Consider the following 54,013-nt stretch of genomic DNA (forward strand, 5'->3'; position numbering starts at 1 on the left):
CTACTGCGTGGCCGGCGGCGCGGAGATCCTGCAAGGCACGGACATCCGGGTGGCGGGGGAGTCGGCGACCTTCGGGCTCTTCGAGGTGCGGCGCGGGCTCTTCCCCATCGGGGGGTCGACCGTCCGGCTCCCGCGCCAGATCCCTCGTACGCACGCCCTGGAGATGCTCCTCACCGGGCGGCCCTACTCGGCGGCCGAGGCCGCCGCCATCGGCCTCGTCGGACATGTCGTACCGGACGGCGCCGCACTGGACAAGGCTCTCGTCATCGCCGAGCAGATCAACGCGTGCGGGCCGCTCGCCGTGGAGGCGGTCAAAGCCTCTGTGTACGAGGCCGCTTCGCTCTCCGAGGCGGACGGTCTCGCGGCCGAGCTGAAGCGGGGGTGGCCCGTGTTCGACACCGCCGATGCGAAGGAGGGCTCCAGAGCCTTTGCGGAGAAGCGGCCCCCGGAGTTTCGGCGAGCCTAGGCCGAATGCCACCTGCGGACCGGTGGGGGCTGGTCGCGCAGTTCCCCGCGTCCCCTCGGGGGCGCCCCCGCACGGGGCGGCCCTCCGCCCCATCGTCGAGAATCGGAGTTGGTCATGACATCCGCCCCCGTGCCCGAAGTGCTGCGTGCGCCTCTCGTCGTCGAATTTCCCTTCACCCGGTCCCTCGGACCCGTGCAGAGCGCGTTTCTCACCGGGTTGCGGGAGCGCACCGTGCTCGGCGTGAAGACCGGGGACGGGCGCACGCTCGTGCCGCCCGTCGAGTACGACCCCGCGACCGCCGAAGAGATACGTGACCTCGTCGAGGTCGGCGACACCGGGACCGTCACCACCTGGGCCTGGAACCACGAGCCCCGCCGCGCCCAGCCCCTGGGCACCCCCTTCGCCTGGGTCCTGGTGAAGCTGGACGGCGCCGACACGGCCCTGCTCCACGCCCTCGACGCGCCGGGCCCCGACGCCGTACGCACCGGCATGCGCGTCCGCATCCGCTGGGCCGCCGAACGCGTCGGCGCCATCACGGACATCGCCTGCTTCGAGCCGTACGACGGGGATGGCGCCCCACAGGAAAGCGCGCCCCACAGCGGGGAGTTCACCGACCCCGTCACCGGGATCGGCGCGCCCGCGCGGCTCGACTACACCTACGCGCCGGGCCGCGCCCAGACCGCCTACATCAACGCCCTCTCCGAACAACGGACCGTCGGCGAACGCTGTCCCGCCTGCCGCAAGGTGTACGTCCCGCCCCGGGGCGCCTGCCCCACCTGCGGCGTCGCCACGGCCGAACGGGTCGAGGTCGGGCCGCGCGGCACCGTCACGACGTACTGCATCGTCAACATCAAGGCGAAGAACCTCGACATCGAAGTCCCCTACGTCTACGCGCACATAGCCCTCGACGGCGCCGACCTCGCGCTGCACGCCCGCATCGCCGGGATCCCCTACGACGAGGTGCGGATGGGGCTGCGCGTCGAACCCGTGTGGACCGAGGGTGGCCGCTTCCCCGACCACTACCGGCCGACGGGCGAGCCCGACGCCGACTACGACACGTACAAGGAGCTGATCTAGATGGCGCCCCGCAAGCCGTCCGTGATGCGCCCGGCCCGCGACGTCGCCGTCGTCGCCTTCGGACAGACCGACCATCTGCGCACCACCGACGAGCTGTCCGAAGTCGAGATGCTCATGCCGGTACTGCACCAGGTCCTCGCCGCCACCGGCCTGCGGACCAGCGACATCGGGTTCACCTGCTCCGGCTCCTGCGACTACCTCGCGGGCCGCGCCTTCTCCTTCACGATGGCGCTCGACGGAGTGGGCGCCTGGCCGCCGATCTCCGAGTCGCACGTCGAGATGGACGGCGCCTGGGCGCTGTACGAGGCGTGGGTGAAGCTCCAGACCGGCGAGGCGGACACCGCGCTCGTCTACTCCTACGGCAAGTCCTCGCCGGGCTCCGTACGCGACGTGCTGACCCGGCAGCTCGACCCGTACTACCTCGCCCCGCTGTGGCCCGACTCCGTGGCGCTCGCCGCACTCCAGGCGCAGGCACTCATCGACGCGGGCGAGACCGACGAACCCGCGCTGGCCGGCGTCGCCCGGCGCAGCCGCGCCGACGCCACCGCCAACTCCCACGCGCAGCTCAGCGGTTCGGTCGCGCAGGGCGAGTACGTCGTACGCCCGCTGCGTACCGGAGACTGCCCGCCGGTCGGCGACGGGGCCGCGGCCGTGATCCTCGTGGCGGGGGAGCGGGCCCGCGACCTGTGCGAGCGGCCCGCGTGGATCCGGGGCATCGACCACCGTGTCGAGGCGCACGGCCTGGGGGTGCGCGACCTCACCGACTCGCCGTCCACCCGCCTCGCCGCCGAGCGCGCCGGCGTCTTCGAACGGCCCGTGGACACCGCCGAACTGCACGCGCCCTTCACCTCCCAGGAGATCGTCCTGCGCAAGGCCCTGAGGATCGGCGACGACGTCACCGTCAACCCCTCCGGGGGCGCGCTCGCCGCCAACCCCATGATGGCGGCGGGGCTCATCCGGATCGGCGAGGCGGCCGCCCGCATCCACCGGGGCGCGTCGCACCGCGCCGTCGCACACGCCACCTCGGGGCCCTGCCTCCAGCAGAACCTGGTCGCCCTCCTGGAAGGAGACGCCCGATGAGCAGTCAGGTGAGCGGCCGGGTGGGCGGTCGGGTGGGTAAGGAGCCGGTGGCCGTCGTCGGGATCGGGCAGACCAAGCACGTGGCCGCCCGACGTGACGTGTCGATCGCGGGCCTGGTCCGCGAGGCCGCCCAACGCGCCCTCAGAGACGCCGAGTTGACGTGGGCGGACATCGACGCCGTCGTCATCGGCAAGGCCCCGGACTTCTTCGAGGGCGTCATGATGCCCGAGCTGTACCTCGCCGACGCGCTCGGAGCCGTCGGGAAACCCATGCTCCGCGTGCACACGGCGGGCTCGGTCGGCGGCTCCACGGCACTGGTCGCCGCCAACCTCGTCGCGGGCCGCGTCCACGGCACCGTCCTGACCCTCGCCTTCGAAAAGCAGTCGGAATCCAACGCCATGTGGGGCCTGTCGCTGCCCATCCCCTTCCAGCAGCCACTGCTCGCGGGGGCGGGCGGCTTCTTCGCCCCGCACGTGCGCGCGTACATGCGGCGCACCGGCGCGCCCGAGACGGTCGGCTCCCTCGTCGCGTACAAAGACCGGCGCAACGCCCTGAAGAACCCCTACGCGCACCTCCACGAGCACGACATCACCCTGGAGAAGGTGCAGGCCTCGCCGATGCTCTGGGACCCGATCCGCTACTCCGAGACCTGCCCCTCCTCCGACGGGGCCTGCGCGATGGTCCTCACCGACCGTGCGGGAGCGGCCCGTTCACCCCGGCCGCCCGCCTGGATGCACGGCGGCGCGATGCGCAGTGAGCCGACGCTCTTCGCGGGCAAGGACTTCGTCTCCCCGCAGGCGGGCAAGGACTGCGCCGCCGACGTCTACCGGCAGGCGGGCATCGCGGAGCCCCGCCGGGAGATCGACGCCGTCGAGATGTACGTGCCGTTCTCCTGGTACGAGCCGATGTGGCTGGAGAACCTCGGCTTCGCGGCGGAGGGCGAGGGCTGGAAGCTCACCGAGTCCGGTGTGACGGAACTCGACGGCGACCTGCCCGTCAACATGTCCGGCGGCGTCCTGTCGACCAACCCCATCGGCGCCTCCGGGATGATCCGCTTCGCGGAGGCGGCACTTCAGGTGCGCGGACAGGCGGGGGAGCACCAAGTGGAGGGGGCGCGCAGGGCGCTTGGGCACGCTTACGGAGGAGGCGCGCAGTTCTTCTCCATGTGGCTCGTCGGCGCCGCACCGCCCGCCACCTGATGCCACCCGGCACCCCGTCCGGCACGCCACCCGGCGCGGCGTCCGGTACGCCGACGGACCGTGGCCGGACTCCGCGGCCTGTCCGGCGTCCGGAGCGAAAGCTAGGCTGGCGCCGGACGACGCATCGGGAGGAGCACGGACGTGGCCGAAAGCACCACTCAGCAGCATCCGCTCGCGGGCTGGGACAAGCCGGAGCTTGACCTCAGTACCGCCGACTGGCGATCCAGCAGCGAAGGGCGCGGGGACGTGGAGATCGCCTTCGTCGAAGGCTTCGTGGCGATGCGCAACGGCGGTCGGCCGGAAAGCCCATCCTTGATCTTCACACCCGCGGAGTGGGGGGCCTTCGTCCACGGCGCGCGCGAGGGCGAGTTCGACCTGACCTAGGGCCGCAGGCTCCCCGGAAGGGGGCCGGTCCAGGCGCCTGGACCGGCCCCCTTCCGGGTGCCGGGGCAGCTCAGTCCTCGCGGGGCTTGAGGAACTCCTCGATCAGCACGGGGTACTGCTCGCCACCGTGTCCCGCGGCGATCGACCGGTCCGCCATCGCCTTGAACAGCTTGGGCAGTTCGGCGTTGACGCCCACCCGCTCGCTCTCCTCGATGAGGTGTGCCATCGACCGCGCGTCGCCCTCCAGGGCCGACACCTCGGCAGGGAAGGACCCCTTGTCGATCTGCTCGGCGTACCCGGGCAGCCACTCGGCGACGCCGGCCGCCATCTGCCGTGCGAACGGCGCGTACGTCGCGGCGTCCACACCGGCCGTCCTGAGCAGCGCGGTGCCCTGGAGCCAGGCGTTGAGGACGCTCCACATCATGGCGAGGCCGGCCACGTCGTACAGGGCCGCGAGCCCGTGGTCCGCGCCGAGGTAGGAGAGGGTGCCGAGCGCTTCGAGCGTCGGCCGGTGCGCCTCGAAGTCCGACTCCGGTCCGCTGTGCAGGATCAGCGCGTCGGCGGTCCCTATCACCGGGGGGACGGCCATGAGGGCGCCGTCCAGGTAGCGGGCGCCGCGCTGTGCGGCCCATCGGGCGGCTTCCCGCGCCTGGCTCGAGTCGCCCGACGTGAGGTTGACCAATGTCGTGCCGCCGAGGTCGATGTCGTTCGCGTCGAGCAGTTCGTGCAGGGCCGGGTAGTCGGTGAGGCAGATGATCGTCAGGGGGCTCGCCTTGAGCGCGTCGCCGAGCGTCGGCGCGAGCCGCGCCCCCTCGGCGACCAGCGGGTCGGCCTTGGCGGCCGTGCGGTTCCACACGGTCGTGGAGTGCCCTGCCTTGAGGAGAGCGCGGGCGAGCGCTTGGCCCATCAGGCCGAGTCCGATGACGGTCACATGTGTGTCGGTTGCGTTGTTCATGGCAACATCGTCAACGTTGATACCGGTGTGAAGGTCAAGCGGGGGAATCGATGTTGATCGGGGAACTGGGCCGCCGGACGGGCGTCAACACCCATCAGTTGCGCTACTACGAGGCCCAGGGGTTGCTGGAGGCGGACCGCGGCGCGAACGGCTACCGCGAGTACGACGAGAGCGCCGTGCTGCGGGTGAAGCAGATCCGGCACCTGCTCGGGGCGGGTCTGTCCTCCGAGGACATCGCCTACCTGCTGCCGTGCGCGGTCGGAGAGGCCCCGGAGCTGCCCGGGTGCCCCGAGCTGCTGGCCGCGATGAGGGCACGGCTGCGGCGACTGGACGAGCAGATGGAGCAGCTCGCCCGCTCCCGCGCCGCCCTGACCACGTACGTGGACACGGCCGAGCGCATGGGTGCCGAGAACTATCCGCCCTTCGACGGCAGCGACCAGGAGCCCGTCCCCGCCTGACCGACCTGAGCGGTCAGCGCAGGACCACGCAGCCCCGGGCCTCCAGGGCCCGCAGTAGCCGGTCGCTGACGCGTATGTCGTTCCAGCGCAGGTCCAGCTTCTCCAGCGCCGGCAACTCCGCCACCCAGTCGGGCAGTTCCGTGAGGTGGTTGGCGCGCAGGTCGACGCGGCGCAGGAGAGGAAGGCCGCGCAGGGCCGCCGGGACGGCCGTGAACGCGTTCTCGCGCAGGTCAAGTTCGCGCAATGCCGTCAAGTCGCCCATGGACGCGGGCAGTTGCCGCAGACGGTTGCCGCGCAGCCACAGCTCGCGCAGCGCGGTGAGGGTGCCGATCGTCTCCGGCAGCCGGGTCAACGCGTTGTGCTGGGCGCGCAGTTCCACCAGTCCCGCCAGGCTGCCCAGCGTTTCGGGAAGTGCGGTCAGACGGTTCTCCCCGACGTTCAGATACGCGAGCCGGGTGAGGCGGCCGAGGGACGCGGGCAGCTCGGTGAGCGCGTTGTCGTGCAGATAGAGGCAGCGGCTGAGCGACGACAGGTCGCCGAGCCCGGCCGGGACCGTGCGCAGCTTGTTGTGCCCGAGGTCGAGAGTGTGCAGCGCCTTGAGCGTGCCGATGCGGGCGGGCAGCCGCGTCAGCGCGTTGTCGGCCAGGATCAGGACCTCCAGACGCGGGCGCTGCCAGACCTCGTCCGGTACGTCACTCAGGCCCGCGCGCCAGTAGTCCAGCACGCATACGTCCGTCATGTGGGGGACTCCGCTGTCGAGGGGGCGCCATTATGCCCGGGTCGGCCCGGACAGGGTCTCCCGGGTCGCCCCGGGCAGCCCGATGCCCACCGCCTGTGTCGCCGCGGTCGAGCCCTCCCCCGCGCCGCTCCCCGCGCCCCCGCGAGGCACGCGCCCCCGCGCCGGAACGCCCGGCGGGCCACGTACCATGGGCGCATGTCCTTCCTCCGCCGCCGCAGCTCCGCCACCCCCGCGGGCCCGGACTTCGATGTCCTGGCCATGGATCCCGGTGACTGGCCCGGCAATCTCGGCGCGGGCCTGCTGCCCGCCCCCGACGGCAGCTGCCAGGGCGTCTTCCTGCGCTACGACCTCTTCGGCGGCCGCGGCCCCGCAATGATCATCGGCAACCTCCCGAAGGGCTCCCCCGCGCGGGAGACCGCCGAGGGCGAGGTCCCCTTCGAGGTGGCCCAGCTGCTCATCGCCCTGGAGAACGAGGAGGACGTCACGGTCGTCTCCGCGGAGGACATGCCGGTGATGCAGGGCGACAACCTCCTCATCGTGCGCCGCCTGAAGCTGTCGGAGAGCCGCATCTCATGCGTGCAGTTCGACCGCAGCGACAACGTCCTGGTGACCATCGCCGCCTGGGACCGGCCGATCACCGACGATCTGTACGCGCTTTTGAAGCCGCTGCCCGCGGAGCTCTTCCAGCAGGTCTGACCGCCCCCGCCGGGCCCGGGCCGCTCACGCGGACCCGGAGCCGGCCGTGTCCCACGGCCTCACGAACCCGACCGCACCACCTGCACATCCGCGGCCCGCACATACCCGATGCGGTGCCCGTACTGGATCACGTAGTACATGTCCTTGCCGCGCACCACCGTGTGCCGCGCGGTGTCGAACGTCGGCGCGTAGAAGTACTCGCCCGGCACCTTGTCGCCGGTCACGTACTTCTGGCCCGCCGGGATGCGGTACGGCAGCGGGGTGACCGGCTGGACGGGGACGCCCGCCGGGTACGCCTCCTTCTCCGGGTACGCGCGCCCGTACACCGGGATCTCGCTCGCGCCCTCCTTGGGCGTCACCACGAACCCCTTCGCGTCGACCGCGGTGCGCTGCTTCCCGGGGTTCTTGAACCACGCCTTCTGACCCAGATACCAGACGGCGGTCCAGTCGCCCTGACGGTCCGCGACCGCGTACTGCTGGCCGGTGGAGAGCCGCGCCCCGACGTCGTTGACGTCGATCGTGGAGGGCTGGCCGCCCGGCCGCTTGCCGATGTCCTTGATCAGCGGCGCGTCGTCACGCGGCTCGGTGTGGACACGCACCGCCGCCGAACCGTGCGGCACGCACTTCTCGCCCGGCTTGGCGCAGCCCGTGTACTCCGGCCGGTTCTCGGAGTACTGGGGAGCGATCGTCACAAGACCGCCGCTCGGGCCCGCCGTGCGGTGGAACGGCTTGCCGAGCAGAGTGAAGTAGTGCTGCCAGTCCCAGTACGGGCCCGGGTCGGTGTGCATCCCCGGGATCGTGGCGGGGACGGTGCCCTGGACGTTGTCGTGGCCGAGGATGTGCTGCCGGTCCAGCGGAATGCCGTACTTCTTGGCGAGGTACTTCACCAGCCGGGCCGACGTGCGGTACATGGCCTCCGTGTACCAGGTGTCGGGAGCGGTCAGGAAGCCCTCGTGCTCCAGGCCGATCGACTTGGCGTTCACGTACCAGTTCCCCGCGTGCCAGGCGACGTCCTTGGCCTTCACGTGCTGGGCGATGTGGCCGTCCGTGGAGCGCAGGGTGTACTGCCACGACACATAGGTCGGGTCCTGCACCATGTTCAGGACGCCCTCCCACCGGCCCTCGGTGTCATGGACGATGATCGAGTCGATGCTCTGGCTCTTGGGCCGGTTCGACTTGTCGTGGTTGCCGTAGTCCGGATTGCCGCCCGGGTCCTTGAACTCCTCGTACGGGGCCGGGATCCACTCGCACGACACCGTCTTCGGGCACTCCGTCTCACCCGGGGCCGCCTCGCGCAGCCCCATCCGCTTCAGCTGCGCCGCGTCGGGCCGCAGACCGGGCTCCGCAGGGAGAGCCACACGCTGGCCCGCGTCCGTGGTGCGCCGCTCGCCGTCGCGGATGACGGCGAACACATCATTGGCGTACGTCGCCGCCGTCGCCTCGTCGTCCGCCCCGGAGAAGCGGGCGATCGCGCCGTACCAGTCGGCCGGGTCGGCGCTCAGCGGTTTGCCGAGCTTCTTCTGCGCCGCGGCGAGCAGGGCGGCGCCGCCCTCCACATTCGCGGCGGCGTCGGTACGCAGCTCCTCGGCCGGCATGCCGGTCAGCTCGGCCGCGCGGGGCAACGTCCTCAGCCGCGCCGGAAGATCGGACTCCGCGGGCACTTCCGCCCTCGGCGGCGGCATCGGACGCGAGGTGTCGCCGCGCGGGTCCTCGTCGCCCTCGCTGTGGTGAGGGGCCGAGGCCAGGGCGGTGCGCGCGTCGGTGAGGTGCATGGGGCCGTAGCCTCCGGTGACGCTGGCCGCGCCGCCATGCGCGTCCCAGCGGGACTGGAGGTAGGAGACGCCGAGCAGCACGCTCTGAGGCACGCGGTACTCGGCGGCGGCGGACGCGAAGGCGCCCTGGAGATCGGTGGCGGACGCCTGTCGCGGAGCGCCGGACGACGGGGCCGCGCCGAGGAGCGGCACCAGCAGCCCGGCCGACGCGAGGGCGCCCGCCGTCCTGATGGTGCGTCTGCGCGCCGACGAGGTACGGGCGGTGGTTCCTCGCAATGCAGCCTCCTGGGACTTCAGGGCCGATGAAGCGTGACGGGGCGTGCGGGGCCGGGCGTGCGTCAGTGGTACCGGCTCTCCGACGATCCGTCAATCATGCCCAGGACAAGTGATTTCCCATGTCAGCCTCGGTCCCGGCGGGTCAAGGGCGGACTTTCGCCGGGGCAGGCCCCACCGCCTGCGACGCGTCAGTGGCGTGGACCAATGAGCAGCGTGGAAGCCACCTGTTCGGAGGAGCCGGAATCAAGGCACCAGGGAAGTGGGGGAGCGGGGGCCGGCAGAGGCATAGGCCGGTGTGCCATTCCCGAGGACATAGACCAGAGGCATACAAAAATCCGCGGTGTGCCCGTGCCCTGGGCGCACCGCGGACCTCTGCCCCCGTCAGCGCGTGCCGACCGCCGCCCGCACGGCCCGGCGGGCCATCTGGCAGTCGTCGTGCAGCCGCCTCAGCAGCAGCCGCTGTTCCTCGCCGGACGGTACGGCACCGGGGTGGACGGGGCCCGAGGCCGCCGCCGGGGCCGATTCGTGCATCGAGCGCTGCACGGCCGTTTCGTACGTACGGATCTCGCGGGTCAGCACCAGCATCAGATTCACCAGGAACGCGTCCCTCGCCGCGGGACCCGCCGACTGCGCCAGCTGACTGATCTCGCGCCGCGCCACCGGCGCGTCACCGAGCACCGTCCACAGCGTCGCCAGGTCGTAGCCCGGCAGATACCAGCCCGCGTGCTCCCAGTCGACCAGGACGGGCCCGGCGGGCGAGAGCAGGATGTTCGAGAGCAGGGCGTCGCCGTGGGAGAACTGCCACATGGACTCGGGCCCGTCGCCCTGGTGGACGGCCGAGTGCGCGATGCCGTGCAGCAGCTTCTGCAAGTCACCCATGTCACGGTCCGTCAGCAGCCCCAGCTCGTGGAAGCGGGAGATCCGCCGGCCGTAGTCCATCGGCCTGCCGAACATCTCCGTCGGCGGTCGCCACTGGTTCAGCCGCAGGACGGAGCCGAGCGCCGCCCGGATGTCCGCCCGCGGCGGGGCCTCGATGGGGTGTCGCTGGAGTGCCGCCACCCGCCCCGGCATCCGCTCGATCACCAGCGTGCAGTCCTCGGGATCGGCGGCGATCAGACGAGGTACCCGCACGGGCGGGCGGTGCCGGACGAACGAGCGGTAGGCCGCTATTTCGTGCCGGATCCGGTCGGTCCACAGGGGGGAGTGGTCCAGTAAACACTTGGCGACGGCCGCACCCCGCCCCGCCGTACCGACGAGCAGGACGCTGCGCCCGCTCCGGCGGAGCACCTGCACGGGATTGAACTCCGGGCAGATGCGGTGCACCGAAGCAATCGCGGTGCGCAGTTGCGCCCCCTGGGGGCCGGACAAGTCGAGTCTCCCGCTGAGCGGTTGAGTGCCGGATCCCGGCACGCGACGCGTCCGGCCGGCGCCGAGCTGTGCGGCGCCGGGCCGCAGAGCCTCCAAGTAGGGGCCGCTCCCCGGGGAAGGGGGCACCTCCCGGCCCCGGGGAGCCGGGGGGCACGGGTGGAGCGGCCGGGGCGGGGCGGACACGGAGGACGATGCTGCGTACATGGGCGATACAGATCCCTTCGTGTGCCTGTGAATTGCGTGCGCCTCCCGCCCCGATCGCGTCGGGAGCACCCTGGGGAGTGCCTTGCGGCGACCGGGTCGGGGTGGCGCACTCCTACCTGACACCCGGCCTCCCCTGGCACACCATCTGGCGCACCCTGGCGAACCCTGGCGAATAGTCGCTCAGCAACTGACAGAGGGTTACTGTCAACTCAGCCGAGAACCTGGGGGCTTGACGTGAACGGACAACCCAACACCCGCCTTTCGGACCTGTTCGGCCTGGCCGGCTGGTCCAAGGGTGAGCTGGCGAGACTGGTGAACCGGCAGGCGGCGGCGATGGGCCACCTCCAGTTGGCCACCGACACCTCGCGGGTGCGGCGGTGGATCGACATGGGGGAGATCCCGCGCGATCCGGTGCCGAGGGTGCTGGCTGTTCTGTTCACCGAGCGTCTCGGCCGTGTCGTGACCATTGAGGATCTAGGTCTGGTCCGGCACGGGCGCCCAGGGAAGCGGCGCGGCGACGGGAGTGTGGAGCACCCCGACGGCGTGCCGTGGGCGCCCGAGCGGACAGCCGCGGTCCTCACCGAATTCACGGGAATGGACCTCATGCTCAACCGACGCGGCTTGGTGGGCGCGGGCGCTGCGCTTGCCGCAGGCTCCGCACTCAGCAGCGCCATGCACGACTGGCTGCACACCGATCCGGCCCTCGCGGCCGACGCCCCCCGTCTCACCGACCCCCTGCACGCCGACCCCGCCGGATTCGACCGCTATGAGGCCGCACCCATCGGGTCGCAGGAGATCGAGGAGCTGGAGCGCTCGGTCGAGGTGTTCCGCGCCTGGGACGCGGCCCGCGGTGGCGGGTTGCAGCGCAAGGCCGTCGTGGGCCAGCTCAATGAAGTGGGCGGCATGCTCGCCTACCGCCACCCCGACCATCTCCAGCGCCGCCTGTGGGGCGTCGCCGCCAACCTCGCCGTCCTCGCGGGCTGGATGTCGCACGACGTCGGCCTGGAGCCCACGGCCCAGAAGTACTTCGTCATCGCGGCGCACGCGGCACGCGAGGGCGGCGACCGCCCGCGCGCGGGGGAGGCCCTGTCGCGGGCCGCGCGCCAGATGGTGCACCTCGGCAAGCCGGACGACGCCCTGGACCTGATGAAGCTCGCCAAGTCGGGTGCGGGGGAGGAGGCCCTGCCCCGCACCCGGGCCATGCTGTACACCATCGAGGCCTGGGCGCAGGCGTCGATGGGGCACGGTCAGGCGATGCGGCGCACGCTCGGTCTCGCCGAGGACCTCTTCGTCTCCGACAAGGGGGACGTGCCGCCGCCGAGCTGGATGCAGATGTTCGACGAGGCGGACCTGCACGGCATGCAGGCCCTCGCCTACCGCACGCTCGCCGACCACGAACCGGCCGCGGCGAACATCGCGCAGCGGCACGCCAAGGCGGCCATCGAGCTGCGGGCCAAGGGGCACGACCGGTCGCAGATCTTCGACTACATCTCGCTGGCGTCGGCCTGCTTCATCGCCGACGACCCCGAGCAGGCCGACCGGTACGCGCGGTTGGCGCTGGTGTCGATGGGCGCCAACTCCTCCCATCGCACCTGGGACCGGCTGCGCGAGATGTACCGCCTGACGGCGCACTACGCCGGATACCCGAAGATCAAGGACCTGCGCGAGGAGATCAAACACGCGCTGCCGAGGGGCGCCAAGGGAGTCAGGGGGGCGGGGAGGACAGCGAGGGTGTAACCACTCACTCAGCAGCGAGCGATCAACAGGCAGGCGTCGTCCTCGCGCGCGGCCTCACCGAACTCCTCGACGAGGGCCCGCACGCCGTCCTGTGCCGTGCGTGCCTCGGTGAGCCGGGGGGCGAGGGAGAGCAGCAGGTCCGTCGCCGCGTCCCTGTCATGCCGCGGCACGAGGCCGTCGGTGTGCAACAACAACAGGTCTCCGGGCAGCAGTTGTTCCTCGGCCTGTTCGTACGCCGCTCCACAGGCGGCGCCGAGCAGCACGCCGGACGGCGGCGTCAGCGCGCGCCCCGTCCCGCCGCGGAACAGCAGCGGCGCGGGGTGTCCGGCCTGCGCCCAGGCGAGCCGGTGGGTGGCGGGGTCGTAGCGGCAGCAGATCGCGCTGCCGAGAGCGGGCTGGGCCGTGGCGTCCAGCAGGTCGTTGAGCCAGCCCATGAGCCGGCCGGGCGGGGCGCCCGCGACCGCCATGCCGCGCAGCGCGCCGAGCAGCATCGCCATGCCGGAGGTCACGGTGACGCCGTTCCCTGTGAGGTCGCCGACGCTCAACAGGGCCTGGCCGTCGGGCAGTTCCATCGCGTCGAACCAGTCGCCTCCGATGAGTGAGCCGACCGAGGAGGGGAGGTAGTGGGCGGCGAGGTCGAGCCGGGCGGGGCCGTTGTGCGGAAAGCGCAGTGCGCCGCGCCACGGCGGCAGGACCGCCTCCTGGAGTTCGACCGCGAGCCGGTGCTCGGTCTGCTCGATCTCGCGGCGGCGCCGCAGGGATTCCTGGGTCTCGCGCAGGACGCGCTGGCTGCGCCGCAGTTCGCTGACGTCCCGCAGGACCGCCCACATGGAGGCGGTGGAGCCGTCGGCGGCGAGGACGGGCTCGCCCATCATGTGCACCTGGCGCACGTCCCCGCCGGGCCGCACGATACGGAACTCGCCGTCGATGGGCTTTCCGTCGACCAGGCAGTCCGTGACCATCGCGGTCAGCAGGGGCTGGTCGTCGGCGTGGACAAGGGAGGGGAGTTCGTCGAGGGAGAGCGGGGGAGCGGCCCGGTCGCGGCCGAGGATGGCGTACAGCTCGCAGGACCAGCTGGCCTCGTCGGTGAGGAGGTTCCACTCGGCGCTGCCCACCCGGCTCAGGAGCGATCCTCGGCGCGGATCGGTGGGCCGGGACGGATCGGTGGGCCGGTGCGCGGCCGGCGCCGCGGGCTCTCCCTCGGCCCGCGGCGGGCCGTCCCGCAGCTGGGCGAGATGGTCGTCGAGGTCGTCGAGTTGGTGGACGGCCAGATCGCAGAGGGCTCGCTGCCAGCGCCCCGCCGGGTCTCCCTGGTCGGCCACGGCCTCGCGCCGTACGGCGTCGACGTCGCCGCGGAGCCGGCGCGTCTGCGAGATCAGCGCGTCGACCGCGCCGCGCTCCGGCGGCTGGGCGGCGGCGTGGTCCGCGAAGACATGGGACGGCATGGGTGCTCCGGTGGAGGTGCGGTGCGACCGATTTGGCGGGTGGTGGACCGCTAACGACTTTCGCACAGCGGGAGGGGGCTCGTAAGGGATTTGGCAACACCCGATGCGGTGTTGCTTGTGACATATGCCTTTGTCCTGCGGGGGTGATCAGACGTTCGCGGTCGTCCGGTGATCTGCGTCGCTCAGGCAACCCTTCCCGCGCCGGAGGGGGCGCCCCGCCAGGAGCGCCCCGAAGGGGCGCGGGGAACTGCGCGCGCAACCACGACGCGCCCGCGGCTAAGACGCCACCCTCGGAAGGGGGCCAGCAGCAGTACTCCTACCACCGCGAGCACCAGGGAGAGCGTTTCTCGCCCAGTTCGGAACGGGGCGGGGCGGGTGTCAGTGAGCGATGCCGTCGATCAGCTCCCGGGCGCCCTGGCGCAGCAGGGCGACGGCCACGGACGTGCCGAGCGTCGCCGGGTCGAGCGGGCCCGCCCACTCGTGCGCGTTGAGCACCGTCTTGCCGTCGGGTGTGAAGACGCAGGCGCGCAGTGACAGGTCACCGCTGCGCTCCGAACGCGCGTACCCGGCGATCGGGGAGTTGCAGTGGCCTTGCAGGACGTGCAGGAACATGCGCTCGGCCGTCGCCTCCCGCCAGGCGTCCTTGTCGCCGAGGCCCGACACCGCGTCGATGGTCGTCGTGTCGTCCTCGCGGCACTGGAGGGCGAGGATCCCCGCCCCGATCGGCGGGCACATCGTCTCCACCGACAGGATCTCGCTGGCCAGGTCGGGGCGGCCGATGCGCTCGAGGCCGGACTGGGCGAGCAGCAGCGCGTCGGCGTCGCCCGCGGCGAGCTTCTCCAGGCGGCGCCCCGCGTTGCCGCGCATCGGTACGCACTCCAACTCGGGGTGGGATGCGGCGAGTTGAGCGCGGCGGCGCACCGATGACGTGCCGATGCGGGTGCCCGCGGGCAGCTCGTCCAGGGTGAGCCCGCCGGGGTGGATGAGCGCGTCCCTGATGTCGTCCCGCTTGAGGAACGCGGCGAACGTCGTCCCCGCGGGCAGCGGCCGGTCCGCGGGCACGTCCTTGACGCAGTGCACCGCGAGATCCGCCTCATTGGCGAGCAGCGCCGCGTCGACCTCCTTGGTGAAGGCCCCCTTGCCGCCGAGGTGCGCCAGATCGCCCATCCAGCGGTCCCCGGAGGTCGTCACCGGCACGACCTCGGTACGGATGCCGGGATGCTGCGCGGCGAGTTCGGCACGGACGCGCTCCACCTGGGCCAGGGCCATGGGTGAGGAGCGGGAGACGATGCGGATCAGCTCAGGAACGGACATGCGGTCCACGATAGAGGCTGCCGAGCGGTGCCCAGGACGGCCGTCCAACTGATCAAAGGACTGTCCGCACGGGCGAGTTGCCCCCGGAGGGGGCGTCCGCGTCCGCGCCCCCGCCGCCTGCCGCCGGGCGCGGCTCGTCCCCTTCGCGCACCCCCGCCACGTCCCGCTCGGCATGCGTGACCAGGGGGCGCCTCATAGCGTGAGGTGGACGAAGCCGCGGCCGAGCGCCGCACCCGCCCCCTGGGAGGCCCCATGCCCACCCCCGCCGCGCCCGAGCGCCCGGTGATCGGTCTCGCGCCGATGACGGCCACCCATCTGGCCGATGTGCTCGCGCTGGGCCGGAGGGTCTACGACACCTCCGTGAAGCCCTATACGTCCTGGTCGCTCTCGGCGATCGCGGGCCACCTCGACAGCGAGGCGTCCGCCTGCTGGGTGGCGCTCGACGGAGAGCGGCTCGCCGGGTTCGTGCTCGGCTCGATGGGTTTCGACCAGCGTGCCGACTGGGGCAACCTGGAGTGGATCGCGAGCGCCCCCGAGTACCAGGGCCAGGGCGTCGCGAGCCGACTGGTGAAGGCCTGCTGCGCGACGCTCACGGAAGCGGGCGCGAGTGCCGTGGTGACCGACGTGGAGTCCCGTAACACCGCGTCGGCCGCGCTGATGCGGAGCAACGGCTTCGAGGCGAGCGTGTCGGTCACCCTGTTCGTACGCGAGACGCCCCGGTAGCGGCGTCCGCGCCGTCGGGCGGCGCGCCGGCCAGGGCACGCCGCCCGACCGCGGTCACTAGACCGCGTTGGCGAAGCGCTTGAACGCGGCCTTCGTCCCCGCCCCGGCGATCCCGTCGATCGCGCCCGTGTAGCCCCAGCTGTGCTTCAGCAGACGCTGCAACGCCTTGATGGTGTTGGTGCCGGGGACGCCGTCGATCGAGCCGGTGTAGCCCCAGTTCGCCTTCAGGCAGCGCTGGAAGGCCTTCCAGCTGTTGGTGCCCAGCTGTCCGTCGATCGAGCCGGTGTAGCCCCAGTACGTCTTCAGCCAGCGCTGGACGTTCTTCGCCTGGGCGGCGCTCAGGCCCAGGTTGTTCACCGCGGCCGGGGTGACGGCCTCGGCGCTGACCACGGGCTTGGCGACCGTCTCGCTCGCCGCGAAGCTGGTGGCCGCCCCCGCCAGGCTCCCGGCGGCGATGCCGACGACGGCGGTGGCGCTGATCAGTGTCCTCGCCAGAATGTTCGAACGCATGGTTCCCCCTTGGGGTCGAGGGCGGCACCTGACGCGGCACGCGCACTCATCGCGGCGCGCGTGCCGGTACTTCGGTCGTCGTCGATCCCGCCCACTGTCGGTTGTCGTGCGCCGAAGCGGCCCGGGCCCTGCTGGACCCCGCCCGCCCCGGCGCACGGACAGAAGCTACTTCGCGGCGAATTCGCGTTCGTCAACCCGGGAGTTGAGGTTTCGATCAACCAGCGGTTGACGGGCGTCTCCATCCACCGCGGTAGCGCCGCGGGGCGTACAACTTCCGCGGTACTCCCTGCCCGTCGGCCGCTCAGGCCGCCCGGTCCGCCTCGACCAGCAGCGCGGTCACCCGCTCGCGTGCCCGCGCCACCCGCGAGCGCACCGTGCCGACCGGGCACCCCGCGACGTCCGCGGCGTCCGCGTACGGCAGCCCGGCGAGCTGGGTCAGCACGAACGCCTCGCGGCGCGGTGCGTCGAGCGTCCGCAGGAGGTCGAGCAGGGCCACTCCTTCCTCGAACCCGGGCAGCCCGCGCGGCTGCGCGCGCTCCGCCGCCACCTGCCAGTCGGCTGTGTCCGCCACCCGGGGCCGGGCCGCCGCCGTGCGGAAACGGTCGGCGACGGTCCGGCGCGCGATCGCGAGCAGCCAGGTGCGGGCGCAGGAGCGGGCCGCGTATCCGCGCAGCGCGGTCAGGGCGCGCAGGTACGTCTCCTGGGTCAGGTCGTCGGCGCCGTGCAGGTCGCCGCTGAGGTGGGCCACGAAACGCCAGACGTCGAGCCGGGTGGCCCGCACGAACCGCTCGAACGCCGCGGCGTCGCCGTCACGGGCGGCGAGCGCCCACTCGGTGATGAGGTCGTCCCGGGCCTGGTCACGGCGGCGCCCAGAGTGCAAAAGGGTAGGAGTCATCGCAAAAGGTCCTTCGGTCAAGAGAGTTCGAGGAACGGCGCGCGAACGCCGAAGATCCGCCCGGCACCAAGGGGGTGCGGGCGGTTTCAGGAACTGACCGGAAGGACCGGTGGACCTCTGCGGGAGACGTCGTACGGGAGCAGGGCCCCGCGCAGCCGCGGCACGGGCACGAGCGTGCCGACATGGGGCGGCGAAGGAGGGAGGGCGGCGACGAGGACCGTGAGGACGAGCCGCAGCGGTACGAAGGCGGCAGCGGCGAGCGCGCGTCCCGTGCGGAACGCGGCGGCCTCGCCGCGCCACAGCCACAGGGCGCAGATCAGCGCGGCGAGGAGGTGGGCCAGGAACATGCCGGAGGCGCTGTGCCCGAACAGGGCCATCACCCAGTGGGACGCGCCCGAGTCCGGCATGGCACCGGCGGCGGCATCGGCGGCCGGCATCGGCATCGGATGGTTCATGTGGTTCATGCCGTCACCGGCCGGTACGGGTGGCGGGCCCATCCGCTGCGCCACGCCGAACAGCTCGTGCAGAGCCAGCTGCGCCCCGACGGTGGCGCCGATGACCGTCGGCGCCCCGCGCTCGCGCCCCGTCAGCCACCACGCGGCGGCCGACGTGGCGGCGAACGCGTAGCCCACCGCCCACCAGGGCAGCGAGGCGCCGGACATCAGCGCATGACCGAAGGCCGTCGTCACGACGCACACGGCCGCGAACACGGCGGCTCGTGCGAGGCGGAACGCGGGCCCTGAGGTCATGAGGAGCATCGTGCCAGGCGCCGGGACGGCGGGGGGAGCCGAGTCCCGGACTTGCCCGAAGTGCACCCCCCTGCCCGCGTAGGCCACAGCGGTACCTCGGACCCCGCGTTCCTCAGGGCCGGTCCGGCACGTCCTGGCCGTCCAGGGACTCGACCGGCCCCCGAGGGCCGGGCACCAGCGCCGTTTCGGCAGCGGCCTCGCGTCGGCGGGTGAGGAGACCGGCCACGGAACCCGCGATGGGCTGCGTGTATCGGGCGGTCAGGGGGCCCGCGATCACGAGGATCAGGACGTACGCCGTGGCCAGCGGTCCGAGTGAGGGTTCGATGCCGGCGGCGACCGCGAGGCCCGCGATGACGATGGAGAACTCACCCCGTGCCACCAGGGCGCCGCCCGCCCGCCAGCGGCCCTTCACGGAGATGCCCGCGCGGCGGGCCGCCCAGTAACCGGTGGCGATCTTCGTCAGGGCGGTGACGACGGCGAGTGCGAGCGCCGGGAGCAGTACGGGCGGGATGCTCGCCGGATCGGTGTGCAGTCCGAAGAAGACGAAGAAGACGGCCGCGAAGAGGTCCCGCAGCGGCGCGAGCAGCGAGTGCGCGCCCTCGGCGACCTCACCGGACAGCGCGATGCCGACCAGGAAGGCGCCGACGGCCGCGGACACCTGGAGCTGCTGCGCGATCCCCGCGACGAGGATGGTCAGACCGAGCACCACCAGGAGCAGCTTCTCCGGGTCGTCGCTGGAGACGAAGCGGGAGATGAGCCGTCCGTAGCGCACCGCGAGGAAGAGGACGAGCCCGGCCGCACCGAGCGCGATGGCGAGCGTGAGGCTGCCCGCGGCCCAGCCGACGCCCGCGAGCAGGGCGGTGATGATGGGCAGGTAGACGGCCATCGCCAGGTCTTCGAGGACGAGGATGCTGAGGATGACCGGCGTCTCGCGGTTGCCGAGCCGCCCGAGGTCCCCGAGGACCTTCGCGATGACGCCGGAGGACGAGATCCACGTGACCCCGGCGAGTACGACGGCGGCGACCGGACCCCAGCCCATGAGCAGCGCGGCGACCGCGCCCGGCAGGGCGTTCAGCGTGCAGTCGACGAGACCGGCCGGATACTGCGTCTTGAGGTTGCTGACGAGGTCGCTGGCCGTGTATTCGAGCCCGAGCATCAACAGCAGCAGGATGACGCCGATCTCGGCGCCGATGGCGACGAACTCCTCGCTCGCGCCGAGCGGCAGGAGACCGCCCTCGCCGAACGCGAGCCCCGCGAGGAGGTAGAGCGGGATCGGCGAGAACTGAAAGCGCCCCGCGAAGCGGCCGAGCAGCCCGAGGGCCAGGATGATCGCGCCGAACTCGATGAGGAAGACAGCGGAGTGCATGTGATCACTCCCGCCCGAGTATCGTCGCGGCGGTCTCCACGCCTTCGCGCGTGCCGATCACGATGAGGGTGTCACCGCCCGCCAGGCGGAAGTCGGGGGCCGGCGAGGGAATGGCGTCGGCCCGCCGCAGGACCGCCACGATCGAGACGCCCGTCTCGGTCCGCATCCGGGTCTCGCCGAGGAGCCGCCCGTTCCAGTACGAGGTGGCCGACAGCAGGACCCGCTCCGCGACCAGGCCGAGGTCCGTGGTGTGCAGCAGAGTGGGGCTGTGGTGCGAGGGCATCAACGCGTCGATCAGCGCTTCCGCCTCACCCGAACTCAGCCGCAGCGACAGGGCGCACTCGTCCGGATCGTCGGAGCGGTACGCACTGAGCGTCCGCGCTCCGTCCCGGTGCGCGACCACCGACAGGCGCCGGTGTTCTCGGGTCGTCAGGTCGTACCGGATGCCGATGCCTGGAAGCGGCGTACGGCCGAGGCGTGATGCGGGCACAGCTTTCCCCTTGTGCGATAGGTGATCATCCCGTGGTGTCACCCTATCGGGGTTAAGTGTTGGCAAAATTATGCGATAGCCACCCCGGTGCCGGATCGAGCCGAGAGGTGGCGGACCGGATCACGGGGTCCGCCGGGCCAGCACCGTTTCGACGGAGTCCGCCTGCTCCGGAGGCTTGTCCTCGCGGTAGCGCAGAACGCGGGCGAAGCGAAGGGTGACGCCGGCCGGGTAGCGCGTGGAGCGTTGCAGGCCGTCGTAGGCGATCTCGACGACCAGCTCGGGACGCACCTCCACGACGTGGCCGTTGTCGCTGACCGCCAGCTCCTGGAGGCGTTCGGTCTGCCAGGCGAGCATCGCGTCCGTCATGCCCTTGAACGTCTTGCCGAGCATCGCGTACGTCCCGTCGGGTCGCCGCGCGCCCAGGTGGAGGTTGGAGAGCTTGCCGGTGCGGCGGCCGTGGCCCCACTCGGCGGCCAGCACCACGAGGTCCAGGGTGTGCACCGGCTTGACCTTCAGCCAGGAGGCGCCCCGGCGGCCCGCGTTGTACGGGGCGTCGAGCGACTTCAGTACGACCCCCTCGTGACCGCGCCCCAGCGTCGCCTCGAAGAACTCCTGGGCCTCGCCGCGCTGCCCTTCGTCCTGGGGGGCGTCCACCACCGTGCGCCGTACCCGCATCGGCTCGGGGACCAGGGCGGCCAGTTCCGCGTGCCGTTCCGCGAACGGCTGGCCGAGCAGGTCCCGGCCCGCCACGGACAGGGCGTCGAAGAAGACCGGGGACAGGGGCAGACCCGCCGCCGCGGCCTCGACGTCCACGCGCGACCCCACCCGCCCCGCGATGTCCTGGAAGGGCCGCGGGCGCCCCTCGGCGTCCAGGGCGATGACCTCGCCGTCCAGGATGAAGTGCTCGCCCTTCAGCTCACGTGCGGCAGCCGTCAGTTCGGGCAGCCGGTCCGTGATGTCGTCCAGGGTGCGGGTGTAGACGCGTACGTCGTCTCCGCTGCGGTGGACCTGCACCCGGATGCCGTCCAGCTTCTCCTCGACCGCGCACGCGCCGAGCTTGTCGATGCCCTCGGCGACCGACGTGGCGCCGTGCGCGAGCATCGGCAGGACGGGACGTCCCACGGTCAGCCGGAACTCGTGCAGTGCCTCCGGTCCGCGCGTCAGCAGCGCCTGCGCCACGGGGCTCACCGCGCCGGCGAGCATGACCGAGCGGCGCACGGCGTCCGCCGGGGTCTCCGTGGCCACCGCGAGGCCCTCCACAGCGACGGCGTCCAGGGCGCCCTGCCGGACCTCGCCCGTGAGCAGTCCGACCAGGAACCGCTGCTCGTCCGCGGTGGCGGCGCCCATCAACGCGCCCACCAGGCGCCTGCGTTCCGCTTGGGAGCCAGTACCGGACACCGCGCCGATCGCCGTGAGCGCCTCGTCGACGCCGCGCACGGTGAGCGTCGGTTCGTCGGCTGGCGCTCCCGCGTCCTTGAGTGTGCTCCATCCGATGCCGAGCCGCCCCTGGGGCAGCCGCCCCGCCAGATAGGGGATGACGACCGGCACGTCCTCCGGCTCCGCCGCCCGGAACAACTCGGCGAGCAGAGCGATCTTCCGGGACCGCGCGGAGGTGGCGGCCACTTCTTTGGACACGTGTGCGAGCCGGGCGAGCAGCATGGGGCCATCCTGCAACGGGAGGGGTCGCGGCGCACGACCGGCTGGGACTGCTGTTCCACGAATCCACGTGTGCACTCCGCTGTGACGGGCACACGGACGGGCACATGGACAGGCGAGGAGAACGGCTCGACCGCACCGGCAGGCGGGTCGGATGTGTATATGTGACTGATGCGACGCAAGTGACGCAGGTCACATGGATCTCTTGGCGTGTTGCCGTAATGGCACCCCTCCTCACGGGGTCGTACGGGCACAGGGATCCCCCGAGCGGATCCCGAGAACTGGAAAAACGCAGAAGTGGAGCTCGATCATGGCCGTCACCCTCCAGCAGCCCACCCGCGCCCGCCTCATCGCCCCGGACGGACGTGAGTACGGCCTGCCCGTGGTCCTGCGCTACTCGGCCGAGGACCCGCTGGCGGTCCGGATCACGTTCCCCTCCGAGGCCTCCCTCGACGGCATGGAGGTCACCTGGATCTTCGCGCGCCAGCTCCTGGAGGACGGGCTCGGCGCCCCGTCGGGCGCCGGTGACGTGCACATCTGGCCGTGCGGCCGGGCGCGGACGGTGATGGAGTTCCACTCCCACGAAGGGCTGGCCCTCGTGCAGTTCGACAAGATCGACCTGCGCCGCTTCCTCACGCGGTCGTACGCCGCGGTGCCCGCGGGCGGCGAGGAGCCGACCCTGGACCTCGACCAGGACCTCTCACGTCTGCTCGGCGGTGTCTGACAGGGGCCTGCGCACCCCCGCCATAGCGCCCACGGCCTCCCCGCCTGCCCGCGCCCCGCGCCCCTCGCTCACTCGACGAACCTCCTTCTCGCGCTTCTGCGCCGGGCCAGCGCGACCGCCCGCCGCCGCAGCGCCACGAGCACGCCCGCGAGCACGACCACCGAGCCCGCCGCGACCATCAGCACCGCGGGCCAGTCGGAACCGTCCGGCTCCCCCGACAGGGCGGTGGCCTGCGCGGCGGCGTGCGAGGGTCCCGACGCGGTGCGGGTCGCCTTCGGCGGCGGCAGCAGCGAACCCACGGGCCGCACCTTCCCGGCCGCCGCGAACCCCCAGTCGAGCAGCGACCTCGCCTCCTCGTACACGGCACGCGCCCCGCCCGTCCGAGGGTTCATCACCGTCACGACGAGGGTGCGCCCGCCGCGCTGGGCCGCGCTGATCAGCGTGGAACCCGCGTGGCTCGTGTAGCCGTTCTTGATGCCGAGCAGGCCGGGGTAGGGCGCGACGCCGTCGGCGCCGGTCAGCAGCCGGTTGGTGTTGTGGATGCGGTACGACCAGCCGCCGGCCGGGAATTTGGCCACAGGCGTGGAGCAGTAGCGGGAGAACTCCGGGTCGGCGAGCCCCGCCCTGCCGAAGACCGCCAGGTCGTACGCCGACGAGACCTGCCCTGCGGCGTCATAACCGTCGGGCGACACCACGTGGGTGTCCCGGGCGCCCAGCTCGCGGGCCTTGGCGCGCATCTGCTCAACGGTCTTGTGCAGCCCGCCGTTGAGCCCCGCGAGGACGTGCACGGCGTCGTTGCCGGAGCTGAGGAAGACCCCGCGCCACAGGTCGGCGACGCGGTAGGCGCGGCCGGGCGCCACGCCCACCAGGCTGCTCCCGTCGCCGACGTGGTCCAGCTCCTGCTCGGTGACGACGTGCCGCCGGTCGGCGTCGAGACGGGGGAGCGCCGTCAGGGCGAAGAGCGACTTGAGCGTGGAGGCGGGCGGCAGTGGCCGGTGCGCGTTCTTGGCGGCGAGCACCTCGCCCGTACGGGCGTCGGCCACCAGCCACGCGAGCGCGGTGACGCCACCGGGCAGCCCGGGTGCGTTGGGTCCCGGACGGACCTGGACGCCCGGCCGGTCGAGGAGGACGGACGTGTACGCGGGAAGCGGCCGCGGCGGCGCGGGCTCGGCCGGGACGTCGGTGGCCGAGACCGGTGTGGACAGGAGGACCAGAGCGCCGAGCGCGAGCGCCGCGGTGCTTACGGTGGAGGAGCGCGAAAGGTACCTGATGGCCATTCAGCCACCGTAGGAGCGCGGCCCCGAGTCCGCAGATCGGCTTCGCCCGGCTGGAGGTATCACCCCGTCACCTCGCTTGCGGCGCACGGGATCAGCCCATCTCAGAGGTGCGTCAGAGCGGGGGCGAGCTCGCGCCATTCCCGTCGCGGCAGGCCGGCCGGGTCGGCGGTCAGTGCTTGCAGGCAGACGTGGCTGGCGCCCGCTTCGAGGTGCTGCCGCACGCGTCGGTGGATCGCGTCCGTGTCTCCGTAGGCGACGATCGCGTCCACCAGTCTGCGACTCGGGCCGCCGACGATGTCCTCGTCCCCGAAGCCGAGGCGGCGGACGTTCGCCTCCTGGTGCGGGGCCATCGCGAGGTACCCGGCGACGTGCGCCGTGGCCACCTCCCGGGCTCGGTCGAGGTCATGGTCGAGCACGACGGCCTGCTCGACCCCGAGAAACGCGTCCGCCCCCATGATCTGGCGTGCCCGTGCGGTGTGCTCGACGGGTACGAAATACGTGTGCGCGCCCCAGGTGCGGTCGGCGGCCAGCTCCAGCATCTTCGGTCCCAGGGCGGCCAGTAGGCGACGGGGGGCCGGATCCGCCGTCAGGCCATGGACGGGCGACGCGTCCATGGCCTCCAGGTAGGAGCGCATCGTGGCCACCGCCCTGCCACGGGTCGGCACGGGGTAGCCGTCCACTTCGTGAACGGTGTCGTCGACGCGGTGTCCGCCCAGGCCGAGTACGTAGCGTCCCGGGAAGGCCTCGCCGAGCGTGCGCGCCGCGGCGGCGGTCGCGTTCGGTTCCCGGAAGGCGATATTGGCGATGCCGGACGCGACCGTGAGGTGACGGGTCGCCGACAGAAGCAGCCACGCCTGGCCCACCGTGTCGCGGCCGAAGGCCTCTCCGTACCAGAGGGCTCCGTAGCCCAGTTCCTCGATTTCCGCGGCCGATTCCCGCACGCGTGCGGCGGGCTGCTGGTCGTAGGCGAAGGTCCAGATCCCGACCCGGCCGAGCGCTGCCGATGGGCCGTCCGTCATGAGTACTCCTCGGTTGGAGCTTTCCGGAGAGGTTCTCCGGTTGAGGGCCGCTACGATACGGAGAACTTCTCCACTTGGCTATCCCCGCAGATCTATCCCCGCAGGCCTGTCTCCGGAGGCCTGTCTCCGGAGACACTTGAAGGGCAGGACTGATGACGACCGGACGCGACCGCGCCACCCAGCGGTTGAGGCGCGCGGACGCGCGCCTCAACCGGGAGCGCCTGGTAACCGCCGCGCACGAAGTGTTCACCGAAGCCGGTCCCGAGGCGTCCCTCAACGAGATCGCCCGCCGGGCCGGCGTGGGCCCGGGAACCTTGTACCGGCACTTCCCGAACCGCCAGACCCTGCTGACCGCGGTACTCGGAGACCGGATTGAGGCCCTGTGCGAGCAGGCGGAGAAACTGCGCACCTCGGACTCCGCCGACGACGCCCTGCGGCACTGGCTGGGCGCGTTCCTGGCCCACGCCCGCGCCCACCACGGCATGGGCAGCGCGCTGATGGTCAACGACCCCGGCGTGCCCGGCCCGGACTGCCATCAGTTGATCCTGAACGCGGCGGCCGGCCTGCTCACCCGGGCGCAGCATCAGGGAGCCGCTCGCGCCGACCTGACCGCCGATGACCTGGTCCGGCTCATCACCGGGATCGCACTCTCCACGCCCCACCACGAAGACACCGAACAGGCCGACCGTCTGCTGGCTCTCGTACTCGACGCCGTGTACGCGCCACCGCGCCGGGGCGGCTGATGCCGACCCCCGCCGCTGACCTTGGAACGACCGTCTAGGCGCTCCCGCCCGGGGTGACCAGACCCGTCTCGTAGGCGAAGACGACGGCCTGTACGCGGTCGCGCAGGTCCAGCACGCGGTCGCGGCCATCGCGGCCGGTTACCTACGGCGTCGCCGGCCTCTTCGTGCATCCGGTGCGGGCCGGGGCGCACAGCTCCCGGCCGGCTGGGCGGCCGGGGCGCGCGCCGCCCGAACAGGCTCGGGTGCCGAAGGGCGAACCGGCCTCGCGAGGACCTGGGGCTTCAGGAGCCCGCGTGTCAGGCGGGGAGGTTCTTCTCGAGGGCGGCGATGACCTCGGGCGCGTCCGGCTCGACCCGCGGGCCGAAGCGGGCGACGACCTCACCCGAGCCGTTGACCAGGAACTTCTCGAAGTTCCAGCGGATGTCGCCCGTGTGTCCCTCGGCGTCCGCCGTGTCGACCAGGCGCGCGTACAGCGGGTGCCTGTCCGCGCCGTTGACATCCACCTTCTCCGTCATCGGGAAGGTCACGCCGTACGTCGCCGAGCAGAACTCGGCGATCTCCTCGGACGTGCCGGGCTCCTGGCCCATGAACTGGTTGCAGGGCACGCCGAGCACGCTGAAGCCGCGCGGCCCGTACTGCTCGTGCAGGCGCTCAAGGCCCGCGTACTGCGGGGTGAGCCCGCACTTGGAGGCGACGTTGACGACGAGGACGGTCTTGCCCTCGAACTGGCGCAGGTCGGCCGAGCCGCCGCGCAGGGCGCCGATTTCTTCTTCGTAGACAGACATAGTGGCCGAGCCTACGCCCGACCCGGCACCCGTGGCGAAGGGCCCGGCTCCGCGCGGTGCAGGCGCCCCCGGGCGACCAGTTCGACGGTGAGGGCCACGGCCAGCGCCTGAACAGCCATCAGGGCGATCAGGACGAAGAGCTGCACGGCGCCCGCGAGCACCGGGGACGCCCCGCCCAGGAGCATGCCGACGAAGGCGCCGGGGAGGGTGACGAGCCCGACCGTGCGGGTCTGGTCGAGGCCGGGCAGGAGGGCGTCCGAGGCGGCTGGGCGGATCAGCTCCAGGCGGGCGTCGCGCTCGGCGAGGCCGAGGGCCAGGCCCGCCTCGAACTCGCCGTGCCGGGTGCGCAGTTCATCGAGGCAGCGGCGCCCGGCGAGCACCGTCGCCGTCAGCGCGCCGCCGATGAGGATGCCCGTCACGGGGATCATGGCGATGCCCCGTACCGGAAGCAGTCCGGCCAGGGTCAGACAGGCCACGACCGGGACGACAGGGCTCGCGACCGGCAGCGCCGCCCACCACCACGTGCCGTTCGGGGTGATGCGCCGCCCGGCGGTGCGCGCGGCCACCGCGAACATGAGCAGCAGGAAGGCGAAGAGCGCCGCCGTGTGGTGCACCACCCAGCCGATCGCCAGGGAGACCGCGGCCAGTTGCGCCGTCGCGCGGACCCCCGCGACCAGGACCTCGCGGGCCCGGCCACGCGACGCGTCGGGCGCGAGCCGGAAGACGGCCGCCGTCGCGGCGGCGACAAGCAGCAGCACGAGCAGGGCCACGGCGAGCGCCGTGTCGACCGGCAGCAGGGCCTGGGCAGCGAGATCACGCACGCGATCACCCTAGGTGGCGCGGCGCTCGGGCGCGTTCCGGTGCCGCTCGGGACACGGCGCGTGCGACCTGTAACGATGGGCGGGAAAGACGCGGAGACGAAGAAGGGCTGAAGTCATGGCGCAGCAGGTGCAGGGCGTGATCGCCCGCGCGAAGGGCGAGCCGGTACGGATCGAGACGATCACCGTCCCGGATCCGGGCCCGGGGGAAGCCGTGGTGAAGGTCCAGGCGTGCGGGGTCTGCCACACCGATCTGCACTACCGCGAGGGCAGCATCAACGACGACTTCCCCTTCCTGCTCGGGCACGAGGCGGCGGGCGTGGTCGAGTCGGTCGGCGAGGGCGTCACCGAGGTCGCGCCGGGCGACTTCGTGATCCTCAACTGGCGTGCCGTGTGCGGCCAGTGCCGTGCCTGTCTGCGCGGCCGCCCCCAGTACTGCTTCGACACGCACAACGCGCGGCAGAAGATGACCCTGGCCGACGGCACCGAACTCTCGCCCGCCCTCGGCATCGGCGCCTTCGCGGAGAAGACCCTCGTCGCCGCCGGGCAGTGCACGAAGGTCGACCCGGACGCCTCGCCCGCCGCGGCCGGTCTCCTCGGCTGTGGCGTGATGGCCGGCATCGGCGCCGCCCTCAACACCGGGAACGTCGGCCGTGGCGACTCCGTCGCCGTCATCGGCTGCGGCGGGGTCGGCAACGCCGCCGTCATGGGCGCCCGCCTCGCCGGCGCCGCGAAGATCATCGCCGTGGACATCGACGACAAGAAGCTGGAGACGGCCAAGGTCCTGGGCGCCACCCACACCGTCAACTCCCGCTCCTCCGACCCGGTCGAGGCCGTGCGCGAGCTGACCGGCGGCTACGGCGCCGACGTCGTCATCGAGGCGGTCGGCCGGCCGGAGACGTACGAACAGGCCTTTTACGCCCGTGATCTGGCGGGCACGGTCGTCCTGGTCGGGGTCCCGACTCCGGACATGAGGATCGAGCTGCCGCTCCTGGACGTCTTCGGCCGCGGCGGCGCGCTGAAGTCGAGCTGGTACGGGGACTGCCTGCCCTCGCGCGACTTCCCGATGCTCATCGACCTCCACCGTCAGGGGCGCCTCGACCTGGACGCGTTCGTCACGGAGACCATCGCTCTGGAGGACGTGGAGAAGGCCTTCGAGCGGATGCGACACGGCGACGTCCTGCGTTCGGTGGTGATGTTCTGATGGCGGCCGAGCCCCGGGCAAACGCGTCGGGCGCGCGCGTCGACCACCTCGTCACCTCCGGGACCTTCTCCCTGGACGGCGGCACCTGGGAGGTCGACAACAACGTATGGATCGTGGGTGACGACAGCGAGTGCGTCGTCATCGACGCCGCGCACGACGCGGACGCCATCGCGGAGGCGGTGGGGGAGCGGCGGCTCGTCGCGATCGTCTGCACCCACGCGCACGACGACCACATCGACGCGGCCCCGGCGCTGGCCGCCCGCACCGGCGCGCCGATCCTGCTGCACCCGGCCGACACCGAGCTGTGGAAGCAGAAGCATCCCGATCGCGCCCCGGACGGCGAGCTGGCCGACGGACAGGAACTGACCGTCGCGGACACGGCTTTGAAGGTGCTGCACACACCGGGCCACTGTCACGGCGCGGTCAGCCTGTACGCCCCGGCCCTCGGCACCGTCTTCACCGGCGACACGCTCTTCGCGGGCGGTCCTGGCGCCACGGGCCGCTCCTTCAGCGACTTCCCGACGATCGTGGAGTCCATCAGGGAGCGGCTGCTGACGCTGCCGCCCGAGACGGTGGTGCGCACCGGGCACGGGGACAGCACCACGATCGGCGCCGAGGCGCCGCAACTGGCGGAGTGGATCGCCCGAGGGCACTGACGCCTTCGGCACCGGTACGGCCCCGCGTGGTTCGCCACGCGGGGCCGTTGTCATGCAGGGCCGTTGTCATGGGTGGGGGCCGGCGCGCGTGCCATGCCGTGGGGGACGCGCGCGGACTCGTACGCGTACTGGCCCCGCCCCGCGATCTCCGATAAGTTAGGCAAGGCTTACCTAATGGAGGTTGGAAATGGGTGTCCGTCACAGCAGCACGACCGTGCCCACAGCGGCGGCACGCGCTCGATCAGTGCTCGCCACCGCATGGTCCTGCGCGGTGACCACGGAGATCGGCAGGGACGAACTCGTGGGCGCCCACAGCGTCACCGACGACGGCAGGCTGCGGCTGCGCCCGCCCGAGGACAGCGCGCTCGCCGCCGCCCTCATCTGCGCGCCGCACGGCGAGCCGTCCACGCTGGTCGAGTTCGCCGACGTCGCCCCCGTACCGCTCAGGGACCGGATCCGCGCGCGCCTGTGGCTCTCGGGGTCGCTGGCCTACGACGACGAGCACCTCGTCTTCGAACCGACATGCGCGGTGCTGCACGATTCGAACGGCGAACGCGAGGGCATCGAACTCGACGAACTCGCCCTGACCATGCCCGATCCGCTCGCCGAGGCCGAGTCGCGGCTGCTCACCCATCTCGCCGACGCCCACCCGGACGCCGTCGAACAGCTCACCCGCCTCATCAGCCCGGACAGCCTCCAGGGCGTCGTGCGGGTCCGCCCGCTCGCCCTCGACCGGCACGGGATCTCCCTGCGCCTCGAACGCGCCCGCAGCCAGGCCGACGTACGCCTGCCGTTCCACCAGGCCGTCGAGGACGTCTCCCAGGTGACGGAGTGCATGCACGCCCTGCTGGCGAGGGCCCGCCTGTCAACGGCCCGGCGCGGGCGGCCCGTCGGCGGTTGACCGCATCGGCTGCGTTGACCGCGCTGACCGCATCGACCGCAGCGCGAGGAGCAGCACCCCGATGTCGTCCAGGTAGACGGGGTCGGGCAGCAGGTCCGCGGGCAGGACGAGATAGGCCACCGCGCCCCAGAAGACCCACTGCCGTTCGACGGGAAGCCCGGCTCTGCGCAGGGCGCGGCGGGTACGGACGAGGCGTATGAGCAACACGATCGCGACGGCGAGCGTCGCGGCGACCAGAACGGCTGCGCAGACGAGGAGAACGGTCAGTTCCGTGCTCATACGCACGTACGTTACCGACGGCGGCGCCCCTCGTCGCGGTGTGGCGGGCATGATGGCGGGGTGAATGCGCAACCGAAGTCCCTCGCGCCCGTCCAGGCGCTGATCGTCATAGACATGCAGTCCGCCTTCGTCAGCGGCCACGAGGCGGTGCCCGAGGCGGGCCGCCTGCTCGGCGTGGTCGGCGACCTCATGGCCCGGGCCCGCGAGAGCGGCGCGCTCGTCGTCCAGTTGCAGAACGACGGGGAGCCCGGCGCCTGCGATGAACCGGACACTCCCGGCTGGCGCGTCCACCTGCCCGTGGACGCCGGCCGCGGCGAGGTCGTCCTGCGCAAGACGGTGGACGACGGTTTCGAGGAGACCCGCCTGGAGGAGCTGCTGCGGGAGGCCGGGGCCACGGACTTGGCCCTCTGCGGCGTCATGTCCGAGATGTGCGTGAGCGCCACCGCGCGCACTGCCCTGGACCTCGGCTTCCGTGTCGTCCTGCCGCACGACGCCCATGCGACGTACGACATTCCGGCCGCCGAGGGCATCAGCGACCTGGTGCCCGCCGCGGTCGTCTCGCGCGTCGCCGAGTGGGCCCTCGGCGACGAGGTCGAGGTCGTCGCCCAGGCCCGCGACGTAGGCTTCACGAAGCCCTGACCCGGTCGGCGGGCGGCCCGGGCAGCGCGCACACCGCGGCCGGTGCCGCGAACGGCTCGCCCGCGGGGCGCAGTCCACCGCCGCGCCGGTCGACGTGGAACACGGACACCGAGTCCGACTTCTGGTTCGCGGTGAACAGCAGCCGCTCGGAGGGGGAGAGGGCCAGGTGCCGGGGGAAGTCCCCGCGCACCGGCACCGTGTCCAGGAGCCGCAGCCGGGCGCCGCCGCCCTCGACCGCGTACCGTGCGAGGCTGTTGTGGCCCCGGTTGGCGAGGAAGGCGAAGCGCCCCTCGCGCGTCACCACGAACTGTGCCGGGTAGTTGGTACCGCCGCCCGAACCCGTCGACTGCGGTTCACCCGGTGTGAGGCGGCCGGTGCCGGGATCGTAGGCGCAGACGACGACCGTGTCGTCCACCTCGTTGGCGAGGTAGGCGAAGCGCCCCGAGGGGTGGAAGGCGAGATGGCGTGGCCCCGCGCCGGGCCGCAGGATCGCCTGGGACACCCGGCGGAGCGTGCCCGCGTCGCCGTCGAGCCGGTAGGTGTAGACGGTGTCGTTGCCGAGGTCGACGGCGAGGATGTGGCGGCCGTCCGGGGACGTGACGATCTGGTGCGCGTGCGGTCCCTCCTGGCCCGGCCCCGGTGGCGGCGAGGTGTGCCTGACCACGTCCGTACGCTCGCCCAGCGCACCGGACGCGGCGATGGGGTGCACGGCCACGCTGCCGGAACGGTAGTTCGCGCTGAGCAGCCAGCGGCCGCTCGGGTGCACCGAGAGGTGACAGGGGCCCGCGCCGCCGGTGCCGCGCGTCCCGAGGACCTCGTGCTTGCCGCCGGGGGAGAGCGCGACCGCGGTCACTTGGCCCTTGTCCCGCTCGCTGACGGCGTAGAGCGTGCGGCCCGAGGGGTGCAGTGCCAGGTAGGAGGGGTCGGGCACGCCACCGAGCGTCCCGGTGCCGGTGACACGGCCCGTCGTCTCGTCGTAGGTCGCCAGAGTGATGCCCGACCCGCCGCCCTCCTGGGAGGTGTACGTCCCCACGAACAACTGCCGCTCACGGCCCGGAGGATGAGCCGCCGACGGGTCGGGGTCCTTGCGCGGCGAGCCCTCGCGCGTGCTGTCTGTGCTGTCGCGGTCCGGCGGCTCCGGGGAGGCGCAGGCCGCGGTGGAGGACAGCGCCCCCGCCGCGGCCGCCCCCGCCAGCGCTCCGATGAACCGCCGACGCCCCGGACGGCTACCCCGGGCCCCGGCCGACCCTGTTCCCCTGTCCATGGCTGCACTCCCTGTTCATCGCCGCACCTCGTGGGCCGGTGGTGACGGATGTGCCAGCCACAGTGCCCCCTCCAAGATCGGGCCGACAAGTGACGCACCGCCGTGCGCCGCGACCGACCCCCACAGGGTGAGCCGCGGCTCCCGGGGTCCGCCGCCCGGCGGAGGCGACCGGTCCCGGAGGGCGACGCCATGGCGCCGCTCACGCGCAAGCCTCGACGGGTACGGCGATCTCCGGCCCCGGGAGGAAACATTGACGGCCCCCTCGCACACCCCCGACATCAGGCGCGCATGGCGAAGAGCCGGCGGCCCGCCCGCCCCCCGGCGCCGCCCCTGGCCCGACTGGGCTCCCCTCGTCGCGCAGGTCTGGGGCGCTCTGTACGCCGCGGTCATCGGCGGCTGGGCCGCGACGGGCACCGCCGTGCCGCTCAGGGCACACACGTACCAACCGGTGGCCTTCCTGCTCGCCCAGGCGGGTCTCGCGGTGCTGGCCGCGGGCGTCTGCGCGGTGGCGACCGGGAACCGCTCCCGAAGGGGCCGGATGGCGGCAGGGGCGTTGCTCGCGCTCCTGATCCCCGCCTTCGGCTGGGGCACGATCGGACTGCCGATACATTTCGTGACGCTCGCGTCGGGCTCCGGAGTGGAGAGCGCGACAGGGCTCGTCCATACGCTCCTGAACACGTGTGGCGCCGGACTCCTCGCCATGGTCGCCGTGGCACATCGGCGCAGGCTGCGCGGACGGTGCGCCCGCTGCGGGCAGGTGCACGACGGGTCGGGCGAAGGCATGTGGACCGCCTTGACCCACCCGCCCGCCACCACCGCGTCGGCACGGACCCGCGTGACGGCGTACGTCCTCCTGTGCGGGCTGCTGCCCTGGGCCGTGGTCAAGACCGTCTGGCTCTTCGGCGGCGACGCCATCGGTGTGAGCGGTGAGGCCTGGCGGAACGACGTCGAGGCGGAGGCGACGGGTGCCTCGCGGGCCCTGGCCTCGGTCGGCGTCGACGTGTCCGTGCTCGCGGCGCTGCTCGGCGTCTTCCTGCTGGCCGGCCTCATGTACCGCTGGGGGCAGGTGTTCCCGCGCTGGACGCCGCTGCTCGCCGGTCGGCGCGTGCCGCGGCTGCTGCCGTTGATCCCCGCCTGGCTCACCGGCGGAGCCCTCTCGGTCTACGGCACCGGACTCCTCGTATACGCCCTGCTGAGCGCGGTCGGTGTGGTGCCGGGACTCGAACCGGTCGGGGTGTTCACCACCACCGAGGGGCTGGCCTGGATGGTGGCCTTCGGCGGCATGTCCTTCGGCGGCCTGGGCGCGGGCCTGCTCGTGGCGACCCGTTCGTACGCGGCGCGTAGCCGACCGGTGTGCGCAGCCGACCGGTGCGCGGACGCCTACCGCCTCGAACCAGCCGGGAGTTGACCACTGAGCGCCATCGCTCCGATACGGTGTGCGGGCCATTTGCCAACGCGCACCGACATACGAGGAGTTGACGCGTGGGCCACAGTCATGTGACCCGGATCCGGACCGTCCTGGCCACGCTGGGTGTCGCCGCCGCCATGACGGCGGCGCCCGCAGCGAGTGCCACGGCCACCGCCGCCCCCGCGCCTCCGGTGGCCGCCGGAGCGGCGCACGAGCCGTGTGCAGGGGAGTTACGAGGGGACTCCCGCCTCGGCCCGGCATGGCTCCCCAAGAAGTGGCAGCGTCCCGTCGGTCCGCTCCTGAAGAACTGGAAGCGCACGGGCAAGCTGTCGCCGAAGGCCTTCCTCAAGAAGTACTGGGAGGGCCCCGCGGACACCGGCAGCTGGAAGTACCCGCCCAACGACGGTTTCGAGACGGTCAACGGACAGGTCGACAAGCACCCCGAGCGCCTGGACGCCGGGAAGCGGCTCGACCGCTTCGGTTCGGAGTACGGCTCGTATCTGGCGCCCGCGGGTGACTCCTACGCCGAGCGCGCCCTGCCGCCGCAGAACCTCAACACCCGGGACGCGAACAGCCGGGCGGCAGCCAGCAGATCAAGCTGGACCGGGTCTTCCTGAACCCGGGCGAGGGCCAGCGTCTCAACGTGAAGTGGCTGCTCGACCACGGCTACCTGGAGCCCGTCACCGGCTGACCGCCGCCCGGCGAGAGCAGCCCGCGGCCCGCGCCACCAAGAGAGGTGAACTTCATGGACGTCCGGGAACTGCGGTCGGCGCTCAGGGCGTGGGAAGTCGGGACCTACGAACGGGGAATGCGCCCCCCTCTGGCCCGCCACCGGGACGAGGCGACGGCCTGCGCCGACCTGCTGCGCCGGCTGACCTGAGGCGCCGTGCGGGGCGGCTCCCTCAGCCCTCCGGGCGCAGCAGGCCGCGTTCGTACGCCTTGAGCAGCCGCTGCGGGACCATGTGCCGCTCGCCGTCCACGGTGACGGGCACCAGCTGCGGGGTGCTGGCCTTCCACTGGGCTCGGCGGTGGCGGGTGTTGCTGCGGGACATCTTGCGCTTGGGTACGGCCATGGGGTCCTCCTGGGATGTGGGGGCGGGTGGCGCACCCGACGCTATATGAAAATGGATCCCATTAACAACTGGCGATCGCGACCGCCCCCGCCCAGGCGAGATACGCGGCGTTCACGACGATCCGCGCCGCCACTCCCGGCCGCGTGTCGAGGAACCGCACGGCGGTACGGGTGTGCCGCGCCGCGTCCAGATGTGAGACCTGAAAGACGGCGAGCAGTACGACGGCGGCCCAGCCTCCTGCGCCACGCGTGACGGGGAAGAACAGCAGCCCCGCGACCGCCAGTTCGGCGACGGCGCTGACGGCGACGATGATGGTGGGCGCCGGCATCCAGGCCGGGACCAGGGTGCGGAAGTACGCGGGGAGCACGACGTGGGCGACAGCCGTGCAGGACAGGAAGACGGCGAGGGCAAGGGCGGCGAGGGTGTGCATGCGGCGATGGTCGCGATGGGGCCCGAGACGCGTATTGAACAGAACGCTTGGGGGTGCGGTGGCGTTCCCGGGCGGGGCCGGACGACAGCGTTGCTGCCCGGCCGGGACCCGGCCGCGTCGCGGGACCCGGCCGTGCGGGACTCGGTCGCATCGCGGGGCCCGGTCGCGTCGGTGAGGCCGACCGCGCCGCCGGTGCTCGCCCTCGCCGGTGACCTCGCCGTCTTCGCCGAATCCCGTGCCTACGAAGTGGCATGGCACCGGCACCCGGCCTGGAAGCTCGTCCTGCCGCTGGGTGGTCACGCCGTGGTGGGGGAGTCGGTGGGGGCGGGCGTGCTGGTGCCACCGCAGTACGCGCACGTCTGCGCCACCTCGTCCGCGTTCGTCGCCGTCTTCGTCGAGGCCTGGTGTCTGCGGGCCGACCCCGCCTCGCCGACGTGGTTGGACGGGCGGGCCGTGCGGCGGCTCCTCGACGCCGCGAGCAGCGGTACCGGTGGAGGCCTGGACGCGGAGGCGCTGGGGACGGAAGCGGCCGCGTTCGCCGGGGCGCGGCCGGGTGTCGATCCGCGTGCCCTCCATGCCGTACGGGCATCGGTGCGCGCCTCTCGCATCGACGCCGTCGCCGCCGAGCTGGGCCTCTCACCGGCCCGGCTGCGCGCCCTGGTCGCGGCGGAGATCGGCGTTCCGCTGGCCACCATGCGCCAGTGGCGTCGGCTGCGGGAAGCGTTCGGCTCGCTTGTCGGAGCGGGAGGTGCGGGAGGCGCGGAGGGCATCGCGGGGGCCGCCGCCGAAGCAGGCTTCGCGGATCAGGCGCACCTCACCCGCGCCGCCCGGCGCTTCACCGGGCGTACTCCCGGATCGCTGGGCGGACGCCGCTGAGTGGCCCTCGGACCAACACGATCCCCGGCCGAAGACTAACCCTGGACTTGAGGTTGAGGGGCGATGGGCCACCTGCCACCCCGGACAGGCCCTAGTCGCCCACGACAGCGGCCGGTTTCGGTGCCGCACGCTCCCGCCGGGGCAGCAGCAGCGGGGTGGCCAGCATGAGCAGGCCCGCGATCGCGATCGCGGCGCGCGGGCCGGCGGCGGCGGCCAGCAGCCCCCACAGGGCGGTCATGGCCGCCGTGGTGGTCTTGCCGGTGACCGACCAGGCGGACAGGGTGCGGACCACACGGTCCGCCGGGATCTGTTCGAGGCGGTACGTGGCGAGCACCGGAGCGTACACACCGCAGCAGGTGATCACGCCGAACTCGACGACCATGACGAGGAAGAGCCCGCTGACGCCGGGGTGGACGAGGGCGAGCCCCACGGGCCAGCACACGCGCAGCACCCCCGAGGCGAGCAGGACCGTGCGCTGCCCGAACCGTGCCACGAGGGGCGGGGCGAGCCGTGAGCCGATCAGGCCGCCGATACAGGGGACGGCGAAGGCGAGGCCGTACTGCCAGGGCGCGAAGCCTAGGCTGCCCAGCATCAGCACCGCGAGCAGCGGCGTGGCCGCCATGATCAGGCCGTTCACCAGCACCGTGTTGAAGAACAACGGACGCAGATTCGGATCGGCCAGGATGTAGCGCCACCCGTCGAGCAGATCCCTGCCCCGAAGCCGGGCGGGCGCACCGGTGCGGACGGGGTGGGGTTCCTTTCCGCCGATCGCCCGGATGCCCACGGCCGAGAGCAGATAGCTGACCGCGTCGGCGGTCACCGTCATCACGGGGCCGAACAGGCCGATCGCCGCCCCGCCGAGAGGCGGCCCGAGCATGGTGGCCGTCCAGGCCGTCGACTCGAACCGCCCGTTCGCGACGAGCAGGTCCCGCGGCGGGACGAGCGTCTTGAGGAAAGCAGCGGAGGCCGCGCCGAACGTGATGTCGGCCGCGGCGACCACCACCGACACGACGAGCAGCTGCGCGAAGCCGAGCAGCCCGAGCGCGTACGCCGCGGGAACGCTCACCAGCGCCGCGAACCGCACGAGATCCATCGCGACCATCACCGGCTGCTTGCGGCGGAACTCGACCCAGGGCCCGAGGGGCACCGCGACCGCCGCGCCCACCGCGAGCCCCGACGCGGCGAGGAGAGCCACTTCCGTGGGGCCGTTGTGCAGCACCAGGATCGCGATCAGGGGAAACGCGTCGAACGCCAGCCGCGTACCGAACGTACTGACCGCGTACGCCGCCCACAGCCACCCGAACCGCCGCCCGAGCGACCGCCTCCCCACCACTGTGCGCCCCCTCCCCGAACAACCCCGCGTCGACCGCGCCATCCAAGCGAATGACACCCCGCCCGATCAAACGGATGACACCCGGACGCCGCGTTCCGGACCCCGGGAGGGGCCTGGCGAGGGTGAGCGACGAACGGCTCGCCGTGGAAGAGTTCCGAACATGAGCGAGTACCCGTACGAGGCGCACCCCCGGATCACCGTCCTCCGTGTCCAGCCCGGCAGCCCGCCGTTCCGCGTCGTGGAGATCGACGGCGAGGTGGTCGGCAAGGCGAAGACCATTACGGACGTCCTGGACGCGGCCGTGATGGCAGGCATCACCGTGCACGACCTCGACGATCCGGACGCCGTGCGCTGGGTGGGCGGCGACAAGTTCACCTGGCGACCGCACTGACCTCGTAGGGCGGGAGAACGCGTCGGCCTCCGCCGTCCGTGGAGCGGGGGGCGGCGCGGATCAGGGCCGCCCGGACACCGGGACCTCCTCCCCGGCCGGGACGGGTCCGGGCGGTGTGCCGTCGCCGAACGGCCGGCCGCCCAGCTCCTCGCGGTGGTGTGGCGTCAGCCACCCGGCGAGGTCGGGTCCGAGCGGCACGATGCCGGTCGGATTGATGCCCGAGTGCACCTGGTAGTAGTGCCGCTTGATGTGGTCGAAGTCGATGGTGTCCCCGAACCCCGGGGTCTGGAACAGATCCCGGGCGTACGCCCACAGCACCGGGTCCTCGGCCAGCTTCCAGCGGTTGCACTTGAAGTGGCCGTGGTAGACCGCGTCGAACCGCACCAGCGTGCTGAACAGCCGGATGTCCGCTTCCGTGATCGTCTCCCCGACCAGATAGCGGCGGCTCGCCAGTCGCTCGGAGGTCGCCTCCAGGCGGCGGAACACATCGCGGCACGCCGCTTCGTACGTACGCTGGTCGGGGGCGAAGCCCGCGCGGTACACGCCGTTGTTGACGTCGCGGAAGATGCCCTCCATCGTCGAGTCGATCTCGTCGCGCAGCGGCTCCGGATACAGGTCGGGCGCTCCTTCGCGGTGCAGCGCCGTCCACTGCGTGGCGAAGTCCAGGGTGATCTGCTGGAAGTCGTTCGTGACCAGCTTGCCGCTCGGCACGTCCACGAGCGCGGGCACGCTGACACCGCCCGGATAGCCGCTCTCGCGCGCCTCGTAGGCCTCACTGAGGAAGCGGATGCCGAGGACGGGATCGCGGCCGCCGGGGTCCAGCGTGAACCGCCAGCTCCGGTCGTCCTGGATCGGGTCGGTGACGCCCAGGGACAGGGCGCCCTCCAGACCGAGCAGACGCCTGGAGACCAGCGCGCGGCCGGCCCAGGGGCAGGCGCGGCTCACCACCAGGCGGTAACGCCCCGCCTCGACGGGCCAGCCGTCGGAGCCGTCGGCAGTCACCCGGTCCGCGAAATGGCTCTTGGAGCGCTTGAACTCCTTCTGCCCGTACGCGGAGTTGCCCTCTTGCGGGCTTCCCGCTTCCGCGCTCATGACTGGCTGCCTTCCCGCGCCCGGGGGCGGGTCACCCCGGGGATCGCGTCCTGCGCCGCGGAGCGCGGGGGCGGCGCGAGATCGTAGATCCTCTCGATGAGCACCGCTTCGTTGCCCGCGAGGCCGGCGCGGCGCAGCGCGTCGTCGGCCTCCGCGATCGGCCCCGCGAGCAGGGTGGCCGCGGTGGCCGGAGGGACCTCTGAAGGGTCCGAGAGCGCGGCACGCGCGGTGTGCAGCAGACGCAAGCAGGCCTGGGCGGCGAGCAGTTCCTCGGACGTCGTGCCGGTCATGTCGAGCGACTCCTCTGCGCTGGGTGGCGTGGGCGGCATCGAAGCGATGCCACCTCCACTGTGGCGCAAGGGTCTGACAATGGCGTCCCTACGCGGCCGGTGAGCGGCGGGTGAGCCGCAGAGTGAGACCGTCCGGCATGAGGGTCAGACGCTCGGCGACGCGCAGCCGGTAGCCGGGATCGGGATGCAGGTCGTAGCGGCGCAGCAGCAGACCGAGCACCAACGTGGCCTCGTGCAGCGCGAACTGACGCCCGATGCAGGCCCGTGCGCCCGTGCCGAACGGCTTGAAGACATGGGCGGGCCTGGCGCGTACCGCCGAAGGGGTGAACCGGTCGGGGTCGAACTCCTCGGGCCGCTCGCCCCACGCGGCCGGATCGCGGTGCAGCATCGTCGCGAGGACCAGCGCCCACGCACCCCGCCGCATCGGGTGCACGCCCCCGAGCACGGTGTCCTCGCGGGCCTCGCGGGCGAACCCCGGAGCGGTGGGCCACAGCCGCAGCGACTCGTCGAGCACCCGGCGCACATAGCGCAACTTGGCCACCTGCTCGTACGCGGGTTCCTCCTCGGTTCCCCACACCTCGTCGACCTCGGCCCGCGCGCGGGCGAGTACGTCCGGGGAGCGCGACAGGTAGTGCAGTGCGAAGGAGAGTGCCCCGGAGGTCGTCTCGTGCCCCGCGACCAGGAACGTGATGACCTGTCGGCGGATGTTCTCCGGAGACAGCCGCTCCCCGGTCTCCGGGTGGGCCACCTCCAGCATGCGGTCGAGCAGATCCCCGTGGCCGCCCGTGGCCGAGGCGGCGCGGCGCGCGGCGACCACCGCGTCGACGGTGCGGTTGAGGTAGGCCATGTCGGCGTCGTTGCGCCGGTCGGCGCTCCACAGCAGTACGGGCGCCAGCGGCGGCGGGACGACGTTGCGGCGCTGGGCGAAGGAGAGCGTGCCGACCATGGCACTCACGAACGGGTGCGGCGCCGACCGCTCGAAGGAGCCGAAGTCGTGCCCGAAGCCGGTACGGGCGATCGTCTCCAGGGTCAGCTTCGTCATGTCGCCCGGCACGTCCACGGCCCGGCCCGCCGCCTCCCGCTCGTCCCACCGCGCGGTCAGCTGTCGTGCCACGTCCAGCATCAGCGGGTGGTAGCCCGCCATCGCCTCGCGGCTGAAGCCGGGGGCGAGGATGTCGTGCGCCAGCTGCCAGTTGGGTTCGTGGTTGTACGCCGTGAAGAGGCCGTCGCCCGCGACCGGACGGAGGTTGGCCACCCCGAGGCCCACGTGCTTGGCGAAGCGTGCCTCGTCCGCGAGGTCGGCGGCCAGCTCGGCGCCCCATACGAAGACGAACTCCTTGCCGAACGCCTTGCGCCGGAAGATCGGCCCCAGCCTGCGCCCCACCCGCATCGAGTCCTGCAACGGCGTCCGGGCGTGGGCGCCCAGGACGTCGCCGAGGAACGGGAGGCGGCGCGGCGGGTGCGGTATCCGGTGCAGTTCGGGCCAGCCCAGCTCGGCGCTGCGGAAGCCCTTGGGCGGCGGGGCGGGTGACTCCGGCTGCCCGGCCGCGGACCGCGTCGTCTGCGCCATGTGCCCATCTCCCTTGCGCGGCAGGCCCGTTGAGGCCTGTTGGACGTGAGTTCAATAAGAGTCCCCAGTCTGGGCCCGCTATTGAATTCACGTCAAGTAAGGTGCCTGCATGGCCGTGGACCCAACGGAGCGCACGCGCCGCAGGATGAGCACCGAGGAGCGGCGTGAGCAGCTGCTCTCGGTCGGGGCGCGACTGTTCGCACAGAAGCCGTACGACGATGTGTGGATCGAGCGGGTGGCGGAGATCGCGGGCGTCTCGCGCGGCCTCCTCTACCACTACTTCCCGACCAAACGGGACTTCTTCGCCGCCGTCGTGCAGCGCGAGAGCGAGCGCATGCTGCGCCTGACGGCGGCGGTGCCGGGCCTGCCGGTGAGCGAGCAGATCAGTGCCGGACTCGACGCGTTCCTCGGCTATGTGGAGAGCCACGCGCAGGGCTTCCGCGCCTTCCACCGGGCCGAGGCAGCGGGCGACCCGCTGGTCCGCGAGGTCTACTGGAGGAGCCTTGCCGCCCAGGAGCGGCAGATCCTCGCGGCCCTGGCCGCCGACCCGGACGCCGCGGACCTCATCCAGGAACCGCCCGCGCTGTGCCTCGCGGTACGGGGCTGGCTCGCCTTCATGATCGCCGTATGCCTGGAGTGGCTGGCCGAACCGGAGCTGACGCGCGCACAGGTGCGGGACCTGTGCGCCAAGGCGCTGCTGGGCGCGATCACGCGCTGAGGCGCAGCGCGTCCCGCAGCCGGGCGGGGGTCGTGAAGAGGTGGCCGCGCACGCCGCTCGCCTCGGCTGCGGTGATGTTGTCCCCGCGGTCGTCGATGAAGAGCACCCGCTCCGGTTCGGTGCCCAGGGCCGCAAGGCACCAGCGGTAGGCGCCCGGCTCGGGCTTGGCGTGGCCGATGCGGCAGGAGAAGGCGCGCACCCGGAAGTGCCTCAGCCAGGTGTGCCGCTCTTCGTAGTGGGCGGCCAGCTCCTCGGGGATGTTGGAGAGCAGCGCGATGGGCCTGCCCGCCGCCGCCAGCTCCTCGATCAGCGCGACCATGCTGTCGTCGACGGCGCTCCAACTGGCGATGTCGGCCTCGATGAGCCGCGCGATCCGGGCGGGCCCGAAGTCGGCGCCGAGGGCGTCGGCCACCTGCCGCCAGTAGGCGGGACCCGCGATGTCGCCACGGTCGTACGGCTGTCGCGACCCCCAATAGGCGTCCCAGAAAAGAGAGTCGGGCACGCCCGCGGTGGCGGCCAGGCGCGCCCTGCCGTCCTCGGACTGGTGGCGCGCGATGACGCCGAACATGTCGAAGAGCAGGATGTCGTGCGCGGGGCCGGCCCCGGCGGCGGTCGCGGGGTCGGTCGTAGGGCTGGTCGTGAGGTCGGTCATGGGGCGGCTGGTCATGGGGTCATACCTTCCGTACGGTCACGCCCGCCGCGGCCAGCGCGTCGGTCTCCTCATCGGCCGCGGCGTCGTCGGTGACGACGGCGTGCAGGGCGGCGGCGGGCGTGACGAAGGCGAGGGCGGTCCGGGAGAGCTTGGCGGCGTCCGCGACGGCGATGACGCGGCGGGCCGAGGCGATCGCGGCGCGCTTCACGGCGGCGTCGTCCAGGTCGTAGGCGGTCAGGCCGTCCGCCGCGCTCAGTCCGCAGCACCCGATGACGGCCGTGTCGAACCGCAGCGCGGCCAGCGAGGCCGTGGTCAGCTGGCCGGTGAGCGCCAGCTCGCCGGGGCGCGGCTGCCCGCCGGGGACGAGCAGCGTCACCTGGTGCGCTGCGGAGAGAGCGTGCACGGCGTGCAGGGAGAGCGGCATCACGGTCAGCCGACGGTGTTCGAGCGCGCGGGCGACCTCCAGGCATGTCGTGCCGCTGTCCACGACGACGGACTCCCCGTCGGCGATGAGTCCGGCCACCTCGGCGGCGATACGGCGCTTGACCTCCAGGCCCTCCTGCTCCCGCAGTGCGAAGGGAGGCTCCTCGCCCCGCAGCAGCAGACTGCGCGCACCGCCGCGGTAGCGCTCCAGGACGCCCTGGTCGGCCAGGGCCTCCAGATCGCGCCGGATGGTCATCTCGGAGGCGCCGGTGAGTTCGGCGAGCTCCGCGACGCCGACCCGGCCCGCCTCGCGGACGGCCTCGGTGATCTGCCGCAGTCGATCCCTGTTCGTACTGGCTCTGCTGATATGGGGCACGAGGACATTTGAACATCTCCAGTGTTCGTAAATCAAGCTTTCGAACATCTATAATGTTCGTTATGTTCGAGGCATGGAAAGAACACTGCGGGCCGGACGGCTGGCCACCTTCGCCTACTTCACTTTGAACGGCTTCCTCATGGGCATGTGGATCGTCCACATCCCCGCGGTCGAGGACCGCGCAGGGATCAGCCACGCCGTCCTCGGCTGGCTCCTGCTGCTGCTCGGCGCGGGCGCCTTCGTCGGCATGCAGGTCGTCGGCCCCCTCACTGACCGCCTCGGCGCCCGCGTCGTCGTGCCGGTCAGCGCCGCCCTGTGCAGCGCGGCCGTGGTCCTACCGGGTCTCGCCACGAACGTCTGGACGCTGGGGGCCGCCCTGCTGGCCCTCGGCCTCGGCAACGGCTGTCTGGACGTCGGCATGAACGCCCACGCCGTCCACGTGGAACGCGGCTACCGACGACCCGTCATGTCCGCCTTCCACGCCACGTTCTCCATCGGCGGTGTCCTCGCCGCGCTGGTCGGCGCCCGCACGCTCAGCTGGGGCTGGAGCCCTGCGGCGACCCTCGGCGCGGTGGCGCTGCTCGGTCTGGTGGCCGCCGCGCTGTGCGCTCCCGCACTGCTGCGGGGGGAGCCGGCCGCTCGTACGGAAGGTGGTGTCGCGGAAGGCGGGGCCGCGGAAGCCGTCGTCCCGGAAGCCGTCGCCGCGGAAACCGGGGCCGGCGGCCCGGAGGCCTCCGGCACCACGGCGGCGTCCCCGCGGCGAACGCCCAGGCGCATCTGGGCACTTGCCGCGCTCGCGCTGATGCTCATGCTCTGTGAAGGCGTCGCCAACGACTGGAGCGTGCTGCACCTGCGCGACGTCCTGGACGCACCGGCCGCCACCGCCGCTCTCGCCTACGGTGCCTTCGCCACCGCCATGACGATCGGCCGCCTCCTCGCCGACCGGGTGGCCGCCCGCCTCGGCCCGGTGGCGATCCTGCGCCACGGCGCGACCGTGGCGGCGGTCGGCCTGACCGTGGCGGCGCTGTCCCCCTGGGTTCCGGCGGCCCTGCTCGGCTGGACCGTGTTCGGCGCGGGCCTCTCCGGTTGCATCCCACAGCTCTTCAGCGCCGCGGGCCATACGGACAAGGACGCCGCCGGGGCCAATGTCTCCCGCGTCGCGGGACTCGGCTACCTCGGCATGCTCGCTGGACCTGCGGTCATCGGACCGCTGACGCACTTCATGCCGCTCAACCTCACGTTCCTGCTGCCGGTGGCGTTCTGCGTCGCCGCCGCGTGCGCGGCCGGGATCCTGCGCGAGCCCGGCCGGCCCGCTGCCCAGGCGGGAAAGGCCCCTCACCGGCCGGACCCGGTAACCCGGGCCCCGTGACCGGGATCCCCGGACGCCGACGGTCCCGGAGGGTGAGAATCCTCGATGTGGACGCGGCACTCGCAGGGCTCATCGGCGCACTCGGCGGCAGTGTCATCGGCGCGGGAGGAGCCTGGGGCGCGGCCCTTGTCGCCTTCCGCGGCGCCCGTTACCAAGCGGACCGCCAGGTGGCGGGAGCGCACGAACAATGGCTCAGGCAGGTCCGGCGCGAGACCTACGCCGGCTATCTCGCCCAAGTGCGTTCGGCGTACGACCTGGCCACAGCGACCACTCGCGGCCTCCGCTGGAACCCGACGCCCTCACTCCCGTCGGCAGTCGAGCTTCGTCAGGTCATCCACGAGGTCAGGGAGGCGTACACCCGCGTCGAACTCGAAGCCCCCCGGCGAATCCGCACGGAGGGATACGAGCTGATGGCGGCAGTGACCGCCGTACTCCTGAAGATCGACGACTGGATCGACGAAGCGCCCTCCACCGCTTCCCGGGAGTCCATCGAGGCGCTTCAGCATGCGATAGGCCGCAAGATCGCCGACCTCGCGGAGCTGTGCGCCGCGGACATCCACGACGAGTAGGCCCGGACGGTACGAAACCTCACCCGTCCCGCGTCAGGTGGATCACGCCCGGACGCGTCCTGCCAGATGTGACCGATGCAGCCCCCACCCCCGCTGAGGCCGTCAGAACCTCCAAAGACACGCCCGAACCCGAGCGGCTGCCCGCCAAGGAGACCTGGCGCGCTCTGTACCGCCACTTCCGCCCGCACCGCGCCGCCGTGGCCGTCGGCGCGGTGCTCACCCTGACGGGATCGATGACCGCGCTGGCCCAGCCGCTGGCGGCCAAGTCGCTCGTGGAGCGGCTCGGCGGCGACGACTCCATTGCCGGCGTCCTGGTGCTCCTCAGCGCGCTCGTGATCCTCGGGACCGCGATCGAGGCGATCGGCTCGTACGTCCTGGAGCGCACCGCCGAGTCCGTGGTGCTCGCCGCCCGGCGCACCCTGATCGGGCGGCTGCTGCGGCTGCGCCTCACGGAGGTGGAGCGGACCCAGCCAGGTGACCTCATGTCCCGGATCACCTCGGACACCACGCTGCTGCGGGCCGTGACGACCCAGTCCGTGGTGTCGGCGGTCTCCGGGAGCCTCACCTTCCTCGCGACGATCGCGATGATGGGGCTGATGGATCCGGTCCTGCTCGGCGTCACGGTCGGGGTGATCGTGCTGATCGGCGGTGCGGCGTCCGTGGCCATGCCGAAGATCGCGCAGGCGACCCGGCGCGCCCAGGAGGCGGTGGGCACGATCTCGACCGCGCTGGAACGGGCGTTCGGCGCCTTCCGCACGGTCAAGGCATCCGGCGCCGAGCGGCGCGAGACCGAGGTGGTCCAGGAGGCCGCGCGTGAGGCGTGGCGACACGGGGTGCGGTCGGCGAAGTGGCAGGCGGTGGCGGGGAGTTCGGTCGGCCTCGCCGTTCAGGTGTCGTTCCTGGCGGTGCTCGGGATCGGTGGCGCGCGGGTCGCGTCCGGCGCGATCTCCGTTTCGACCCTGGTGGCCTTCCTGCTCTACCTCTTCTACTTGACCGAACCGGTGTCGCGCCTGGTCGAGGCGGCGTCGCAGTACCAGGTGGGCTCGGCGGCGATCGCGCGGATCGTGCAGGCGGAGCGGCTGGAAACGGAGCAGACGGAGGCGGCGGAACAGACGGAGGCGGCGGCGGGGGAGAGCGGGGCTTCTGAGGACCCGGGAAGGGAGGCCGCCGCGAGGGCGGCCGGCCCGGCGTCTGTGGTCTTCGACGACGTGACCTTCCGCTACCGCGACGAACTCCCGTACGTCCACCACGGCGTGAGCTTCGAGGTGCCGGGCCCCGGCATGACCGCCTTCGTCGGCCCGTCCGGCGCGGGGAAGACGACCGTCTTCGGCCTCATCGAGCGGTTCTACGAGGCGACGGGCGGGCGGATCCTGGTCGACGGCAAGGACGTACGGGAGTGGCCGCTGGCCGAACTCCGGGCCACCATCGGTTACGTGGAACAGGACGCGCCCGTCCTCGCGGGCACCGTCCGCGAGAACCTGCTCTTCGCGGCGCCCGACGCCACCGACGCCGAGGTGCGCGACGTTCTCGTGCGGGCTCGCCTCGACGGTGTGATCGAGCGCCTGCCCGAGGGGTTGGACACGGTGGTCGGCCACCGTGGCTCCAAACTGTCCGGTGGCGAGCGACAGCGGGTGGCGATCGCCAGGGCCCTGCTCAGAAAACCCCGGCTGCTCCTGCTCGACGAGGCGACCTCGCAACTGGACGCGGTCAACGAGCTGGCGCTGCGTGATGTCGTGGCGGAGGTGTCCCGCGAGGTCACGGTCCTGGTGGTGGCGCACCGCCTGTCGACGGTGACGCTGGCGGACCGCATCGTGGTGATGGACGCGGGAAAGGTACGGGCGGTCGGCACGCATGCCGAACTGGTGGCGGCGGACCCGTTGTACGGGGAACTGGCGGCGACCCAGTTCCTGGCGGCGTCGGCGTAGGCGTGAACGGTCGTAGCCAGCGCATCGCTCACTGCTCGCGGCTGGCGTCCCGTGGTCTACCGTGACGGTATGACGCGTCCGAACCCCAGCGCGGTGTACGACCGCTACGTCAGCCGAATCGCCGACCAGACCGCCCAGTTGGTCTCTGCCCTCGATGGCGCGGACGCCGCCGCGCCCGTCCCGGGATGCCCCGGGTGGACCCTGGCCCACCTGCTGCGTCACGTCGGCGGGACACACAGCTGGGCCGAGACGATCGTGCGGACCCGGGCCACCGGGCCCGTCCCGGACGATCAGGTGAACGAGGTCACGCCCGACGCGGACGACGACATCGCGACGCTCACCGCCTGGCTCACGAAGAGCACCGCCCGGTTCGTGGACACGCTGCGCGACGCGGGACCGGACGCCAGGGTCTGGACCCCGGCCCCGGGCGGCACCCCGCTCTTCTGGGCCCGCCGCATGACGTACGAGACGGTCGTCCACCGCTTCGACGCGACCGCAGCGGCCGGCGGGGCGTACACCCTGGGCGCCGACGTCGCGCTCGACGGCCTCGACGAGTGGCTGGAGTTCAGCACTCTGCCGCAGGCGTACGAGTCGGAGGCCACGCACCGCGCGCTGCTCGGCCCCGGCCGCACGCTGCACTTCCACGCTACCGACGCCGCTGATGCGCCCGGGGGGCCGGGTCCGAGTCCGGGGGAGTGGTTCATCGACCTGACCGAGGCCCCCATCTCCGTGAGCCACACCCACAAGAAGGCGGCCACAGCGGTACGCGGCCCTCTCACGGACCTCCTGCTCCTCCTCTACCAGCGCCGCGCTCCGACCCTCGCGGACGGCATCGAAGTCCTGGGAGACAAGGACCTCCTCACCACGTGGATGAGCGCGGCGGGCCACTGGCTGCGGAGGTAATTCGTTCCCCGGGCCCCGGCCTGGCGTTCCAACTCGGCGGAACACCAGCGCTCCCTGAGGGAACTGGCCGAGGGCAGCACGGAGGCGAACGCCAGCTTGCCCATCAGCTGATGAGCTGCGGCTCGGCGAGCTGTTCCTGCTTGCGTGCGATCCACTCCGGAACTACACCGAGCGCCCGCAGCCGGTCGAGATGACCGACGACCTCCGGGGGCAGCGCCAGCGTGAGGTGCCGCCGCTATCCCCCGGGCCAACCTGCGCAGGGCACGACCTCGAAGCCCCGGGCGGGGAAGACCGCGTCCATGAAGAAGTCGTGGATCGCCGCGTCGCCGTCGGCGCAGCCGTCACGCAGCACGGTGATGTCGTAGCCACGGTCTGCCGCGTCGTAGCACGTCGCAGCCACCATCGCGCTGGTCGCGACCCCGGTGATCGCCAGGCTGCTGACGCCGCGCGCCCGGAGTACGAGGTCGAGGTCCGTGCCGGCGAACGCGCTGGCCCGGCGTTTCAGTACGACGACGTCCTCGTCGGCGACCGGCAGCACGATCTCCGTCCCGGCCGACCCCTCGTGGAAGGCGTCCCCGGACTCGTAGAACGCCTTGAGCGTCGCGTTGCCCTGTGGCACGTCGGACCCGTTGTCCCGGAAGGCGAAGTGCACGAAGACCACGAGAACCCCGGCCGCGCGAGCGCGCGGAATCAGTTCGGTGAGCGGGGGCACGACCTCCCTGGCGAACGGGTAGCCGCTCGTGATGCCCCGCTGGACATCGCCGATGATCAGTGCGGTGGTCATGAGAGGCTCCCGTCCAACCCCGCTGTCCCGCGCCCGGCGATCAGCGGGACGGCCATGTGGCGGCCACTCTAATACGGTGATCACCCTGGGCGGGCGGCGATCCGTGCGGCATGCGAGGAAGCCCCCGTGCCGCGGCGGCCGCTCTCCGGTTGGGCCAACACTGCCTTGAGGGCGCCGTGTTCACCCAGTAGGGCCCCATGTCCGGCGAGCACGGTCAGGGGGGGTGGGACCCGAACGGCTCAACATGACCGGCTGGTCAGCCCTTCCCCATGCCAGGCTCGTCCAGGATCAACCCCCCACCCCGAGGAGTGAACTCTCATGGGCATCAAGGACGAAATGCAGGACAAGGCCCAGAAGGCCAAGGAGCAGCTGCGGAACAAGCAGGACGAGGCATCCCAGCGGGGCCGCACCGAGCAGGACCGGCTTCGGGAGCGTGGCGATGACACCCGCCAGAGCGGCGAGCGGTCGTTCGATGACATCCAGGACGACATGGACGACCGCCGCTAGACCTGCGGCTGTCCGGGCCTGCATCCCCGCACGGGGGTGCAGGCCGCTCGCTGCGCGGCTGGCCCGTTGCTGCCGGCACCAGCGACTCCCCCGCGGAGAAGTACACGCTCGTACGTCGAGCGGACCGAGGCAGGCCCGCACGCCCGCTCCCGTGTACGCCGCGGTACACCCGGGCAGGTAGCACCGGACGGCCACGGCGAAACGACCGTGCGGCGGGTGGGGCAGGCGGCTGCAACCGGCGCAGGCCGTGAGGGGCCGACAGGTCACGACAGGGGCGGGCCGCGCCGCGGCACCGGAGCGGGAGGAGTCGGCATGGCACACGACACGGTCCAGGACTGGGAGTTCACCGACGACCGGGACCAGTTGGTGAGGGCGCCACACCGTCCGGCCCGGCTGGTCGCCTACGTGCCGACAGCCGCCGCACTCCACGACCACGGCATACGCCCGGCCGGTGTCTTCGGCTCCGCGCACGACGACCCCGCCGTACCGGATCCGGCCAAGTCGGGCAGCCTCCCTCTGGCGGATCTCCCCTACTTCGGAGCGGGCTCCGCGCTCGACCTGGAAGCGCTCCTCGCCGCGGAGCCCGATCTGGTCATCGCGCTCACCTACGGCGGCGGCCAGGTCTACGGCATTGACCCGGAGACCGCCAAGCACCTGGAGGAGCGGGTCCCCGTCGCCGTGCTCGACGTCGGCCGGGGCCGCAGCCTCGCCGGAATCCGGGACCGCCTCACCGCCCTCGCCCACAGCCTCGGCGCCGCTGAGCGGCCCGAGGCGGAGGCTGAACTCGCCTTGGCTGAGCGCAGGTTGACCGACGCGGCGGGCCAATCCGTACGGCCGCGTGTGCTCGCCCTCTCACCCGCGGGACCCGACTCCGTCCACCTGGCGAGGCCCTACGCCTGGCCCGACCTCGCCGCGCTCGCCGGACTCGGCGTAGGCGTCGTGGACCCCGCACCCGGAGAGGGAGCCAACTGGTCCACGACCACCTGGGCCGAGGCGGCCGCGCTGGAGCCGGACCTCGTGCTCACCGACGTACGCTCCAACGCCGCCGACCTCGGCGAAGCCCTCGGCGGCGGCATCCGCGCCCTGCCCTGGAACCCCGAACTGCCGCCCAGCGCGCAGGAACACGCCCGCTTCTTCACCGCGCTCGCCGAAGCTCTGGAGGACGTGCGGCCCGGGTGCGCCGAGCGGTAAATGGTGTGCGGCCGGTCCGCTCTGCGTGGTACTTCCACCTGCATGGAAGATCTTGTGACGACCCGGCTCGTGCTGCACCCGATGACTGTCGAAGAGGCACGCCGCGTGGTGGCGGGCACGCCCGGGGAAAAGGAGCGGTGGGGGCCCGGGTACCCCACCGAGGGAGACGTGGAGTCGGCGACCGACTTCCTCGGCCACTGCGCGCGGACCGGCAACCCGCAGCCCTTCGGGGACTACGAGATACGCGAGCGCGAGAGCGGCCGGGTGATCGGCAGTCTCGGCTTCAACCGGCCGCCGGACGCCGAGGGCACCGTGACGATCGGATACGGCCTGATCCCCGCCGCCCGCGGCAAGGGGTACGCCGTCGAGGCGCTGCGCGAACTGCTCCGACTGGCCCGCGAGCGGGGCGTCACCCGCGTGAAGGGCGACGCGGACCTCGACAACGTCGCCTCGCAGCGCGTCATGGCCTCGGCCGGCATGCGATACGTCGCGGCGGACGAACGAGTGAAGTACTACGAGAGCACCTGGTAGCCGGTCCGCCCGCAGGCACCGCTGACGCCGCCTCGCTCATCCTTCGTCGGCGCGGCGTGCGCGCAGCGTCCGTACCTTGTGGAGGTTTCCGCAGTGCTCCATCGAGCACCAGCGGCGCCGTCCGGGGCGGGAGGTGTCGACGTAGATCAGGTAGCAGTCGTCGGACGCGCATCTGCGGATGCGGTGCGCGAACGGTCCCGTCAGCAGGTCGACGCCGTCGCGCGCGACGGTGGAGAGCAGCCCGGTCCCGTCGGCGGCTCCCGCCCAGCGGCGTGCGCCGTCCGGGCCCACGGAGGGGACGAGCGGCGGGCGCGCGGCCGCTTCGTTGATGGCGTCGAGGTCGGCCGGGTCGGAGGTCTCATCGAGGGCGCGGGCCGTCGTCGCGCGGAACAGCGCGTCGCGCAGCCGCCGGGCGTCCGCCACCTCGGCGTCGCTCACCTCCAGGTCGGGCGTCGGCGTCAGCCGCGACCGGCCGGCCCAGGCGGCCAGGTCACCGGGTGCGTGCAGCACCTCGTACCGGCGGAACTCGCCGGGGCCGCCGGTGGTCAGCAGCTCCAGGCAGAGCGCGCCCGGGTCGAAGCGGTAGGTGGCGCCGCTGTGGGCGCGCATCGGGATGCCGGGGGACGCGGACGGTGCCATGTAACCAGGATAAGCGGTTACGTCTCGGTGGGGTTCTAGACTCCCGGCATGGATGACACGTTGCGGGCCCGGCTCGGCGCCGGAAAGTATCTGCTGGTCAGCAGCTATCGAAAGGACGGCTCGCTCGTGCCGACCCCCGTCTGGGTCGTCCCCGACGGTGACGCGCTCGGGATCTGGACGGCAGGGGACTCCTGGAAGGTGAAGCGGATCCGCCGCCGCGCGGACGTCATGGTCGGCCCCTGCGATCTGCGGGGCAACCCGACGGGCGGGCAGGTGCCCGCCACCGCCGAGATCTGCCCGCCCGAGGTGACCGCGCGCTACCGCCGTCTCATCGCCCGCAAATACGGGCCGCTCGGCTCCCTCACACTGCTCGGCAGCAGGCTGCGACGCGGCCTGAACGGCACGGTCGGGATCCGCATCACGCTCACCCGCTGACGGCCGCGGCCGGCTCACCACTTCAGGAAGCGCCCGGCTCCTGCCGCGGCGCGGTCGCCGACTGGAGCGCCGAGATGCACGCGGCGATGGCCTGCTGGAGGTCTTCGAGGCGCCGCAGCATGTCGTCCTCGTAGATGTCGCGGATGTCGTCGACGGTCGCGATGTCGTCGAACGTCAGCTCCTCGAACACCTTCGTCGCCTTTTGCAGGCTGCCGTAGAACTTCGCGCGCCGCTCCTGCACGCGCAGCTCGGGGTCGCTCTGGACGGTCTGCGCGACCAGGTCGCGCACCGTGTCGTACGCCTCGCGCGCCCACTCGCCGGACTCCTCGCCGTCGTCCAGCTCGTCGATGAGGGACAGGTGCCGCTCGGCCTCCTCGCGCAGCTCGGCGGGCGCGTCGATCATCTGGCCCGCGGGCGTCTTGACCTGGCCCTTCTCCACGATCTGGCGGACGTAGTCGACGCGGTCGCCCGCTTTGGCCTCGGCGGCCACGGCCTTCTTCAGGTCGTCGGCGCGGACGATGTCGCGGACCAGCTCGGTGCGGAGCGCCGGGTCATCCTCCAGGCGGTCCATCAGCGCCTTCCTCGCCGCCTCCGCGGTGCCCGGGTCGGCGAGGATGGCGGCACGCAGCGCGGTCGGGTTCTCCGCGACCTCCAAGGCCTTCGTGGGCCGGATGCCCTCGGCCTCGGCGGCCTCCGAGATCGCGTCGCCGCGCGGGGTGAGGGCGCTGGAGCGGGAGGAGTAGTACGACAGCCAGACGTCCGCGTCGGGCAGCTCCACGTCCATGCCGGGGGAGAGCGCCTCGAAGTGCGGCACGAGCCCGTCGTCGGCGGCCTTGTCCCACGCCTTGTAGTAGCGCATGACGCGGTCGGCCGAGCAGCCCGCCAGCTCCGCGAACTCCTTGGCCGAGATCTTCGGCGTCTCGCCGGCGCTCTGCCCGCCGGGGCGCACGCTGCGGGCGACCTTCAGGCCGAAGGCCCAGCCGCCGGTACGCGCGTAGGCCCCGAAGTCACGGGCGTCCTCGGCCACCAGGCGCGCCGCGTCGGCGGACGGGACGGCTGCCTCGGACGGGGCGATGGCTACGGTCACGGAAGCTCTCCTGGTGTGACAGGTGTACGGAGGTTGACGCGATACTTTATCGCTCCTATTGGGATGGTTTGCACGCGAGTTGGCGCGGGGTGACACGCGGGCGCCCGCGACGGGGCATAAGCCTTCGTGCCGGGCCGACGGCTCGCAGTAGGGTGCGTGGATGAGCATTCTGGATGACGCCCGCCCGGGCATGAACCCCGAGATCCGCCCGCAGGACGACCTCTTCGGACACGTCAACGGCCACTGGCTGGACACCGAGAAGATCCCCGAGGACCGCTCCAGCTGGGGCCCCTTCGTGCAGCTGGCCGATACGGCCGAACAGCAGGTCAAGGAGATCATCCAGGATCTGGCCGAGTCCCCGGACGGTGAGGGCGCCTCCGCCGACGAGGCACGCAAGATCGCCGCGCTGTACGCCTCCTTCATGGACGAGGAGACCATCGCCGCCCGCGGGCTCGCCCCCGCGCAGCCGCTGATCGACGAGGTCGCAGGAGTGCGGGACATCCGCGAGCTCGCGGCGTTCCTCGGCCGCTTCGAGCGGATCGGCGGCTCGGGCCTCTTCGGTTCGTACGTCGACTCGGACGACCGCGACTCCGACCGCTACCTCTTCAACATCCTCCAGGGCGGCCTCGGGCTGCCCGACGAGTCGTACTACCGCGACGAGAAGTTCGCCGAGATCCGCGAGAAGTACGTCGCCCACCTCACCGAACTCCTCACGCTCGGCAAGCACGCCGCCCCCGAGGCCGCCGCGAAGACCGTGCTCGCGCTGGAGACGCGGCTCGCCGCCGGCCACTGGGAGCGCGCCGAGACCCGTGACGTACTGAAGACGTACAACCTCACGACCCTCGACGAACTCCTCGCGCTGGCGCCGGAGTTCGACTGGCGCGGCTATGTCGAGGGCCTCGGCGGCTCGGACGCCACCATCGCGGAGACCTGTGTCCGCCAGCCGTCCTACCTCTCCCACCTCTCCGCGGTCCTCGCCGAGGTGCCGATCGAGCAGTGGCGGGACTGGGCGCTCGCGCGCGTGCTGCGCGCCTGCGCGCCGTACCTCACGGACGACTTCGTGCGGAACAACTTCGAGTTCTACGGCCGTACGCTCAACGGCACCCCCGAGCTGCGCGCCCGCTGGAAGCGCGCCGTCTCCCTCGTGGAGGGCGCCATGGGCGAGGCCGTCGGCAAGGAGTACGTGGCGCGGCACTTCCCGCCGTCGTCCAAGGCGATGATGGACGACCTCGTCGCCAACCTCCTTGAGGCCTACCGCCAGTCGATCGCCCGTCTGGACTGGATGACCGACGAGACGAAGGCACGGGCGTACGAGAAGCTCGCCACGTTCCGCCCCAAGATCGGCTACCCGGACACCTTCCGCGACTACTCCGCGCTCCGGGTCAGCGCCGACGATCTGCTCGGCAACGCGCAGGCGGCGGCCGCGTTCGAGACGGACCGGGAGCTGGCCAAGATCGGCTCGCCGGTCGACCGCGACGAGTGGTTCATGCTGCCGCAGACGGTCAACGCGTACTACAACCCGGGCACCAACGAGATCTGCTTCCCCGCGGGCATCCTCCAGAAGCCGTTCTTC

General features: G+C 72.2%; 58 protein-coding genes and 2 pseudogenes (2 of these 60 cut by a window edge). 30 read left to right on the forward strand and 30 right to left on the reverse strand.

Annotated features, from left to right (window positions below; genetic code table 11):
* From CP975_RS32690 to CP975_RS32710, 5 genes are all read left to right on the forward strand, one after another.
* On the forward strand, window positions 1-466 hold the 3' portion of the coding sequence (locus tag CP975_RS32690; RefSeq protein ID WP_055531867.1) for a crotonase/enoyl-CoA hydratase family protein. 335 nt of this gene lie to the left of the window's left edge; the window shows 466 of its 801 coding nt (coding positions 336-801); its start codon lies beyond the left edge, outside the window; its stop codon occupies window positions 464-466.
* Window positions 467-580: 114 nt separating this feature from the next.
* The gene (locus CP975_RS32695) at window positions 581-1,543 is read left to right on the forward strand and encodes a Zn-ribbon domain-containing OB-fold protein (protein WP_199783036.1); all 963 of its coding nucleotides are present in this window, start codon (window positions 581-583) and stop codon (window positions 1,541-1,543) included.
* Entirely contained in the window at window positions 1,544-2,623 is a 1,080-nt protein-coding gene (locus CP975_RS32700; protein WP_425474299.1) for a thiolase domain-containing protein, read from the forward strand.
* Between the two features lie 32 nt (window positions 2,624-2,655).
* Window positions 2,656-3,822 (forward strand): thiolase domain-containing protein, encoded by a 1,167-nt coding sequence (locus CP975_RS32705; protein WP_055531894.1) that lies wholly within the window; start codon window positions 2,656-2,658, stop codon window positions 3,820-3,822.
* Window positions 3,823-3,963: 141 nt separating this feature from the next.
* Window positions 3,964-4,206 carry a DUF397 domain-containing protein gene (locus tag CP975_RS32710; protein ID WP_030775762.1) on the forward strand — a complete coding sequence of 81 codons (243 nt, stop codon included), beginning with the start codon at window positions 3,964-3,966 and terminating at the stop codon, window positions 4,204-4,206.
* Between the two features lie 70 nt (window positions 4,207-4,276).
* Here the strand turns inward: CP975_RS32710 and CP975_RS32715 are convergent, their stop codons facing one another.
* Entirely contained in the window at window positions 4,277-5,161 is an 885-nt protein-coding gene (locus CP975_RS32715; protein ID WP_055531866.1) for an NAD(P)-dependent oxidoreductase, read from the reverse strand.
* 50 nt (window positions 5,162-5,211) lie between these two features.
* Between CP975_RS32715 and CP975_RS32720 the strand changes: the two genes are divergently transcribed.
* Complete coding sequence (locus CP975_RS32720) at window positions 5,212-5,619, forward strand: MerR family transcriptional regulator (RefSeq protein ID WP_055531865.1); 408 nt, start codon at window positions 5,212-5,214, stop codon at window positions 5,617-5,619.
* Between the two features lie 13 nt (window positions 5,620-5,632).
* On the opposite strand, the gene CP975_RS32725 is transcribed toward CP975_RS32720, so the two are convergent.
* Complete coding sequence (locus CP975_RS32725) at window positions 5,633-6,358, reverse strand: leucine-rich repeat domain-containing protein (RefSeq protein WP_199783034.1); 726 nt, start codon at window positions 6,356-6,358, stop codon at window positions 5,633-5,635.
* Window positions 6,359-6,553: 195 nt separating this feature from the next.
* On the opposite strand from CP975_RS32725, the gene CP975_RS32730 reads away from it, so the two are divergent.
* Window positions 6,554-7,054, forward strand: coding sequence for a hypothetical protein (locus CP975_RS32730; RefSeq protein ID WP_055535720.1), 501 nt, complete (start codon window positions 6,554-6,556; stop codon window positions 7,052-7,054).
* 59 nt (window positions 7,055-7,113) lie between these two features.
* On the opposite strand, the gene CP975_RS32735 is transcribed toward CP975_RS32730, so the two are convergent.
* Together CP975_RS32735 and CP975_RS32740 are read right to left on the reverse strand one after the other, a co-directional pair.
* Entirely contained in the window at window positions 7,114-9,102 is a 1,989-nt protein-coding gene (locus CP975_RS32735) for an N-acetylmuramoyl-L-alanine amidase (RefSeq protein ID WP_055535722.1), read from the reverse strand.
* Window positions 9,103-9,483: 381 nt separating this feature from the next.
* A complete protein-coding gene (locus tag CP975_RS32740; RefSeq protein WP_055535724.1) occupies window positions 9,484-10,674 on the reverse strand; it encodes an aminoglycoside phosphotransferase family protein in 1,191 nt (396 codons plus the stop codon).
* A gap of 234 nt (window positions 10,675-10,908) precedes the next feature.
* Here CP975_RS32740 and CP975_RS32745 point away from each other — a divergent pair, with 234 nt between their 5' ends.
* Window positions 10,909-12,411, forward strand: a complete 1,503-nt coding sequence (locus CP975_RS32745; protein ID WP_055535726.1) for a DNA-binding protein NsdB — start codon at window positions 10,909-10,911, stop codon at window positions 12,409-12,411.
* Between the two features lie 8 nt (window positions 12,412-12,419).
* Here the strand turns inward: CP975_RS32745 and CP975_RS32750 are convergent, their stop codons facing one another.
* A complete protein-coding gene (locus tag CP975_RS32750; protein WP_055535728.1) occupies window positions 12,420-13,856 on the reverse strand; it encodes a PP2C family protein-serine/threonine phosphatase in 1,437 nt (478 codons plus the stop codon).
* Window positions 13,857-14,234: 378 nt separating this feature from the next.
* On the reverse strand, window positions 14,235-15,170 hold the full coding sequence (gene hemC, locus CP975_RS32755; RefSeq protein WP_055535730.1) for a hydroxymethylbilane synthase: 936 nt from the start codon (window positions 15,168-15,170) through the stop codon (window positions 14,235-14,237).
* Window positions 15,171-15,422: 252 nt separating this feature from the next.
* Here hemC and CP975_RS32760 point away from each other — a divergent pair, with 252 nt between their 5' ends.
* On the forward strand, window positions 15,423-15,893 hold the full coding sequence (locus tag CP975_RS32760; RefSeq protein WP_150477650.1) for a GNAT family N-acetyltransferase: 471 nt from the start codon (window positions 15,423-15,425) through the stop codon (window positions 15,891-15,893).
* 57 nt (window positions 15,894-15,950) lie between these two features.
* Here CP975_RS32760 and CP975_RS32765 read toward each other — a convergent pair whose 3' ends face one another.
* The 6 genes from CP975_RS32765 to CP975_RS32790 form a co-directional block, all read right to left on the reverse strand.
* The gene (locus CP975_RS32765) at window positions 15,951-16,403 is read right to left on the reverse strand and encodes a peptidoglycan-binding domain-containing protein (protein ID WP_150477651.1); all 453 of its coding nucleotides are present in this window, start codon (window positions 16,401-16,403) and stop codon (window positions 15,951-15,953) included.
* A gap of 301 nt (window positions 16,404-16,704) precedes the next feature.
* Window positions 16,705-17,298, reverse strand: coding sequence for a sigma-70 family RNA polymerase sigma factor (locus tag CP975_RS32770; RefSeq protein ID WP_055528946.1), 594 nt, complete (start codon window positions 17,296-17,298; stop codon window positions 16,705-16,707).
* Window positions 17,299-17,384: 86 nt separating this feature from the next.
* Window positions 17,385-18,047, reverse strand: a complete 663-nt coding sequence (locus tag CP975_RS32775) for a hypothetical protein (protein WP_055528950.1) — start codon at window positions 18,045-18,047, stop codon at window positions 17,385-17,387.
* Between the two features lie 112 nt (window positions 18,048-18,159).
* Entirely contained in the window at window positions 18,160-19,413 is a 1,254-nt protein-coding gene (locus tag CP975_RS32780; RefSeq protein WP_246201707.1) for a cation:proton antiporter, read from the reverse strand.
* Window positions 19,414-19,417: 4 nt separating this feature from the next.
* A complete protein-coding gene (locus tag CP975_RS32785) occupies window positions 19,418-19,903 on the reverse strand; it encodes a cation:proton antiporter regulatory subunit (RefSeq protein WP_030775806.1) in 486 nt (161 codons plus the stop codon).
* 120 nt (window positions 19,904-20,023) lie between these two features.
* Window positions 20,024-21,562 carry an ATP-dependent DNA ligase gene (locus tag CP975_RS32790; protein ID WP_055528943.1) on the reverse strand — a complete coding sequence of 513 codons (1,539 nt, stop codon included), beginning with the start codon at window positions 21,560-21,562 and terminating at the stop codon, window positions 20,024-20,026.
* Between the two features lie 307 nt (window positions 21,563-21,869).
* Between CP975_RS32790 and CP975_RS32795 the strand changes: the two genes are divergently transcribed.
* Window positions 21,870-22,283, forward strand: a complete 414-nt coding sequence (locus tag CP975_RS32795; RefSeq protein ID WP_055528941.1) for an SsgA family sporulation/cell division regulator — start codon at window positions 21,870-21,872, stop codon at window positions 22,281-22,283.
* Between the two features lie 68 nt (window positions 22,284-22,351).
* Here the strand turns inward: CP975_RS32795 and CP975_RS32800 are convergent, their stop codons facing one another.
* Together CP975_RS32800 and CP975_RS32805 are read right to left on the reverse strand one after the other, a co-directional pair.
* Complete coding sequence (locus tag CP975_RS32800) at window positions 22,352-23,560, reverse strand: D-alanyl-D-alanine carboxypeptidase family protein (RefSeq protein WP_055528939.1); 1,209 nt, start codon at window positions 23,558-23,560, stop codon at window positions 22,352-22,354.
* A gap of 101 nt (window positions 23,561-23,661) precedes the next feature.
* On the reverse strand, window positions 23,662-24,579 hold the full coding sequence (locus CP975_RS32805) for a TIGR03620 family F420-dependent LLM class oxidoreductase (RefSeq protein WP_055528936.1): 918 nt from the start codon (window positions 24,577-24,579) through the stop codon (window positions 23,662-23,664).
* A 152-nt stretch (window positions 24,580-24,731) separates the two neighbouring features.
* On the opposite strand from CP975_RS32805, the gene CP975_RS32810 reads away from it, so the two are divergent.
* Window positions 24,732-25,322, forward strand: coding sequence for a TetR/AcrR family transcriptional regulator (locus tag CP975_RS32810; RefSeq protein WP_055528934.1), 591 nt, complete (start codon window positions 24,732-24,734; stop codon window positions 25,320-25,322).
* A gap of 34 nt (window positions 25,323-25,356) precedes the next feature.
* Here CP975_RS32810 and CP975_RS36080 read toward each other — a convergent pair.
* From CP975_RS36080 to CP975_RS32825, 3 genes and pseudogenes are all read right to left on the reverse strand, one after another.
* Window positions 25,357-25,434 (reverse strand): annotated as a pseudogene (locus CP975_RS36080) (DNA-binding response regulator); the annotation flags it as partial.
* A 184-nt stretch (window positions 25,435-25,618) separates the two neighbouring features.
* Window positions 25,619-26,107 carry a glutathione peroxidase gene (locus tag CP975_RS32820; protein ID WP_055528932.1) on the reverse strand — a complete coding sequence of 163 codons (489 nt, stop codon included), beginning with the start codon at window positions 26,105-26,107 and terminating at the stop codon, window positions 25,619-25,621.
* An 11-nt stretch (window positions 26,108-26,118) separates the two neighbouring features.
* Window positions 26,119-26,928 carry an ABC transporter permease gene (locus CP975_RS32825; protein WP_055528930.1) on the reverse strand — a complete coding sequence of 270 codons (810 nt, stop codon included), beginning with the start codon at window positions 26,926-26,928 and terminating at the stop codon, window positions 26,119-26,121.
* Between the two features lie 115 nt (window positions 26,929-27,043).
* Between CP975_RS32825 and CP975_RS32830 the strand changes: the two genes are divergently transcribed.
* From CP975_RS32830 to CP975_RS32840, 3 genes are all read left to right on the forward strand, one after another.
* The gene (locus CP975_RS32830) at window positions 27,044-28,129 is read left to right on the forward strand and encodes an S-(hydroxymethyl)mycothiol dehydrogenase (protein ID WP_055528927.1); all 1,086 of its coding nucleotides are present in this window, start codon (window positions 27,044-27,046) and stop codon (window positions 28,127-28,129) included.
* Complete coding sequence (locus tag CP975_RS32835; RefSeq protein ID WP_055528925.1) at window positions 28,129-28,785, forward strand: MBL fold metallo-hydrolase; 657 nt, start codon at window positions 28,129-28,131, stop codon at window positions 28,783-28,785. Before CP975_RS32830 ends, CP975_RS32835 begins: the two co-directional genes overlap by 1 nt.
* Before the next feature lie 187 nt (window positions 28,786-28,972).
* Window positions 28,973-29,686 carry a DUF2470 domain-containing protein gene (locus CP975_RS32840; protein WP_055528923.1) on the forward strand — a complete coding sequence of 238 codons (714 nt, stop codon included), beginning with the start codon at window positions 28,973-28,975 and terminating at the stop codon, window positions 29,684-29,686.
* On the opposite strand, the gene CP975_RS32845 is transcribed toward CP975_RS32840, so the two are convergent.
* Window positions 29,651-29,965, reverse strand: coding sequence for a YkvA family protein (locus CP975_RS32845; protein WP_055528921.1), 315 nt, complete (start codon window positions 29,963-29,965; stop codon window positions 29,651-29,653). The genes CP975_RS32840 and CP975_RS32845 overlap by 36 nt on opposite strands.
* Before the next feature lie 114 nt (window positions 29,966-30,079).
* On the opposite strand from CP975_RS32845, the gene CP975_RS32850 reads away from it, so the two are divergent.
* A complete protein-coding gene (locus CP975_RS32850) occupies window positions 30,080-30,604 on the forward strand; it encodes an isochorismatase family protein (protein ID WP_055528948.1) in 525 nt (174 codons plus the stop codon).
* Here CP975_RS32850 and CP975_RS32855 read toward each other — a convergent pair.
* Window positions 30,591-31,868, reverse strand: coding sequence for a lactonase family protein (locus tag CP975_RS32855; RefSeq protein ID WP_055528919.1), 1,278 nt, complete (start codon window positions 31,866-31,868; stop codon window positions 30,591-30,593). The genes CP975_RS32850 and CP975_RS32855 overlap by 14 nt on opposite strands.
* A 250-nt stretch (window positions 31,869-32,118) precedes the next feature.
* Between CP975_RS32855 and CP975_RS32860 the strand changes: the two genes are divergently transcribed.
* The 3 genes and pseudogenes from CP975_RS32860 (at window position 32,119) to CP975_RS36280 (ending at window position 34,156) form a co-directional block, all read left to right on the forward strand.
* Window positions 32,119-33,276: a hypothetical protein gene (locus CP975_RS32860; RefSeq protein ID WP_246201708.1), complete on the forward strand. Its 1,158-nt coding sequence runs from the start codon at window positions 32,119-32,121 to the stop codon at window positions 33,274-33,276.
* A gap of 89 nt (window positions 33,277-33,365) precedes the next feature.
* A pseudogene (locus CP975_RS32865) lies at window positions 33,366-33,967 on the forward strand (TNT domain-containing protein).
* A gap of 54 nt (window positions 33,968-34,021) precedes the next feature.
* Window positions 34,022-34,156 carry a hypothetical protein gene (locus CP975_RS36280; protein ID WP_281292895.1) on the forward strand — a complete coding sequence of 45 codons (135 nt, stop codon included), beginning with the start codon at window positions 34,022-34,024 and terminating at the stop codon, window positions 34,154-34,156.
* Window positions 34,157-34,178: 22 nt separating this feature from the next.
* Here CP975_RS36280 and rpmF read toward each other — a convergent pair whose 3' ends face one another.
* Both rpmF and CP975_RS32875 read right to left on the reverse strand, forming a co-directional pair.
* Window positions 34,179-34,349, reverse strand: coding sequence for a 50S ribosomal protein L32 (gene rpmF / locus CP975_RS32870; protein WP_055534402.1), 171 nt, complete (start codon window positions 34,347-34,349; stop codon window positions 34,179-34,181).
* A 61-nt stretch (window positions 34,350-34,410) separates the two neighbouring features.
* Window positions 34,411-34,779 (reverse strand): hypothetical protein, encoded by a 369-nt coding sequence (locus tag CP975_RS32875; RefSeq protein WP_055534404.1) that lies wholly within the window; start codon window positions 34,777-34,779, stop codon window positions 34,411-34,413.
* A 171-nt stretch (window positions 34,780-34,950) separates the two neighbouring features.
* Between CP975_RS32875 and CP975_RS36085 the strand changes: the two genes are divergently transcribed.
* On the forward strand, window positions 34,951-35,655 hold the full coding sequence (locus CP975_RS36085) for a helix-turn-helix domain-containing protein (RefSeq protein WP_246201709.1): 705 nt from the start codon (window positions 34,951-34,953) through the stop codon (window positions 35,653-35,655).
* Window positions 35,656-35,746: 91 nt separating this feature from the next.
* Here CP975_RS36085 and CP975_RS32890 read toward each other — a convergent pair whose 3' ends face one another.
* The gene (locus CP975_RS32890; protein ID WP_055534405.1) at window positions 35,747-36,988 is read right to left on the reverse strand and encodes an MFS transporter; all 1,242 of its coding nucleotides are present in this window, start codon (window positions 36,986-36,988) and stop codon (window positions 35,747-35,749) included.
* A gap of 160 nt (window positions 36,989-37,148) precedes the next feature.
* Between CP975_RS32890 and CP975_RS32895 the strand changes: the two genes are divergently transcribed.
* A complete protein-coding gene (locus CP975_RS32895; RefSeq protein ID WP_055534406.1) occupies window positions 37,149-37,379 on the forward strand; it encodes a hypothetical protein in 231 nt (76 codons plus the stop codon).
* Window positions 37,380-37,439: 60 nt separating this feature from the next.
* Here the strand turns inward: CP975_RS32895 and CP975_RS32900 are convergent, their stop codons facing one another.
* The 3 genes from CP975_RS32900 to CP975_RS32910 all read right to left on the reverse strand — a co-directional run bounded on the left by CP975_RS32900 (window position 37,440) and on the right by CP975_RS32910 (window position 40,331).
* Entirely contained in the window at window positions 37,440-38,471 is a 1,032-nt protein-coding gene (locus CP975_RS32900; protein WP_055534407.1) for a glutathione S-transferase family protein, read from the reverse strand.
* The gene (locus CP975_RS32905) at window positions 38,468-38,761 is read right to left on the reverse strand and encodes a hypothetical protein (protein ID WP_055534408.1); all 294 of its coding nucleotides are present in this window, start codon (window positions 38,759-38,761) and stop codon (window positions 38,468-38,470) included. Before CP975_RS32905 ends, CP975_RS32900 begins: the two co-directional genes overlap by 4 nt.
* Before the next feature lie 88 nt (window positions 38,762-38,849).
* The gene (locus CP975_RS32910; RefSeq protein WP_055534410.1) at window positions 38,850-40,331 is read right to left on the reverse strand and encodes a cytochrome P450; all 1,482 of its coding nucleotides are present in this window, start codon (window positions 40,329-40,331) and stop codon (window positions 38,850-38,852) included.
* A gap of 109 nt (window positions 40,332-40,440) precedes the next feature.
* On the opposite strand from CP975_RS32910, the gene CP975_RS32915 reads away from it, so the two are divergent.
* Window positions 40,441-41,049, forward strand: coding sequence for a TetR/AcrR family transcriptional regulator (locus CP975_RS32915; protein WP_055534412.1), 609 nt, complete (start codon window positions 40,441-40,443; stop codon window positions 41,047-41,049).
* Here CP975_RS32915 and CP975_RS32920 read toward each other — a convergent pair.
* Window positions 41,039-41,716 (reverse strand): HAD family hydrolase, encoded by a 678-nt coding sequence (locus CP975_RS32920; RefSeq protein ID WP_246201710.1) that lies wholly within the window; start codon window positions 41,714-41,716, stop codon window positions 41,039-41,041. The two genes, CP975_RS32915 and CP975_RS32920, sit on opposite strands and share 11 nt — an antisense overlap.
* A 4-nt stretch (window positions 41,717-41,720) precedes the next feature.
* Window positions 41,721-42,500, reverse strand: a complete 780-nt coding sequence (locus CP975_RS32925; protein ID WP_246201711.1) for a DeoR/GlpR family DNA-binding transcription regulator — start codon at window positions 42,498-42,500, stop codon at window positions 41,721-41,723.
* Window positions 42,501-42,573: 73 nt separating this feature from the next.
* Between CP975_RS32925 and CP975_RS32930 the strand changes: the two genes are divergently transcribed.
* The 4 genes from CP975_RS32930 to CP975_RS32945 all read left to right on the forward strand — a co-directional run bounded on the left by CP975_RS32930 (window position 42,574) and on the right by CP975_RS32945 (window position 47,266).
* Window positions 42,574-43,869: an MFS transporter gene (locus tag CP975_RS32930; RefSeq protein ID WP_055534414.1), complete on the forward strand. Its 1,296-nt coding sequence runs from the start codon at window positions 42,574-42,576 to the stop codon at window positions 43,867-43,869.
* Window positions 43,870-43,916: 47 nt separating this feature from the next.
* Window positions 43,917-44,438 carry a hypothetical protein gene (locus CP975_RS32935; protein ID WP_055534416.1) on the forward strand — a complete coding sequence of 174 codons (522 nt, stop codon included), beginning with the start codon at window positions 43,917-43,919 and terminating at the stop codon, window positions 44,436-44,438.
* Window positions 44,439-44,575: 137 nt separating this feature from the next.
* Window positions 44,576-46,363, forward strand: a complete 1,788-nt coding sequence (locus tag CP975_RS32940) for an ABC transporter ATP-binding protein (RefSeq protein WP_055534449.1) — start codon at window positions 44,576-44,578, stop codon at window positions 46,361-46,363.
* 69 nt (window positions 46,364-46,432) lie between these two features.
* Window positions 46,433-47,266, forward strand: coding sequence for a maleylpyruvate isomerase N-terminal domain-containing protein (locus tag CP975_RS32945; protein WP_055534418.1), 834 nt, complete (start codon window positions 46,433-46,435; stop codon window positions 47,264-47,266).
* A gap of 235 nt (window positions 47,267-47,501) precedes the next feature.
* Here the strand turns inward: CP975_RS32945 and CP975_RS32955 are convergent, their stop codons facing one another.
* Window positions 47,502-48,050, reverse strand: a complete 549-nt coding sequence (locus CP975_RS32955) for a cysteine hydrolase family protein (RefSeq protein WP_055534420.1) — start codon at window positions 48,048-48,050, stop codon at window positions 47,502-47,504.
* 318 nt (window positions 48,051-48,368) lie between these two features.
* On the opposite strand from CP975_RS32955, the gene CP975_RS32960 reads away from it, so the two are divergent.
* The 3 genes from CP975_RS32960 to CP975_RS32970 all read left to right on the forward strand — a co-directional run bounded on the left by CP975_RS32960 (window position 48,369) and on the right by CP975_RS32970 (window position 50,279).
* Complete coding sequence (locus CP975_RS32960; RefSeq protein ID WP_030775878.1) at window positions 48,369-48,557, forward strand: hypothetical protein; 189 nt, start codon at window positions 48,369-48,371, stop codon at window positions 48,555-48,557.
* 312 nt (window positions 48,558-48,869) lie between these two features.
* Window positions 48,870-49,748 carry an ABC transporter substrate-binding protein gene (locus CP975_RS32965; RefSeq protein WP_055534423.1) on the forward strand — a complete coding sequence of 293 codons (879 nt, stop codon included), beginning with the start codon at window positions 48,870-48,872 and terminating at the stop codon, window positions 49,746-49,748.
* Between the two features lie 42 nt (window positions 49,749-49,790).
* Window positions 49,791-50,279, forward strand: coding sequence for a GNAT family N-acetyltransferase (locus tag CP975_RS32970; protein ID WP_055534451.1), 489 nt, complete (start codon window positions 49,791-49,793; stop codon window positions 50,277-50,279).
* A gap of 36 nt (window positions 50,280-50,315) precedes the next feature.
* Here the strand turns inward: CP975_RS32970 and CP975_RS32975 are convergent, their stop codons facing one another.
* The gene (locus CP975_RS32975; RefSeq protein ID WP_055534428.1) at window positions 50,316-50,918 is read right to left on the reverse strand and encodes a CGNR zinc finger domain-containing protein; all 603 of its coding nucleotides are present in this window, start codon (window positions 50,916-50,918) and stop codon (window positions 50,316-50,318) included.
* Window positions 50,919-50,966: 48 nt separating this feature from the next.
* Between CP975_RS32975 and CP975_RS32980 the strand changes: the two genes are divergently transcribed.
* A complete protein-coding gene (locus tag CP975_RS32980; RefSeq protein ID WP_055534430.1) occupies window positions 50,967-51,353 on the forward strand; it encodes a PPOX class F420-dependent oxidoreductase in 387 nt (128 codons plus the stop codon).
* 22 nt (window positions 51,354-51,375) lie between these two features.
* On the opposite strand, the gene CP975_RS32985 is transcribed toward CP975_RS32980, so the two are convergent.
* Entirely contained in the window at window positions 51,376-52,440 is a 1,065-nt protein-coding gene (locus CP975_RS32985; RefSeq protein WP_055534432.1) for a hypothetical protein, read from the reverse strand.
* A 160-nt stretch (window positions 52,441-52,600) separates the two neighbouring features.
* Between CP975_RS32985 and CP975_RS32990 the strand changes: the two genes are divergently transcribed.
* Window positions 52,601-54,013: the 5' portion of a M13 family metallopeptidase gene (locus tag CP975_RS32990; RefSeq protein WP_055534434.1), read on the forward strand. Its footprint extends 552 nt past the window's final position; 1,413 of the gene's 1,965 nt are visible here — the first part of the coding sequence; it begins with the start codon at window positions 52,601-52,603; its stop codon lies off the right edge, out of view.

This window comes from Streptomyces alboniger (assembly GCF_008704395.1).
Lineage (GTDB): Bacteria > Actinomycetota > Actinomycetes > Streptomycetales > Streptomycetaceae > Streptomyces > Streptomyces alboniger.

Bases quoted from the DNA above. Each gene is read 5' to 3' on its own strand.
- CP975_RS32695 (WP_199783036.1), top strand. From the start codon at position 581: ATGACATCCGCCCCCGTGCCCGAAGTGCTGCGTGCGCCTCTCGTCGTC.
- CP975_RS32700 (WP_425474299.1), top strand. From the start codon at position 1,544: ATGGCGCCCCGCAAGCCGTCCGTGATGCGCCCGGCCCGCGACGTCGCC.
- CP975_RS32715 (WP_055531866.1), bottom strand. From the start codon at position 5,161: ATGAACAACGCAACCGACACACATGTGACCGTCATCGGACTCGGCCTG.
- CP975_RS32720 (WP_055531865.1), top strand. From the start codon at position 5,212: ATGTTGATCGGGGAACTGGGCCGCCGGACGGGCGTCAACACCCATCAG.
- CP975_RS32725 (WP_199783034.1), bottom strand. From the start codon at position 6,358: ATGACGGACGTATGCGTGCTGGACTACTGGCGCGCGGGCCTGAGTGAC.
- CP975_RS32730 (WP_055535720.1), top strand. From the start codon at position 6,554: ATGTCCTTCCTCCGCCGCCGCAGCTCCGCCACCCCCGCGGGCCCGGAC.
- CP975_RS32740 (WP_055535724.1), bottom strand. From the start codon at position 10,674: ATGTACGCAGCATCGTCCTCCGTGTCCGCCCCGCCCCGGCCGCTCCAC.
- CP975_RS32750 (WP_055535728.1), bottom strand. From the start codon at position 13,856: ATGCCGTCCCATGTCTTCGCGGACCACGCCGCCGCCCAGCCGCCGGAG.
- hemC (WP_055535730.1), bottom strand. From the start codon at position 15,170: ATGTCCGTTCCTGAGCTGATCCGCATCGTCTCCCGCTCCTCACCCATG.
- CP975_RS32760 (WP_150477650.1), top strand. From the start codon at position 15,423: ATGCCCACCCCCGCCGCGCCCGAGCGCCCGGTGATCGGTCTCGCGCCG.
- CP975_RS32765 (WP_150477651.1), bottom strand. From the start codon at position 16,403: ATGCGTTCGAACATTCTGGCGAGGACACTGATCAGCGCCACCGCCGTC.
- CP975_RS32770 (WP_055528946.1), bottom strand. From the start codon at position 17,298: ATGACTCCTACCCTTTTGCACTCTGGGCGCCGCCGTGACCAGGCCCGG.
- CP975_RS32775 (WP_055528950.1), bottom strand. From the start codon at position 18,047: ATGACCTCAGGGCCCGCGTTCCGCCTCGCACGAGCCGCCGTGTTCGCG.
- CP975_RS32780 (WP_246201707.1), bottom strand. From the start codon at position 19,413: ATGCACTCCGCTGTCTTCCTCATCGAGTTCGGCGCGATCATCCTGGCC.
- CP975_RS32790 (WP_055528943.1), bottom strand. From the start codon at position 21,562: ATGCTGCTCGCCCGGCTCGCACACGTGTCCAAAGAAGTGGCCGCCACC.
- CP975_RS32795 (WP_055528941.1), top strand. From the start codon at position 21,870: ATGGCCGTCACCCTCCAGCAGCCCACCCGCGCCCGCCTCATCGCCCCG.
- CP975_RS32800 (WP_055528939.1), bottom strand. From the start codon at position 23,560: ATGGCCATCAGGTACCTTTCGCGCTCCTCCACCGTAAGCACCGCGGCG.
- CP975_RS32805 (WP_055528936.1), bottom strand. From the start codon at position 24,579: ATGACGGACGGCCCATCGGCAGCGCTCGGCCGGGTCGGGATCTGGACC.
- CP975_RS32810 (WP_055528934.1), top strand. From the start codon at position 24,732: ATGACGACCGGACGCGACCGCGCCACCCAGCGGTTGAGGCGCGCGGAC.
- CP975_RS32820 (WP_055528932.1), bottom strand. From the start codon at position 26,107: ATGTCTGTCTACGAAGAAGAAATCGGCGCCCTGCGCGGCGGCTCGGCC.
- CP975_RS32830 (WP_055528927.1), top strand. From the start codon at position 27,044: ATGGCGCAGCAGGTGCAGGGCGTGATCGCCCGCGCGAAGGGCGAGCCG.
- CP975_RS32835 (WP_055528925.1), top strand. From the start codon at position 28,129: ATGGCGGCCGAGCCCCGGGCAAACGCGTCGGGCGCGCGCGTCGACCAC.
- CP975_RS32840 (WP_055528923.1), top strand. From the start codon at position 28,973: ATGGGTGTCCGTCACAGCAGCACGACCGTGCCCACAGCGGCGGCACGC.
- CP975_RS32845 (WP_055528921.1), bottom strand. From the start codon at position 29,965: ATGAGCACGGAACTGACCGTTCTCCTCGTCTGCGCAGCCGTTCTGGTC.
- CP975_RS32850 (WP_055528948.1), top strand. From the start codon at position 30,080: ATGCAGTCCGCCTTCGTCAGCGGCCACGAGGCGGTGCCCGAGGCGGGC.
- CP975_RS32855 (WP_055528919.1), bottom strand. From the start codon at position 31,868: ATGGACAGGGGAACAGGGTCGGCCGGGGCCCGGGGTAGCCGTCCGGGG.
- CP975_RS36280 (WP_281292895.1), top strand. From the start codon at position 34,022: ATGGACGTCCGGGAACTGCGGTCGGCGCTCAGGGCGTGGGAAGTCGGG.
- rpmF (WP_055534402.1), bottom strand. From the start codon at position 34,349: ATGGCCGTACCCAAGCGCAAGATGTCCCGCAGCAACACCCGCCACCGC.
- CP975_RS32875 (WP_055534404.1), bottom strand. From the start codon at position 34,779: ATGCACACCCTCGCCGCCCTTGCCCTCGCCGTCTTCCTGTCCTGCACG.
- CP975_RS32895 (WP_055534406.1), top strand. From the start codon at position 37,149: ATGAGCGAGTACCCGTACGAGGCGCACCCCCGGATCACCGTCCTCCGT.
- CP975_RS32900 (WP_055534407.1), bottom strand. From the start codon at position 38,471: ATGAGCGCGGAAGCGGGAAGCCCGCAAGAGGGCAACTCCGCGTACGGG.
- CP975_RS32905 (WP_055534408.1), bottom strand. From the start codon at position 38,761: ATGACCGGCACGACGTCCGAGGAACTGCTCGCCGCCCAGGCCTGCTTG.
- CP975_RS32910 (WP_055534410.1), bottom strand. From the start codon at position 40,331: ATGGCGCAGACGACGCGGTCCGCGGCCGGGCAGCCGGAGTCACCCGCC.
- CP975_RS32915 (WP_055534412.1), top strand. From the start codon at position 40,441: ATGGCCGTGGACCCAACGGAGCGCACGCGCCGCAGGATGAGCACCGAG.
- CP975_RS32920 (WP_246201710.1), bottom strand. From the start codon at position 41,716: ATGACCAGCCGCCCCATGACCGACCTCACGACCAGCCCTACGACCGAC.
- CP975_RS32930 (WP_055534414.1), top strand. From the start codon at position 42,574: ATGGAAAGAACACTGCGGGCCGGACGGCTGGCCACCTTCGCCTACTTC.
- CP975_RS32945 (WP_055534418.1), top strand. From the start codon at position 46,433: ATGACGCGTCCGAACCCCAGCGCGGTGTACGACCGCTACGTCAGCCGA.
- CP975_RS32955 (WP_055534420.1), bottom strand. From the start codon at position 48,050: ATGACCACCGCACTGATCATCGGCGATGTCCAGCGGGGCATCACGAGC.
- CP975_RS32960 (WP_030775878.1), top strand. From the start codon at position 48,369: ATGGGCATCAAGGACGAAATGCAGGACAAGGCCCAGAAGGCCAAGGAG.
- CP975_RS32965 (WP_055534423.1), top strand. From the start codon at position 48,870: ATGGCACACGACACGGTCCAGGACTGGGAGTTCACCGACGACCGGGAC.
- CP975_RS32970 (WP_055534451.1), top strand. From the start codon at position 49,791: ATGGAAGATCTTGTGACGACCCGGCTCGTGCTGCACCCGATGACTGTC.
- CP975_RS32975 (WP_055534428.1), bottom strand. From the start codon at position 50,918: ATGGCACCGTCCGCGTCCCCCGGCATCCCGATGCGCGCCCACAGCGGC.
- CP975_RS32980 (WP_055534430.1), top strand. From the start codon at position 50,967: ATGGATGACACGTTGCGGGCCCGGCTCGGCGCCGGAAAGTATCTGCTG.